Genomic DNA, 57671 nt, shown 5'->3' with positions numbered 1-57671 from the left:
CGACATCCAAAAGCAGACACTTTATCATTCATATTACAATAACCTGCTAAACTCTAATGCTAAGATACAGACCATGTTCCGTCAGCATCTATCGCATATTTCAAGCCAGTCTGGGCAACGGAAGGTATTGGTGATACCTTACCAGTATTGTCGTATACCCAACCACCGGGTTGAAGCAATGCTTTCATTACAACTCTACGTTCAGTGTCTTTTTGATACCATCCGGCAAAAAGCTCGGTTTTACCCATTACACTATGACAATCAGAATAATAGAAATGTGCGGGAATATTGCTATGCCAGTCAAAACTTGTTGGATCAGCGATCGCATCTTGTTGATTATGTTGTTCAAAATCAACAAGTGATACTCGACCCCAGCCATAGGATCGTTCACCACCGAAGACAACACCAGCTAAAGTTGAATGAATCTCTTTCACACTCACCTTGTCAGAATCACAAAATATCGTTCCAACCAGATAGACGGGTTTGCCCTCCCGAGTCCAAGGCATGATATGCTCTATCTGATGTAGAGATCCCACCTCAGCGGTTCGTCCAGACAGTGCAGTACCAGCTCTTGCGTCAAGAAGCAAATACTCGATGGAACTCTTAGGCGAGTCGGGTTTCCGTGACTTGACGGATTTAATTGACAAGTGATGTGGAGTTGGATATAGCTTAGAATAGTCAATATTATGCGTCGGATATATTTCAAATGGGAACAAGGTTTCAAGCGAGTCCCACACCGATGATGGATTGGTAACATTACACTGAGGAATGGCTGGCCAAAAATAGGTTGTACGTAGGCCTTCAGAAACAATGTTAATAACTTCAGTATAGCTGGTTTTTACTCCCTCGGCTATACGGTCTCGTGTAAGCCTAGCTACAATGGCCCCCATTACCACACGTCCATGAACATACAAACGTGTTTCCATTAGATTACCAGTTCGCCGTTTACCAATATGCAATGGAGAATTCAACCTAAAAACTACTTTATACGGTGCCCACTTTGTCATTGCAATACCTCACGAAATACTCTTTGCACCATATCGCGTATAAATCAGGGTTAGCTCAAGAAAATCACGAACAAGAAACATAGTAGAAATATTGGTCAGAAGGTTTCGATAGAATGTCAAGCAATTCTCAGGATTTTCGCGGGTTATGTTTTTTATAGACAAAACTCTTGAAACGGACTCCCGTAGATGTTTTTCAATAATCATTGCTACATCTTTTTCTTTATCACCCCTAGAAAGAAGAAACAATTCCATCGCATAGATTCCCTGAGACTGTAGAACACCTAAAGTCTTGGTCACTACACGCCCAAGTAAGTCAACCAAACTTTTCTTTGATGATTGATCTTCGGATCGGACTTCAGCAATAATCTTCTGTGCAACACCTGCAGCCTCGTAATCAAGATTCAATACAGTCGATTTGTTCATACAGTTCCACCTCCAGTCCCAGATCCGGCTGTTTCTAGCATCCGAAGTCGTCCAAATCCTCGTCCACTCATTCCTCCAACACCCATAAATTCGGCTAGTCTAAGTCCACTTTTTACGATGTCTACTGGATTATCAGATGGTTTATTTTTTGATGCAGAATGGCGAAAGTTGTCTAAAACCAACTCAAAAGTCAATATGCAGGCACGAGGAATTGCCTCAACAGTAAAAAGTGCTCCACTCTCTGCAGCTCCTGTTTTAGGATCTATTGAAACAGAAGTACGGACATCTAGCCCACTGTTAACAACTTTTGAAAAGATTCCTTCATCAACAATGACAACCCGTTCGCGAATTATTTCAGGAATCAGATCATCAAAACTACCATTCCATGTATCGTCGCTTTTTGATACCATCAACCAGTTTAGATTTATCCGATCGTACGTTTTTAATTTGCCCAAAAAAATACCTTTGACAATTGATGAATTGTCCGCGATCAAATTGCTGGCTAAGCCACCCTCTCCGATAGTTTCTGGACTTGTCACCCATACTGGGCCCACCATACTATGCACCGGGAAAAGAAAGATGCGTGCATCTCCAATACTGATGACACCAGCTCGCGCATTACTACCATTAAGACTGCCAAAAGTATAACAAACGGGACAATCCGATTTGCCACATTGATAACGGCCTGCACACCTCGGCTTGCCATCTTTTGAATGTTTAATTGCAGCATAAGCACGTGCCACTCCGTTAAGTGTACTCCCAGGGATTTTTGGAAGCATAGTTCCCGGTTCGCGCACTATTGGATTGTCAACTCGTCCCAGACGCATCCCCCCAGTACCTATATGTACTGGATCAAGTGTTTCTAAATAGATTTTTTCTACTCTATAATGTTCAGAACTCATCCCTTCACCGCCGATTTTTTCTTCAGAATTTGCATGAATAGATGAACGGAATCTGTCACCAAGCCATCAACTAAATACTCGGCCCATCGATCAACCCAGACCGCTTTTAGCATATTTTCTAGTTCCCAAGGATATTTCCCACTTTTCTTACGCCATTCAGCATTTGAAAAAACATGCGTACTAAACTCTTTGAACGTGTCAATCTTTTCTGTGGATACATCATCATCATTAAGCCATCGCTCTCTTCGTTCTTCTACAAGATCCACAATCTGATATATCTGTGAATTAGATAGATGATTTCTCAGAACTTCCCAAATGTGGAAAAGTTGATCCCATCTTGAAAATACATAGGGATGACTCGTTGAATCCTTGCGTCGTCCATCCGAACCATAAGCAATAGAAAATCTTGACCCCGCAGTATCTAACCAAATAAAATCGATAGTTGATGGAGTAAAATAAACCGTCATACCTTGCTTCAAATGCTTGATGTGTATGAGCCAATCCATATGACCGTTGTTCCATGGATTCTCTGCCTTAAATAATAACTCTAACTTATCCTTATGCTTCTCAAAAACCGCATCGTTTTTGACAAATACAAAAGGATACCAAACGTCTTCAATGGTTTCTTTGATATAGCAAGGTACACACCATTCAATAACTTCCTTGTGATCCGTTGATTTTAAGACACACTGCCAATATACATCATCACACACGGAATTTGTCATGACATCATCAACCACAACCCAACTACTTGTAGGATATTGAATATCTGACATCCGCCTGCCAGCATCCAATATTGAACGCAATGGGGTATGCGAATCTGCAAAAACAATACCAAGTCGAAGCGGAAAACGATTTAACACACGATTCATTTCAGTATTATATTTTTTACGAATTGTTTCAACAATAGTAATTGCCTTATCGGCAGGAGCCAACATCATAAAAAGTGAAGGTGATGTAAAAATGTGAGACAATGGATAGTATGGGGAATATTTAATCAAAACCTCAAAATCCGACTTTTCTATTCTTACAAGTTCTTTACCCGGTTTACCATATTCCGTTGGTTCTTCAATACTTATCTCATCAACGCTTCGTAGGTATTCATCCAATGAACGCTTAATACCAAGCCTGTTTTTTAATGATTCGAGATTTTCAATTATTATAAGCTCACCTTTATTATTTTTCTCATCAATTGTATAAACTACAGGTATCTTTATTGTGTCAATTCGCAACACGTATGTATGTGAGTTCCCAAGGCCACAATTACATACAATATGAATTCTTCTACTTCGTTGAAGTATGACATTAGTTATTTCTGAATTTTCTGGAATAATACTACTAGAAGGAAAAATTTCTTGCCAAAACTGTAATGATGTTTCAAATACTCGCATTACGCGACTTGGAGAACTGGGACGGCAATCAAAATATGTGCTAATTGCTCTGCATCATCAACACTCTTTAGATCTCTATCAGTTAATTTTTTCAATAATGAAAAAGGAGTTTCAGTATGAAGGCGTGTGTCAATTAATTCTTTGGGAAACATTGGGATAGAACCCAGGGCTTCATTTTTATATGTCAAGAGCTGTTTAACGAGTTCATCCCAGTTTGTGCCTATTGCTGTAATAGGTGCCACAGATATTGTTTCTAGAACTCCTTGAGATACCCATGGATATATATCAAAGGACCCAACGATTAGCGATACGCGTCCATTTTTATCTGCGATTTCATCCATCCAAATAGTCCGTGATCGATCATTCAGCCAAGCTTGAGATCTACGATCCCGACGTGTTAAACACGAATCACACAAACCACGAGTCATAGGTTTACCTTGTGTCTGCACTCTTACTTGACAAGCAATACAAAGTGGTAAATTAGTAGAACCAGATTGCATTAACACTTGTGACATGATTTGTCTATTAACTTGTACGCTTAGCGATTCTTGATGATCATAAAGAGCACGACTTTTTTCCCCGGTAATATAATGAGGAATCGCTATTTCGTCATATAGAGATGAACTAAGTATTGTTTCAATCTCATCTCCAATAGTACCAGATCCACAAGAAAGGTTCTGAAATTCATCTTCACCAGCAATCACAACGAACATTGGACCATATTCATTCCTTAAAACCTCATATCCAATTGGATATGTCAATTCTAATAGATCCTTAATTTTATCAAGTGCTGTGTCAAGTTCTCTCTGACGTGCTTTAAGATCTGCAAGACTTGCTGCTTGAAATAAATAATCAAGTATATCAATACCCACTCGAAATAATCGCCATGATGTCATTTGATCTGCATATTCATCATCAGAACGATTCTTCAAATATGTATATGCAATTGCAGGTTTAAATAGTGAAACAGCAGAATGTGCCTGTGACCACAAATTTACATCGTTATTTGGAAATCTTGTTTCAGCAAGAACTGAAGTCATATGGGAATGGAAAAGTGAAGAGATTTCATGTTTAATCTCTGAAATTTTTTGAAAATCCCCGAGGTTGTCTTTTAAATCAGAAATTAACTGCTTTAATTGGGATATAAAATCAGGCATTGGATTCAGAATTGATTTCATGGCGGGTTTTGCAAGATGACCAAATACAGTATAAAGATAAATTGAAGTCACAACTCCACGTTTTGTCCCAAATAGTCCCTTTTCAATACCTGAGGATCTCCCATGACAATCGGACACATGAAGTAGAAATTTATATACATTATCGGGTAGATCATTTAGACGCCCCAAATTACGATCATGATAAACCACAAGATGTTTTAGACTAAGATTAGCAGTATCTATTGATAGATGCTTACTTATCGTGTCAGGCCATGAATCGGTAAATAACTCATTTAATTCTTGATCAGACGTGATCCATATAGGTAGGCGTCTTTTCTTTCTGCTAAAATCAACGTGGAATTTGTATATCATATGTAACCAGAAAATTATTTCTGCCGCAATAAAATAATTATTCAGTTTTCTTAAATCCGCTAAAGTTCGTTTAAATGTTCCGCTCATGAAAGACCCTCCCACATTTTATCGAATTTAGAACTATTTGCGAGTTCACTTAAACTACTGAAGGAAATAGGATCTTTCGTCTTGACTTGAACAATACCTTGTTCAATATCTTGAACTAACCCGTAACCACTGGTCACCTTTGCACCAATTCCTTCGGTCGTCAGCAAGTCAGATATTCCCTCAGCAATCGTGTGAAAATCATCGCGGATACAATTTGGACCGCCACCAAGATCTGGCCATGCAGGAATGTACAATAGACAGAAATCACCGCTTGTTCCTCGTGGAACGCACTCAAAATATATCGGTTTAGTACCTGCTGCTGTTAATGGATTGTGAGGATTAATTACTTCCATCCCGATCGTATTAAAAAAAGTCGGATAAAAGTACAATCTCCCTCGATAGTATATCCCTTGGTCTTCATCAAGGGAAAAAAATGATTTTAACCTTGTGAGGTATTCCTCTACTGCCTCAGGCATTTCTGAATACAAATACAGATTTTTGATGTCATCGTTAACGCCCTTTTCAATCCCAAACAGCCTAGACAATTGTATACGGTATGAGATGAACTCCTCTGCGCTCGCACACGATTCAAGCTTGTGAACAAGAACACTGCGCAATGCCCCTTTCCATTGGCTCGGTGCTATGTAAGGTACCTTGAATATCCACTCTTTCCTAACAGGATTATCTATCACATATAGGTCGGTATCATCTTTGCTCAAATACGGGCTGTCCAATTTAAATCTAAATGATATGAAGAAAGAACCTACTGGTAATAGAGTTAGATCTGGCACTTTTGTCAACAGACCCAAGGGTTGAAGGTAGTCTTTGATAGTATTCTTCAAAAATAGATTCATTTTTGTTTTAAGTATCTTGAGAAGTCCGGCCGAATCTCTATTTCCGACACGTGCATGATTTTTTCCGGATGTTAGCAGAAAGTGAGAGAGCAGTTCTACTCGAGTATATAGATTGGATATTTTATCAAGTATTGGAATGTCAGAACTTTTGTTAGCAAAATCTACAACTTGTTCAATGGCATCTTCAAAAATAACTTTCTGTGGTTTGAGCGGTTTGACTCTATCAATAAAGGATGATAACTCGGATGAAAATATCGCAGCTAACTCAATCAAACTATCAGCTCCCATGTAAATGAACAATTGAAAAATGTTCGAGAATCTGGTATATAGTTCCCACAAATTCTAGTATTCATTGGTTATCCCCCATAATTAGTCCCTTCAGCGTGTCAATAATTTTGGCAGAATCATTCATCTCGATGATTTCAAGATTATCATCATTATCGTGAACATTCAATGATTCACGCCAAAACGAATCACTTCTCAGTTTTGTAAGAAGTTCGTCTGATTTTTTGGCAGCCTCATCCTTTCTTAATTTCGGAGGATGCCAGAACCAACCCCGGATACTCCATAGATCAGATCCGTTCTGTCGGACTGCCCATCCGATAGCAATTTTACTGCGTTCTGCGTCATCATTACCAGCAGTCCCAAAAAAATCAGAGTCAGTAGAAGATAAACACTGCCAACTTGTTTTATAGCGAAGTATATCCTTAATTATTGCCGAAACAGGAGCAACACCTTTCTCATCAAATAATTTTTCTAGAAGGCTAAAGGTTGTTCTACAATTTCTATATCTACCTTGTTTCTTGGACGATGAGGTCAAAGAATCAAAGAGGCGCCACCAACTTTTACCTGTAATCTCCGAAGGGATTGTGAATTCATATTTAAAAAACGTCAGATTTTGTATATTCGGCAAATTGTCATAATCTTCGTCGGGCTCGGAAAAAACAGAATTTTGTCGTGAAGTTTCAATCCATTGTAATAGCAATGGCCAAAACAATTCTGGACTAAAATTAGCATGTGAATCGATATCGAATTGACCACAACCAAGTGTAGTCCTTGCACCAAGTGATCCAAATCGCTCTAGGAAATATAATAGTGCTACAACTGGAATAACAGACTGCTGAAACCCAGATATGGCAAGATTAAGTTTCCCAATATATCCTTTAGGAAAATACCAACCGTGACTATGACCATTAGGACATATTTGTAGACTCCTCCAAGGCGGATCATAATCCGTGACATCTAGATGAAGACGAAATTGGCGCTGTAAGCCAGTTGTACCAAATATTGCACATGACTGACAGGTCAATTCCTCAGGGTCTATACCCGCCTTTGAATCTACTATATGCCGTTCGTGATGATGACATGTTTCGATGTCCAAGCCGCGTAGTAATGCCTCAAACCACCAGCGCAAGCTTCCTATCAGTCCAGTCTGTCGAAGGAGATTTTTCCCAGACTTTTGACTTTGTGACTGGATGCCCCCAGTCCAAATTGGTGTTACTGCATGAATACTCAATTCATGTTTCATTAAAGGTACCTCGATAAATTGCGCGGCCCGAAAGTAATAGTATGACACCAGTTAGATATCGATCATCCATGAGAATTGTTTCATGCTAACTTCATCATCATTACCACGCTAGTGAATTTGTATTCGGTAGTAACTAATAAATCATTCGTCGATTATGTTGGTGAAAAGCCATATTGTCTACAAAATAATCGAAATTGAGTTTGAATAAGGAATATTATATTAAACGTATAATAGTGTATTTATCGTACTGTAGTATAAAAGTAATTTTGCTATCTATATCATATCAATGCAATATGTCAACTATATTAACTACTGATTTCATACCAATTTATTACCAATATTTCATATAACAAAGATTTATATCATAAGAATTTGATATATCACCTATTGAAAATAGATAAGTGATTAATTATGAGTACTAGCAGCACTAAAACTAATCCAAAACGAGAACGATTCATCCGTCTTGCAGAACAAAGAACTAACAAGGTACTTGCGGCACTTAGAATTCTTGGTAATTGCGCTAATAGATCACAGTACGAATATACAGAAAAAGATGTTTCGGAGATTTTCAAAGCAATTCGAAAAATGGTTTCGGAAACCGAGGCGTTGTTCAAACAAACAACTGCACGACGATTTAAATTACCTGGAAGTTGAAGGGGCCATGATCACAATAAATCCGAAAGACCTTTGCTTACGACTCGTTCAGGCAAAAAATGAACACGAAGTAATCACGATTCTTAAACAAGAGAATCTGTGGGATAATCCGGATGTGTGGAAACCATATGGTGATAATGAAAACAATTGGAGTACGATAAATAACCAACAAACACATGCAGAAGGAGCACTTGTTGAAAAAATTGTGAATGCTATTGATGCATTATTAATGCGTGACTGCCTTTTACGTGGAATTGATCCGTCAGATCCATTGCAAGCCCCTCAAAGTATTTCGGAAGCTGTTGAATCTTTTTTTGGAGTCCGTAGTGGCGCTATTGAATCACTTAATCGATCTAAACGGGCCGAGCTTGCTAGAGAGATTTATATTGTTGCTACTGGCAAGGCAAGTACCCAGGTACTTCCCTGTATTTCAATTATTGACAAAGGAGAGGGCCAATCACCTAACAAGTTTCAAGATACATTCATGTCTCTTCATAGAGGAAATAAAGCCCGCATACCATTTGTACAAGGTCGATACAATATGGGAGGTTCAGGAGTATTTACATTCTGTGGAGATCACTACATTCAACTCGTTGTGAGCCGTCGTCACCCAACAATTGCTGCATCTGAAGAGGAAACTGATCCATCAGTTCATCAGTGGGGTTTCACGATTACACGAGTATTTCTTCCTGAAGGGACAATGAAAAACCCTGTGATAAAATATCTTGCACCTGAAGGTAAGATTCTCCGATTCGATGCCGAAAGTCTCCCACTCTTACCTGGAAAATCTACTGGGAAAAAACCGCCTGAAGCGTATAAACAGCCGATTGAGTGGGGTACTTATATTAAATTATTTGATTATAAACTTTCCAGAGGATACAAAAGTATTATCAGAATAAACCTGTTTTACAGACTTTCACTTTTACTCCCTCGGTTAGCACTTCCAGTACGTCTTGTGGAAACTCGACCATATAAAACTGACAAGTTCGAAACGACACTTGCAGGACTGGAAATTCGTCTCAAGGATAATGCAGGTGAAGTAATAGAACAAGGCTTTCCAATTTCAGAATCATTTACCGTAGATGGAGAACCACTGACAGCATCAATCTATGTTTTCCAGAAAAGTGATACTGCAAAATCATATCGGTACAATGATGGCGTAGTGTTTGTTTTAGATGGACAAACGCAGGGGGTATTAAGCAAAACCCTTTTCAAAAGTGAAAAAGTCAATCTTGCATATATTGCCGATAGCCTGCTTGTTCTTGTAGACTGTTCGCGTATGAATAGATCAATCAGTAGCCTTCTATTTATGGCCTCACGTGATCGTCTGAAAGATATTGAGTTCAAGGACCATCTTCGTGAACGAATTATCGAAATACTTCGTGATAATCGTAGACTTCGTGAACTGAATCACGAACGGCGTAAACAACAAGTACAGAAACGAATCAAAGAAGCAAAACCACTTGAACTTGTCCTTAAGCGTATTACTAAACATTCACCGGGAGTCCTTCATCTTCTCAACCCAGGTCAGCGCATCAAGAATCCATTTGATCTTCGCTCCACAACAAGTGATCACCGAGAAGTATACCGGGGAAAACAGTGGCCGTCATTTTTCCGATTGGTAAGCGCATCAAAGAAACATGTACCACAAGGAAACAAGTTCCGTATGGAGTACGAAACTGACGCAGCTAACGACTATTTTGACAGAGCAGACTCTCCAGGGCAGTTCCACTTATCTGTAGACAATCCGGATATTGAAATCGACTATCACATCGGCCTATTAAATGGAACCGCAACACTCACAGTTCAGCTTCCGTCGGATATTCCCGAAGGCACAATTCTGTCGTTCACGTCGTTTGTTACTGATATCTTCCATTCGTTTCCTGAATCCGATGAGATCACTGCGACATCGCCGCCATTTACGGATACATTTACGATTATAGTAGATCCACCTCAACCGTCTGCCAGTGGGGGCCCTTCATCAAGGAGACAACCACGTAGTACCAAAATAGGGGACGGACGCCAAACACCAAAGGGTCTAGATATTCCACAAATCTTCTTTGTAACCCGAGAAGAATGGGATCAATATGGATGGGATAAATTTGATGCGTTAGAAGTACGACCCAACGGAGAACAAGGTATTGATTTTTTTGTCAACGCGGACAATGTATTTCTTCTACAGGAGATCAAACAGCGTTCAGATAAAGATCCCGAAGAGATCAGACAACAATTTGCATGGGGTCTAGTACTGTTAGGGCTATCGATTATTCAAGAGAAGGAAGCAATCCCCCAGCGTACACAAAACAAACAGAACCCATCATATAATGAAGAGGATCATTATGAACTCGCGGGACGTATAGCACGTACAGCTGCGCTTGTTGTTCTGGCACTGATCAACGACCTCTGATAAGTACAAGAAACAATAAAAATCATATTATATGGTGGCAGTCTGACATTATGCAATTATCCGTTGCACTGTGACACACAATAGCCTGTAATAGCAGGCTAAACCGAAAGCAGGGGGAGGTCAGTTTGAAACATGGAAACCATTGTGTTCCATCCACCTCTCAATATATCTCATAGCAGAAGTGGTGGTTTCAATTTCACTTGCATTTATTTTTCTTGAATACATGAGCGGATTCCGTCCATGTTTATTCCATATTCTTAATTGAGATTGGTCGCCGTGTCACTCGTTAGAACCAGGAGCTGTGTGAAAAGTCCATCTGGATGAAGCAAACAGGTCAGTTTAGATCCCGAAGATTATTGGATCCGTACATAAAATGGTAATCATACTTTTCATAATCACGGTTTTCCTGACTTTTCACACAGAGCCTTAGAACCAGAACCAGTTAAAGCATGAATTATATGGTCATAAGTTGTTTGAGATTCAATAGATGTATGAAAAGTTCACAACAATGGATCGATTTAGGTGAAATAGATCCTACGTAGTTACGAAACCGATAAGATCATAGTTCGAATCTTCCTAATACATTCGTGCTCTTCGACTTTTCACACAGAACCGGAGTAAAAGAACCTCATGGAGTTCATAATGACAGTTGAAAGAGACGGTCGTTTCCCAATAATGCGGAAATGAATGAGAGTATGGAACGGATCTTTAGTCACTTGAGTACTTGTTGTTAAATGAAGTAGAACGGTGGGTTGAACAAAACCGGGGCTGCCAAGAGTTCGACGAACACATGAAGACCGAGATAATCCATTGAGGAAATATAGTACAACATGAATCCTACTAATACCTTACAAAGGCATTCAGTAAATACTATGTAATTATGGGGGATAATTTTCTCTATTGCATTGCTTCAATTGAGTAGCCATTATTTTTTTAGCTGATGATACCAACTCGCCTGTATTTGTTTCTTTATTTTTGTTGATAAATTGTTTAATCTCAGTAAATTCACTACTTCGAGAATCCGTGATTATTTTTTTGAATATTTCTTCCCCTTTTTTGGTGAGTTGATAATCGTAGCGATCAATCCCGTCTGCTAGATGGAACTTGGTTTCTTTTAGAATCCCATACGATACAAGCAGTTCGATGTATTCAGCAAGCTCGTATGAATAAGGCCCATAGTAATATGGAATATATTCAAAAGAAAATGGAATATCTTGATTTTTCAATAAATAAACAATTTTCTGAAACCTAGTTCTACCTTCGATTACACCGTGCGTTCCAACTAGACAGATTAATCGTTCCATATCTGATGAATCACGCATTATTCCCACCCCTCAATAACTTCATGAGTTTCATTACGTATAGTTCTAATAATTTTTTCTTTTTCTGGAACATCGGGTTTCACATAAACGAATAACTCGTACTTTTGTTTGGACATTGCTTCTATAATTGGTGACATTTGCTCTAACTCTATTGGTTCACCATCGTCACTAATCTTATCGACTCTAATATTTTTGGGCGTTCTGCTTTTAATTATGTCATAGATCACATCATATTCCTCATTGTTACTTAATTTAATACTTAATTCTTCCGAAATTTCATCTGGTCCCGATTTGAGAACTGCTTTCATAAATTTAGAATCCGGTGAGATATCTTTTGTTAAATCGATTTTATGCACAACTTCAAAATATTTACGTGATTGAATCAATTCTGTTATTTTTTTGGTCGTGTCCTTTGATTCTAAAAGCATTTTCATTAGAATGGATTCATCTATATTCAGAAAGTTAATTGGATTTGCGAACATTGTCACTATTTTATCATCATTTTTGATTGCATAAAGCACTGCTTTTTCCAGCATCTTTTCTGCAATTCTTGTTTTTTGATCATAGTAAACCAAAATATACATACTCCGCCAAATTAAAATAAAATGCTCAGCTACTGTAATTGCTTTGGGTGAACTATCTAAACCAATTTGATATGCGGCTAAATTATCGTCAGTTCCTAGTATCCGAATATAGTCCATTAGGTAGTCTAAATCAAAACCATATTTAAGTCCAACATGATAACTGTCACGAAGAAGATAATCCATTTTATCTACATCTAATGGCCCATCAATTATCTCTCTAATATACTGGCAAGGGTTTCCTTTATCGAAACTCTTGGATATTATTTTACATACGCTTTCCCATGATATTGACTCATTTTCTAAAACGTCTTTGTACTTTTTTACAACTTCAACACTCAACTCGGTGTGATCCAGATGCAGTTCTTTTTTTGTAACATAATCCAATACATGTGAAAAAGGGCCATGTCCAACATCATGAAAAAATGCTGCTGCTTGTAATGCAGCTTTATTATTCTCTAAATTCTGCATTAATCGTTCTTGTTGTATTACAGATTTGCTTTTGACTAGTTTTGAACGTAATTTTTCAGCTAAATGCATTGTTCCAAGACAATGGGTGTAACGTGTATGCATTGCCCCTGGAAATCCGGTGAATGCCTTTAGTCCTAATTGTCGGATATTCATCATACGCCGTATTTCGGGCATACTTGTAATTGATGCAATCCATTCAGGTAAATATATTCTCCCGTGAACTGGATCTACCACAAAACCCATGTTTTCAGCAATTATATGTTCCTATAAAAAGTTACTTGAAACGTATTCTGCCCATTTATTTACTGGGTTATTGGTAAGAAATAGATGGTATTGAGCATCAACAAAAAATAACAGTTTAATCGTTCTCATCGCCATTGGTGAATTCCGAATGGGTGCACTTGTTTATGTTCATACATTTTACAATTTATGATAATCGAGGTTTTGTGTAAAAAGCCGTTGCTCTGAATGAATTCTACCAACTTGCATCACATGGTATATATTGGTCCTACACTCAGCGCACCAAATTTATCCAAGATTCGTTTATGGTTACGGACTTTTCACATAACTCATGAATAGGTTCATTCCTAAATAATTCGTTATAATTATTCTGCATCACACCATAACATTTTACGAAATTGAGTCAGAACACAATATAACATATCGCAAATTCATCCGCACGTTTTATGGAATTTTTACATACTAAAATCACAACTTTGTCGCAGTATTATTTGAACTCCTGTAGTTGTTCAGCACATTAGCATATTATTCATCAAGATCACAACTCGATTCTTGCGGTGATTTCATCGCCCATTTGGAAAGTGCCAACTAATTTTTCGATCTTGGCTCCTGTGAAGATATCCTTGGTTCTAAACCCATCATCAAGAACTCTGACAACTGCGTTTTCTACAGCCGAAGCTTCTCGACCCATATCGAAGCTGTATCTTAACATCAATGCGAGAGAGAGGATCTGTGCAATGGGATTTGCGATCCCTTTTCCTGCAATATCAGGAGCACTCCCCCCAGCAGGCTCGTAAAGACCAAACGTTCCGTTGCCCAAAGAAGCTGAAGGCAACATTCCCAGAGATCCACATAGTGCAGCAGACTCATCAGAGAGAATATCCCCAAACATATTGGAACACAATATTACATCAAAATGTGAGGGATTTCGGATTAATTGCATTGCTGCATTATCGACATACATATGTTCGAGTGTCACTTCCGGATAGTCACGGGCTACTTCTTCAACAACCTCACGCCACAACATTGAGGAAGCAAGTACATTTGCCTTATCTACAGAAGTCACGTATTTTCTTCTCTTTCTCGCAATTTGAAATGCCCTGTGAGCTATCCTCGTGATCTCTTTCCTTGCATAGATCATAGTGTCAAAAGCCAATTTATTATCATCTATCTCACGTACTCCTCGTGGACGACCAAAATAAATTCCACTTGTGAGTTCACGGACAATCATTATATCGAATCCAGTAGAGCACAACTGCGTGTTCAGCGGAGATCCTTTTCCAAGAGCCGAACTCATTACAGCAGGCCGAAGGTTACAAAACAGTTCGAACATTTTCCTCAAGGGCAATAATGATCCTCTCTCAGGCTGTTTTTCCGGAGGGAGCGTTGCCCATTTCGGACCACCAACGCTGCCAAAGAGAATTGCGTCCGCAGCCTTCGCGGTCTCAATGGTCTCTGGAGGTAGCGGTTCCCCAAAAGCATCTATTGCACAGCCACCCACAGGACATATCTTGTATGCAAATTCCACACCACTCAGGTCCTGCACTCTTTTCAACACCTTGAGGGCTTCATCCATGATCTCAGGACCAATACCATCCCCTGGCATCACTGCAATGAAATGTTTTGCATTCATAATACTCTCTCCCATGCAACAATATTCTTAGTAGCGCTTGTCTGCATAATTAACCCATCCCCCTTCCGCGACCAGGTCTTTCTCAAAGGGACTCAGCCTAAAAGGAAATGTTTCGCTGATAGAAGAAGTCTTGACTTGTACTTGCTCGCTCTGGAGATTAACATTAACAAACAATTCGTCATGTTCAGCTAATGAAAAAGATAGTTTCGATATCTTCATGACTCAACTCTATAGCTAACAATCCGCAATTGAACATATTTTGCCTAAAGATCCTAGAGAAGCTTTCTGCGATAACGGTATAGATCTCATTTACTTCAAGTGCCCAGACAGCATGTTCACGAGAAGAACCACATCCGAAATTCGCTTTAGATATAATCACACTGTACTGACTAAAATCAATGGGTTTAACGAGACCCTCCAAATCGAGATCTTCAAACAGGTATGGCCGTAAGGCGGATCTTGTGATCTCAGTGAGATACCTGGCAGGAATGATCTCGTCAGTGTTTATATCAGACCTATCAACGAGAAGGGTTTTTCCTGAGAATTTATTGTTCATTTCACATCGCCTTTACAGATATTTTCTTGGATCTGCAATCACGCCCTCTATTGCAGATGCGGCTGCTGTTGCAGGACTTGCAAGATGAACCATACCTCCCCGCCCCATTCGTCCGTTGAAATTGCGATTGGTTGTTGAAACACATACTTCGCCTTCGGCAAGCACGCCATTACTCATTCCAAGACAAGCCCCACACGTAGGATTCGTTACGCTGAATCCGGCGTCCATGAAGATTTTCAGTAAACCCTCCTCCATAGCCCGCGAGAAAATATCAACCGTTGCAGGAGACACGATTCCTCGAACAGAATCGGCAATTTGATGACCTCTTAGGATACTGGCTGCTACACGCAAATCTTCAATTCGGGCATTAGTGCAGCTTCCGATATACACCTGATCAATTGGAGTGCCTTTCAAATCCGTAACGGGTCTTACATGATCGGGGCTATATCCATACGTTACAAGGGGCTCTATCGATGGTGATTCAATGGTTATCTCCTTTTCATATTGACAATTCTCATCCGAGTACCATTTCTTGAAGTTATCAAGGGCGTCCGCCTTGTCACGGTACTCGTTGGATATGAATGGCCACAGATAGTCAACCGTTGTTTCATCGGGCAAACAGATGCCAGTTGTTGCACCTGCTTCTATGGCCATATTGCAAAGGGTCATTCGTGCCTCCATGCTCATATTTGTGACAGTGTCACCTGTATATTCGATGACACAATTTGTTGCCCCACCAGCTCCCAGAGTACTGACAACCTTCAAAGCAATATCTTTTGCATAGACCCCATTTGGAAGAGTACCAGTAATAATTACTTTTATTGATCGGGAGCTGTGTGAAAAGTCCACGGATATAGAGCGTTCAAGGCAGAATGAATCCTGAAGAGTTTCGGATCCGGAAGCAAAATGATGTTCACTCTTTTCATAATCCTCTATCACACAGACTTTTCACACAGAGCCTATTGATCGTGGCGGTTTAAGTGTACAGATTCCTTTAAGAATCCCAACCTCAAGATCAGTAGTGCCAACACCTACAGCAAAAGCCCCAAAGGCCCCATAAGTGCAGGTATGGGAGTCACCCATGATGATTGTCTGCCCAGGTCGTACAAATCCTTTTTCGGGAAACAGTGCGTGACAGATACCATTTCTGCCAACGTCGAAAAAGTCTGTGATCCCATGTCTACGAGCCCAGTCCCTGAGAATTTTATGTTGCAAAGCAGTCTTGCTATCTTTCGCCGGAGTGACATGATCAATAACTGCCTTTATTCGGGAGGGATCAAAGACTCTATCCTTCCCACGTTCCACCAAGTCTTCAATAGCAGGAGGGGTTGTGATCTCATGACAAAAGACCATGTCAGTCCGTAATACATATTCCCCTTCGACAGGTTCATCGACGACATGAGCAAGAAATATCTTCTCTGCGATTGTTTGCCCCATTTCATCTCCTCTAATCTAATATTCAATCCTCGACCTGTCTTTGAGAAAGGTATACCGATTTAGTGCGTTAATAAACGCCTTGGTGCTTGCTACAATTATGTCAGGGTGTAGTCCATGGCCCATAACTTCACGACCCTCGATCTCCAGCAATACTGTACAATCACCCTGCGCATCGGTCCCTCCAGTGAGAGCCCCTATTGTGAATCGTTTGAGTAGCGGTTCAATTCCCGTGAGTTCTTTTACAGCTTTAAAAGCAGCATCAACAGGTCCAACGCCCATAACCGCTGTTTTTCGCACAGTACCATTTATTCTCATTTCAAGGGTTGCTGTAGGAGCGGCAAAAGAACCAGAACCCACATTCATTTGGATATGTTCGAATCTTTTTGTCGGGCGATACACTTCATCGATGACAAGTGTCTCAATATCTTCATCAAAGACGGTTTTCTTCTTATCCGCAAGCGCTTTAAAGCGTTCAAACGCCTTTTCGAGTTCCTCCTCTGAGAGATTGAAGCCCAGAATCTTCAGGCGTTCTTTAAACGCGTGACGCCCTGAGTGTTTCCCCAGCACCAACTTGTTTCGAGAGAGACCTATGGATTCAGGCGTCGTAATTTCGTAGGTTGTTTTTTCCATTAATACACCGTGCTGGTGAATCCCGGCTTCATGGGCAAAGGCATTTTCTGACAATTGCTTTATTCGGCTGGACAGGAATACCAGTCAGATTTGAAAGAAGTTTTGAACTATTCATGATCTGTTCCGTAACTATCCCCGTTGTATACGGCAAAAGATCATTCCGTGTTCTGAGAGCCATTACAATCTCTTCGAGCGCACAATTTCCTGCTCTCTCACCTATACCATTTATTGTGCACTCCACCTGACGTGCACCTGCGGCAATTGCTGCCAAGGAGTTTGCAACAGCCATTCCTAAATCGTTATGACAATGAACAGAGATTACCGCTTCATCTATATTTGAAACATGCTCACGAAGATAAGTGACCAACCGCGAATATTCATCGGGCATGGTGTAACCAACAGTATCAGGAATATTTACAACACTTGCACCAGCATCTATTGCTGCTTCAACTACTTGAGCCAAAAAGGAAAGTTCCGTCCTTGTCGCATCTTCTGCTGAAAATTCAACATTAGAAGTATGCGATGCCGCATGTCGTACAGCTTCTCTTGTAGCAGCCAATACTTCCTCTTTACTCATCCTAAGCTTGTACTTCATATGAATATCACTTGTTGCAATAAAGGTATGAATCCGGCCACGATCACCAGCATGTCTAAGGGCATCCCATACTGTATCGATGTCCTTCTTGCTTGCCCTTGCAAGACCAGCAATTTCGCAATCTTTAATCTGTTTGGAGATTTCACTGACGGCTTCAAAATCACCTTTGGATGCAACTGGAAAACCCGCCTCTATAACATCTACACCAAGCCTTTCAAGTTGTTGTGCCATCCGAAGTTTTTCATCCTTTGTCATACTGGCCCCAGGCGACTGTTCTCCATCTCTTAAAGTCGTGTCAAAAATTGCAATTTGTTTTTTCTTTTTCACTCAAATGTCCCTCGTAGTTATGCACATTTTTGCTAACGCCGTGCTGCTTGAAAAAAATGTGACCATGACAACATTGCAACTATTAAAACGTAAATTCACAGGGCTGCTGATTGTAAATAGGATTGTTAAATATGTTAGAAGCGCTAAACGAACAGAACGAGATAACTCGTGTCAGAAATCAATTCTTGCTGGAACTAAAAGTTGCAGCCAGTCGTTCAGGAACAATAACCGTTGGATACCGAGGAGGAAGCGAACGTGTAGATGTATCCTACTCAAGAGATCTCGGCATATGGTGGTTATTTAACAAATATGACAATCGATACTGGACGGGTTTCGGACTCGAAGAGCCCGAGTGGGAATCCAAAATCTCCCACAATACTGTGTGTGAGATCAATATTCCGTACAAGCACACTAACCGGAGATCTCAAGGTATTATTGCAAAAGACGAAAAGGGAAGGTACTATGTGCTGCACCGAGGAGGAATCAGAGGTCGAGAACAGGGGATTTCTAAACAGAAATTCTTCAGCGAATATCGCGGAAAATTGGTAGACGTTCGAGATGAGGCGGGAATAGCAAACGCAGCTCTTGTCGGCGCAATCGGTGAACCGTCATTCCCCGCTCAAGTAGCAAATTTCGTTCAGGAGGTTTATCGTATCAAGCATACTAAAACAGGTACGAAACAACATGATCCAAGAAGGCACTCGTTCAGTCCGGAGTTCTCAGGCCAAAAGGAATATCCATTGTACTCAGACCAAGTGAGAGCTGACTGCAGTCATGGGTTCATTGTCAACACGTTGGCACAGGAATTGCTGAAGAGAGGGATAGAAACAGCCAACACCCAGCAAGTCGATCTATATATTCCATCTCCTGACAACGAACAGAATTTTGCAATAGTATTCGAAATCAAAACGACAACATCACCCTATAGCGTCTACGTTGCAATTGGCCAGCTACTATTTCATACAGCAAACGAAAAGAAAAGGCCTACACTTGTTGCGGTGTTTCCCAAAAATATTAGAAAATTCGATTTAGGAAAATTCTCTGAACTTGGAATTGAGTGTCTAACATACATTATGGATGGGAACTCGGTAGCGTTTGACGGGCAAACTCTCGGCAAGATTTGCGCGCTCATCCAATCGGCGGGGCAAACCGATGATTGAAGCAGATCCACCTTGTATGAATGTAAAACTATCCGTAATATGAAAATCATCACGAGATGGTTGAGTTTATGTTGGGTCACAAACGGTACTAAGATGCCACAGATAGAGGGGGCCTAAGGCGATCTATATCGTTAAAATACAAATCAGATATTTGAGCTAGAACACTTCGTAACGATAGACCGCCGTATCCACCTGCCAATTACTAAGACAACTAGACCATTCTGTACGGGTCAACAAAAGGTTTAATTTGGTCCTTAATAGGACAACAAATAGATGGGACGATTGGGATAAAACATGGGAAAGTTTTGTATTTTGTACAATTACTATTAGCATGATTAGCTAAAATAATTTATATGCTTTTGGATATTGTCTGACAAGACAATCCGTCCAGATCTGATTTTCAGGAGGACGGATTGTTCAAAGTATCATCTGGTGTACCTTGTAGGTATATTTATGAAAAAATAACAGCGAGGTTAGAAAAAGTTGGCAAACGCAAAAAAAGCAGGACAGATATTAATTATTATTATGCTGGTCTTGCCAATATTCTTTGTCACAGTTCAAGGCGTCAGCATCGCGCCGCGACAGGCAAGTTCAAGAAATATCCAACCGGATCCTGGTGAGGGCGGGGGCGGTGGTAGTAGCGGTGGTGGTGGAAGCACCCCAGACTATTTTGCAGCCCAAAGTAATACTTTGGACGGCCTGTATTTTCCGAAGGCCTCTGTTGCAAAATTAGAATTCGAGGTCAGATTGAGGTGGTTCTCCAAGATTCGGATTGATATCGCCCGTGTGAGGGATACCCATAGTCGATACTTGAAGATCTACATTGATGACAAAAAAATCAAGTCATACACAATTGACAGTAGCGGATTCCACAAGAGTGTTGGGATGGGCCTTAGAAGTGGCATTCACAGGCTAACACTGGCCATTAATTATGGTGGCTATTCACAATATGGCTGGAAGGTCACGCACATCTATGGTGAATCAGGAGCAAAAGTCTATTCTGTATACTTCCCAAAGGCATACCGATCCAAGCTGGTGTTTGACTTTCGTGCTGGCAAGAATACCCTACTGGATCTAATGATTGCCAGGGGAAGTGACAGCAGTCGTCGATTCTTTAGTGCCATGGTTGATGGCTCGACGGTCGTACCTGAATCAAACCGATATATTGTACCGTGGAGTAATACCAAGACGTTCGACCTTGGCGACTATTCACTTCACTCACATCACAAACTGACTCTTCAGATCAGAAGCGGGTCTGCATCTAAGACCGGATGGAAACTCAAATTGGCTCCCAATTCTGGTGATGGCATGCGACTCACTTATGGAGATGGTGTTGTAAGGAAGTGGGCAGTCATAGTCGGCATCAGCGATTACAGATACATAAGCGATCTCTCATATTGTGACGAGGATGCGACAGACTGGTACAACTACCTCCATAATGTGATGCATTACAACTACATCAGGGTCTACGGTGATGGCCACAGATCACACTATCCGATTTACAGCGGGCTTGCCACCGAGAGCAATGTCAAGGCGGGTCTCAATTGGCTCGCACATGCCGATGGTGACGATCAAGTTGCATTTATCACATCAGGACATGGCTCCGGCAACGGCAAGGGTAGCTCATATCTGTGTATGTGGGACTGTAAGAACTCGAATGGTAAGTTGTATGACACCGAGTTGGCCAGTATAGTCAAGACATGGGTCGCTGCAAAGACATTCATCTTTGTAGACCACTGTTACAGTGGTGGCCTGATCCCTGAGATTCGTGCTCTTGCCGGTAGCGCTCGTGTCTTTATGACAACGACCTGCACGGATCACGGCTATGGCTGGGACGATGGTACGCACCATAATGGCGCATGGACATATTACTTCTTAGAATATGGTCTCGTCAATCATTATGGTAGCAATCCTAACACTCTGATGGAGTCTTGCTTTAGCTACGCCAAATCACATTATCCACATACTGGTGCTGACACTCCACAGAAATTCGACGGCGACATATATCATGGATTTAGACTCTAAGTGAAACCAGCGGGCCATACGGCTCGCTCCTCTTTTTTCTCTCTCAGTTTCAACTTGGCAGTCATAGATTTTAAAATTATTCCCCCGCGAGAGTGAATACAAGATCATTCAACGCTATTTCTGCAAAAAATCATGTCCAGCACCTACTCGATATCTGCTCTAAAGCGAAGAAACAGCCAATTTACAGGAATCGGCGTGAAACCATCCACATCACAAAATATAATTGAAAATTAACAGCCGCATAGTAAAAAGTATGGGAAAATATGGGGCCGTCAGCAATTTTCAGATGATATTCAATAGGAGAGAGCAGCAAACGTAAATTCTCTAAAAGTCAACGTTAAAATATCAACCACAATAACAAATCATGTATGAAGAGTACGGTCAACAGTGCCTTATTAGAGCAAATCGAGGTAGTTGCAGAAGTCATTTTTGCACCTCGTGCTGAGGTCGATACAGTATATCTGTACGGTTCTGTTCTTAGCTCGACTCATTTCAATGATGTGGACATAGGAATATTACTTGATGAGGAATTCACACCCAATGCCCTATACGAAGTCGAGATCATAAGGGATTTTGAGAAGCAAATCAACCAAGACTTTGATGTGCGAATTCTCAATGGCCGACCAGTCAGATTCCTGTTTCAGGTAATTAGTAAATCACATGTGATCTTCTGTAGGAATGAACGCCACAGGATTATGTTTGAAAAACGGGTGATGATAGATTATTTTGACATTAAGTACTATTTTGATCGTTACGACATGATGAGGCGAGAGCGTTATGCAAGACGAGATTATCCAATCAAAAATTGACATTATTGAAAGGGACCTTAAGTTTCTTAGCGAATACAAACACATCAATCCCGAAGACTTTGTCAGTAAGTTTAAGGACACGCAGGCCGTAAAATACACACTGCTTGAAATTATGGAAGCCTGTATTGATATTGCGTCACATATCATCTCAAGCCAAGGCTTGGAACGTGGTGACTCATATGCAGACATGTTCCAAATAATAGCCAGAGCAAATATAATAGATGGCGGTCTCGCTGATCGACTCTCTGCAATGGCAAGATTTCGAAATCTGATCGTTCACGGCTATTCAAAAATTGACAATGTGCGTTTACTAAAACTGGTTCAAGAACGGCTCGGAGATATCTTAGAATTCGTGGAACAGATACTCTCGTTCTAGCACAGTGGAACAAATTATAAATTGTCTGAACAATTATCCGATTTTAGTAAAATTGCTATGCGTGGCCAAATCTATCCCTTCTCCGAGCTGAAGATATTTAATGTGTCACCTATTTTTAGAAATTGGCGGGAATAGAAATGCCATATACGCCATATCATTTTGGTCCCAGCCTCTTGCTCGGAATGCTTCTCTTCCCAGTCACAAATCTCACAATCATGCTAGTCGCCAGTGTAGTGATCGATATAGAGCTCTTACAAGAGTAAGCTATGTAAGGTATTGGGTTACAAACAGTTTGATAGAACCAGTTTTTTCCAATTCCACGAAAGCCGAAATCATTTAATAGATAGGAATCTATTGTATGAATATTCGCGTTGGTTATCGTTGTAGATTACCAGCTCTGTAAAAAGGATGTTTTGGTCTCGTTTTTTTTATCGAAGTAGGTCATTACGTCCAAAAATAGGACGGTGAAAGATTGCACGCCAGTAAGTCAACCAAAAATAAAATCTTAGTCACGTTGTCCATTTCGATATTATTCATCAGCTATGGAATGATGGCTCCATTTCAGGGAGTTGAGAGTTCTTCAAAGATCGAGGATACCTTGGGAGATACACAAAAAGTACTCTCAGCGGCAACTGATCTGTACATTAACGAAAAGAAGACCGGCTATATAGAGGCATGGTCAGATAATGTGACCAGTGCAGGTGTTGGAAATACTACACCAATCATTGGAGCTCCAGATGGGGCCTTGATGTATATGGAGTTCGCTTCGGAATTCGAGTATGCTCTATTCAAGATCAATGGTTCGATAATGAGCGATTCACTAGTGCTGAAGGGCTTTGAAGACGTGGGATTAGCAGACACTACCTTTGAGGTCTACAGCTGGAATGATCCCTACACTGCACCAAATATGGATGGGGCCAACAGCTCTATGATCATCGCAGAAGATTGGTACCTGCTAGGGATAAATGACGCATTAACTGGTGATGTCGTGTTTGAATACGCCAATACTTCAATCGAGTATCTACTGCTTATTGCCCGCACGGCTGTACTTGATCCTACTTATTATCAAGCACTTGACGCAATTGAAGTCCAAGGCTATACAAATGTCATGGCAGATGAAGAGAACGATGGCGTCCCCGACATCTGGCAAGACTCAAACATTCAACGGTACAATATGTCACTCGACATTGATATGCATGGGTATGTTTTTGGGATTATGGGACTAGTTGGAGTTGCACCTGAGAATGTCACCAATCATGACTTCTTGCTGCCATTCATCAAGTTAGGGATCATTGACCCTGCCAACATTGATGAGTCCCACTACTACATCATATGTCAAACTGAACTGACCCTACCATTCTTTGGGGCCTATGGATACATGTCCTTCTTAGGATCACATGACTTGTTGAACATGACCTATATTGGGGCGAATGCGACCTTACAGACCGAGTTCGTTACCGCATTTGCACGATACATAGGACATGACAATAGGATCCGCAACTATCACATTATCGACTACGCAGTCACTGGCACGTATGATCCACACAACTATTTTGGTACACAAAATCAAATCGTTGCAGAGTATAATACTCTGGACACTTATTCATGCACGACCGAGACTGCACAGGAAAAATTCGATCTTGATGCAAGTATCGTGCTAGACATTGTTGAGAATGTGCTAGATGCCGTCAAAGGCGGCAAGGACATGGTCAAACAGTTCATGGAGAAGCTTGTGGGATTCATCCAGGGCAAGATCATCGATGGTGCCACAAAGGCATTACTCGAAAAAATCACCAAGAAGGCACTCAAGAGCGCCCTGAAGGCGATCCTATCAATTACAACAATCAAAGACATGGTCGTTAAGGGTTCAAAGATCCTCGAAAAACTGGGAGTCACCCTTCCATCGTGGCTCAAGAAGGCACGAGACCTTGTGGAGAGCATTCCGTTCATTGATCCGCCAGTGGAGATATGGAAAGTTCGTATGACGTTCATCAATGAAACTACAGGGCAACCAGTGTTGGGGTATGACTACATCAATAACAAGACGATTGAGACCCATCCCAAGGGACTCTATTTTGGCGACACGTATAGTGCGCAGGTCATACTCTCATCACGGGACATCTTCCCAGTGGTCGGGAGAATTCAGTCGGTGAATGGATCGAAGACACTTACCGGTAACCTGTACGTCGAGGACTTTGGACTCATAGAGGCTACTCACGCCCGATCGTCCCTCGAACCCGGCGAGTTTGCCAAGGGCCGGATCTATCCAACTCAACCCGATGGTTCGATCGTCATCAGTCAATGCCACATATCACTCCAGTCCACGACCGGCCACACTGTTGAGCTCGGCACTGACTTCAATATCTCCCTTGCTGTGAGAGATGAGAACGGAACAATGCTCACGAATCTGAGCAACGCTCGTGCAGCGATCAACAATATGCCTTCGACCATGATCGAACTGCCTATTATTGCTGAAGCAAATGGGACATTCACACTTCGAGTCAACACTGGTACCCTCGATGTGAGACCTGATGACCACATGATCGCAGCCATCTACAAACCTGCGACGATGTTCCACGACTACTGGAACTACACCTTTGTCCTACAGGATACTGTACCACCATCCATTCAGAATGTCACCACTACGTTTAGCTTCGTCTACAGAACAATAACCTTCAGTACAAAGGTCTCGGATTACGATCTAAACGAGACCTCAGTGACCATGAAAATCATGGATGGCACAACAGATCCGTCTCTCGCCACAGAACACAAGATGAGCTTTAATGGCAGTCACTTTGCTGTCAGTGTTAGCGTCTCCACATTCAGCTCGAACAAGATATATTTCTTTGCGACTGCTGAGGACAACTCCGGTAATGCGGCCCAATCAGCCACAACCTCCTTTGATATTCCCACACCAGAGGTGGTTGAGCCCCCGGTGCCATTGATATATTACATTGCAATCATTGGAGGAATCGCCGTGATTGCTATCGTGGTAGTAGTGATTCGTAGATCGCATTAACAGTGAGAGAACAGATAGATAGAACAAGAGTGGCCACTACTATAGTCGAAGTACGTAGATCAAATAGTGGCCACTGGCACTCAGTCGACCTCAAGATGGAAATAGAAAAAAGCGTGAATGAATTAGTTCATATAAGAATTACAAGTACATAGATACACAATCACGTACTGGTAATGGTAATAGGGAGGAACGGAGATCTATGTATCGCTATCGCGCACCTACGCTTTCTATTCTTATGCTCACACTAATTATGTCGGGGATCTTGTTGGGGTCATTCTCCAGCACCACTTCATCAGCAGCCACGATACCACCGGTTCATGGGACAACTCCAGCAGACTTCCAAGTGTATAGTTCATGGACTGAGTGTGATGCGTATGTGCGATCGGACAAGCCAACTTCCAATTTTGGAACAGAGAGCATACTCAACATTTCCAAATCCGCGACGGGTTCAGAGTCTGTCGTTTTTGTGAAGTTCAATATATCTGGTCTTCACAAGGGGGACATCATTTCATCAGCAAGTGTATACCTATCGATCAAGGATGGTTTCGGCGAGGGCCTCAAGATCGGAGCTTTCTACTGCACATACAATAATTGGAGCGAAGACACCATAACATGGGCGAATGCTCCGTGGACTGCGATCAAAAACCGTACCGTCAGCACCTCAAGCTGCGGAAGTGACAGTAGAAGTTACCAGTTAGATTTTGCCTCCGCCCTCCAAGACGCTATTGGCTCGGACTATCTCACAGCAGTATTCAGAGCACAGGAGAACGGTCAACGGCTCTTTTGGGCCCATGATGAACTCCCCGCATCAGGAATGAATGCACATCTCTACGTACTCTACACTTCCGGAGCGGTGCTTGACACAATTAAGGTGACCGAAGAGATCAGCTCGGGGTACCTATCAGATATTTCACTCTGGTACACGTGGATTAACACAGGATGGTCTCAATTGATCTATATCACTGCTGCTGACACAAAATATAACAATTATTTCCCGGGGATCAGCTTTGTTGGACAGCACTACTTCACGAAGGATAATGAAGAAATAGTGGTCGGTCACTCCCTGCTACTATTCGAACTCTATAATGATACCAACCACAACGGAATCCTTGATGCCAATTTTGAGAATGATACATTTGAGACTGCGTATTATCTTGCGTTGAATTACTCAACAGGGTTCGAACCTCAAGACGTGAGAAAGGTCGATGTAAACGGTACGATCCACTACAAATGGGGCGTTCGTTACAAGGATGTTCTTGGGTACCTCACATTTGTCAATGGCACTACTTCCAAGTATGGGGATACTGCTGCGTTCTTGAAACTCACCTATTTGGAGACCTCGTATGACTATTCTCTTCAAGGAAATACAACATCCCTAAAGACAAATCTGTCATTAGGTACTGCTGAAGAGTTTCAAGCAATTGTGCCAGGAGCCCATATTGAAGGTCTCAGCCTCTCGGCCCTACACAGTACAATGGTGTTATCCAACGCTTCACAACCAGTGATAACGGTCAACTCAACGGAATACAATTCCACACAAGCAGACGAACCGACAATTCCAATCGCTGTCGCTAATATCACGAGCGCGGATAATGGACTGTATGGGATCTCCTTTGACGAATACTATAGACTCTATACAGATCCAGAATCACAATATCAGGTTCGTGCCTCGGCTTGCCCCTCCAGCAGCTTACACGAGTCCGTTGCAGAGAACCAATTCTGGACACCTGTCACTGTATTCCGTGGCTTTCTCTCAGCATTTCTCCCACGGATCCTTGAACACCCGTTTCCTGTCGATATTGATTACCGCGACAGCTGGCTACTCTATCGCATCGGATATCCTCATTGGGATGGGTATGCACTGGCCCATGATCCAACATATACTGCATATGTGGGGCGTCCAATTCCAACGGCAAGTAATGATACCTCATCTGAGACCCCGAACACCGAAACAACGACCATTCTTCAGCCACCTCTCGATCCGCGAATAATTGTCTTGGCATCATCGGCACTTGCGATCGGAGTGGTCGTACTTTTGTGGATACGAAAGAAATACCGTTGAGTGTATCTGGGACATGAGACCCTATGTCGACCAAGAACACAGTGGAATTTAGGGAGAAACCTAACAGCTTGTATTCAAGACTTGGCGATATATGAGAGGCCAGACTAAAGTCCTACAGATATTCCAATTAAGACTGCCCAAGTCCCTAGCTGTTGATCGCAACTCTCACTGGTGTGTCCTTGAACATCTATAGAATATGTAAATAAAAATAGAGAGAGGGGCGAATGTACGCCCCTGTGATCTCAAACTAACTGGATTGACGCTTCTTCATCATTACCACGATGATTACAACAACAATACCGCCCACACCACCAAGTATTGCTATGATGACCAATGGATCAATCCCCAGTGGGGGCGAGCCGGATGTGGGAGCTGTTGTCGTCGTCGATGTGGGAGTTGTCGTCGTAGATGTTGTCGATTCAGTCACAACGATCTCAATGGAAAGGTACGAGGATTGGTCACCACGATCGTATACAACTACGTACAGAGTGTGGGTTCCTACTGACAGGCCATCAATATTGATGACGATATCGCCACCGCTCCAAGCATAGTGCGTACTCGCCTGCGAATCGAAAGTCACATTGTACCCGTTCGGAGTCAAATCTGTGGCGTGAATGGTCACAGTGTTTCCTGTCGTACCTTCTTCGTAGGTGACAGATCCTGAAGGGCCAACCAATTCTGGCGCTGTGTGGTCATAATACACAGTCTTGAGGACAGTGGCAATATTCCCAACAGAGTCAGAAGAGGTTATGTTAATGATGTACAACCCCTCATTCGAAAAGGTCAACGAATACGTAAAGCTAGTTCCGGTCCGATTAGTCTGCAGTGTACCATTCATAAAAATGGCTGTCCATGCAACTGTTGAAGACTCATCGGAACTCGATACATAAATGCTCAGCGAGTCAGTGATAGAAACGTGACCATCTACTAGATTATCGGTGATAACTGGAGCAGTATTATCAATCCAAATATCGATCGATGTGACAAACTCATCAGCCCCATCAACGAGAACTCTCATCCTGAGAACGTAATACCCGTCCGTGAAGGAAGTGGAGTCAAAAGTGAACTCGGCATAACCAAGCCCTCCGGAGTAGATGTTCGTTCCGTTCAGGTCCAACGTCACGGCAGTAGTAGGAGTCCCTTCGTAGAGAACGCCAACGGTAATTGAGGAATTTATGGTTGTAAAGACATTACTGCATACATGGTCATTATTTGATGGCGTCTGGATTACCGGATATGCTTTGTACTTTTTCGGTGGTACGACAAGCGGCAAATAGTCAATCGGCGAATTTGTATGATATGGCACATCACCAATACCATCATGATTGGCATCCGTGGTGTCGGGATTATCAGTCCAATAATTACCGTAGTCTGATGCATTCAAATTAAACTCATAATTACCAGAGAATAAAACCTCTGACAAGAACGAGTTCAATGTAAATGTGACATTCGTCGGATAATTATTCCAATTCTTGATTCGGATGACCTGAGAGGCATCAAAGATGTTGGCCTTGATGAGCGTATTATCAACCTCTCTGGAATTGATGGATGTTGCAATTGTCGAATTCGCAAACACACAGTTCTGAAGACCAACAAGATCGATCGTATCACCTGCAAAGCTAGAGTCCGTGATCGTAACGTAATTACAATACACCAAGCTCAGATGATTTGTGTCAATCCCGGTATAGACCGTGTGGTTTTGATTGAAGATATAGTAGATGGGTTTCCCTTCGTACGTATTCGAGGTGTCAATGTCATGATCTCCAGCCTCCTTATCAGGGATGTAGGTGACTATGCCCTGAGAAGTGTTCTCAATAGAGGTGGTTCTAATTCTACTACCTGTCGAATCCCAGATGTAGATACCTACATCTGAATCAGATATTTGTACATTAGAAATGTTTACTGCTCCTGACGTGGACAAAAAGACTCCGCGTTCTGCATTACGGACTACAACATGATCGATTGTCACATTTGCAGTGTCTAGGATTAACCCGAATCTACAACCATTGATGGTCTCATTGTACACCGAACTCCCTGCATTCCCCATCTGCAAGTAGATTGCATCAGAAGTGAGATCTGTGTAGACATTCCCTGACAATGATACACGGGCTGTATATGATCCACCATAGAAGGCGTTGTTTATGTGCGAAATGGTATTGTTTGCAAATACGATGAACGTTGCCTTTCCAACATAGACTGCATCAACACCATATTCGAAGACATTGTGTATGATCCTCACAATATCGCCACTCGCATCAATGCCTTGATGACAACCATAGAAATGGCTGTCCGAGATAGTGACGTTGATCATACCCGTAGCCCAGTCAGGTAGGAAGATTGCAGCGTCAGTAAAGTTACGAAATTCCGAGTCGGTGATGATTCCAGCAGGGGGAATTGAAAAGTACACACCATACGTTCCATTGAATCCTGTAAGATGTTGTAGCTTGAACCAATCAACAGAGGCACCAAGATTTATCATCCTCCCACCATGTGGGTTGATTGTACAGTCAATGACAGTAAAGTTTGCCACTCCAAATACGTCCAGACCATAGGCTGTGACAGAACTCATAGAGGTGTCGCTGACAAAGAGCTCGGTCAAAGGAGTATTTGCATGACAACTAACACCATATTGAAGATGATCAAAAGTCGAACTCAAAACGTGAACGTATCCAGACACATGCGTGTCAATGTAGACCCCGTATTGAGCGGTGCTCACCTGAACGTCTTGAATGGTCACATTAGAGGTATATTCTAGGTGCAAAGCCATATTCTGTATTGTAGAAAGGGTCATGTGGTCAATGACTATGTCACTTGTACCGCTCAGGATGCTAATACCATATGGTGCATCTGTCACTGTTCCGTCATGGATCGTGATACGTGAGGCCTGAGTAATAACATATCCCGTATTCTCCGCACCAGTGATATCAACAGATCCAATATCAATACCGTAGAGATTAGTACCATCTAGAAAGATACCAATGTACGTGTTAGTGATTGTCAGACCATCAAGATGAGTAGAGTTCGTAACGATACGAATAGAGTAGCAACCATCGAGCAATGTGCCATGCATGGTGATCGAACTTGACTCGTGAGTGACCACCTCAAACCTGTGAGTGACATTATAGGCCCGCAGAGCGCCATCAGTGTACGTCAAAGAACTTCCACTGTTGAAATACAGACCATACTCTTTGTCGGCTGTGCAATTGAACCAGATCACAGCATTGTAGAGATAGAATGAAACCGAGTCGTGGATCGTAATATCTCCGTTCAGTGTATAGTTGATGGCCAGAGCATAAGTATCTACACGCACGTCCCACGCATTGCTTGGCCACGATCCCCACACCATTAACGGGTAGTTATCAGTCACGCCTCTATCGGAATATGGCGTATCTCCAATCAAGTCATTATCGTAGTCGTGACCTGTATAGTCCAGATAGAGGTTGCCATGCGTCCCGTTGTTCATTGCATTACCTGTGCCCTGATCTGTGAGATAGGTGGTAATTCCACGGAATAGGTTGAAGTAGACCGTACTATCATCAGACGTGGAATCAAAGTAGATCGTGCTATCTTGGAAGTAATTGTTGGTGATCGTCGCATTGTCCGAGTTGTCCTTGAAAACGAGTGCATTGGGCAGGGATTTGAATGTGTTACAATAGACGATAGCATCATCGGCTCCTTCGAAGAGAGCACCATAGACAGTGCAACCTGTGAAGTCGCTTCCTGTGATATTCACCTGTGCAGAAGAGTCAACGTACACGCCAGTTTGAACGCTATCAAATGTTGCCGAGACTATCTGGGAACCAGACGAGAGATAGACATGTACACCATATTGACAGTTCTCTACATGAAGCCCCTCAATCGAGGTCCAGAAGGCCATCTGTAGATATACTCCTGCATCATCTGTGTCGATACAGACAATATCACTCAAGACCAGATTGTTCACATTGAATACATAGATTCCTTGTGAAGGACTGTGTGATACTGTAATGTTGCTGATCGAGACCGTGGTGACATTCAAGAGAAAGCCGCTGTTTCCAGAACCCCACCCACATCTGTCAATTGTAGCGTCATGCATGGTCAGATATGAGCCTGTATGAAGCACAAAACCGTATGTTGCAGAAGTCTGATCGGCAGTCAGCCTTGCACCACCGAGAAGTGTCAGAGCACCACCGGGTTGGATGTCTATGGGAACGATATGCGTTCCTCCAGTCTCGAAAGTCACTTGCGTACCTACAAGTGTTAGATTTCCAGAAGACTCCAGAGTGAAGTGATCTTGGACAGTGAGATGTTCACCGAGAATAATCACACATTCATTGACCGACAGATCGGTATACGTTGTAGGCATATCTAGGTGGTCAATCGCGCTCAACAATATCGGATGATGATCTACAAATCCACCAACCGTATAGTCCGCACCACCGATCCAATCAGTTGAAGAATCAGGTCCGGCGTAGTAGTCCTGCCCGTCTGGGCCTGAAGGCCCCCAGAAATTACCATAGGTGCCATTATCTAGACTGACCGATGAGGCGCCATCGAAATGGATATTTCCAGCGTGGTTATGATACAGTACATTCATGTATATCGAGCCACCGGTCATCCTATCAGTAATACCGTAACCAGTATTGTCTATGATGAAATTATGATAGATCGTAGATGAGGAACTTGTAGCATCAATATACAGTCCATCGCTGGTACTGTTGGTGAGTGTATTATTGTAGACATCTCCATTGTCAAAGTTTCTAAGATCCAATCCATAACTCGCGGAGCCGTTTATCAGATTGTGAGAAACGAAACAATTGACCAAATTATACAAGCGTATTCCACTACTGGATGCCTGTTCAACAGTGTTATGAGAAATGGTGACTCCGCTTCCACCTTCCACATAGATCCCATAACCCGATGCTGATCGAATCGTGTTTCCAGTGAGGTTCAAGTTATTGGAATATGGAAGATGACTACCACCAATACCGCCACCAGTGATCACAGAATTAGTGACCGTCAGATAATGATTCGCGCTGCTCTGCCAACTAAAATCGATACCCCATCCAGAGGTCACTGAAATGTTACAGGAATCCACGGTTATGTTCAAGCTATCCGATAGAGAGATACCCCAACTTGCAGTCGAAAGCACCGAGACATCCCGAAGGGTGTTATATGGACTATTGTAAAATTCAACAGTTCCTGCAACTTGTCCTCCAGTGATAGAATTATGATCGCTATCCCACAGTTGGATAGAAGTAACAAACGAATTATTAGCGAGGAGCGAGTTAGTGCTTGAACTCACATCAATCTGAGAATTGAACGAGTTCCCTGTGATGGTACCATCATTCACCGAAGTTATAGTCGTATCACCAGTGATCGAACTGTCTTGCAGCAGGGCATTGCCACCATTAGCAGTGATTTCAAGGTCTTGCGTAAAGTTTGATTCAATTAGATAAATCATCTCATGACTGTTGATATCTACATCTTCACTTACAGTACAATGTTGGAACAGTGTCAGAGTGTTTTCAATTCCTGTGACCCGCAACCTAGAAGAAGATGAGAGAGTCAAGTCGATCACAGAGAATGAGGCTGCTGACTGACTTAATGAGATGGTCGTTGGAACAGTCATGCTATGGTTCCAATAGACCATCGGTCGATCAATGGTCCAAGGTGTACTGGTACTTGGCAAAGGTGCAGTTCTGTAGACCGGATGAGAATCAGTTATGTTTCCTCCGGTACCATCTACATTGAAGGCAGTATCACCAATCCAATTATTGTCAATGTCAGTGCCGTCGTAGCTTGACCAGAGATTACCGTGAGTGGAATTGGACCAGACGTTATTTGTATGGTTGAAGTCAATTGCCTGATAGGTGTTCCACAAGAAGGCGTTGTTTATGATCGTCTGGTTCATCGCATCGCTGGTGATATTCAAGCCGACCCAGTTACCAGCAAGAAGATTTCCTGTGAGCGTGATGTTATGAGCGCCATTCGATAGAATAATGGCAGATTCGGTGACGGACTCGGAATTTCCAATAATATTATTTTCGATCGTAACGTTATAGGTATTTGGCCCTTTACACCATATTGAGGGACCATTATTATACGTAAAGACATTCGATGCTATTGTCAAGTTCGTAGTATACCCAACTAAGATGGCGGGGACGGATTGATCACCTAATAGATCGGGGCATTTGCCTGATAGATTCTCAAACCTGTTCCCAGATATGAATGCATCGTCCTCAAGCAGATAGATACCCAAAGCCCATGAATCTCTAAACGAATTACCTGTAATTACTGAGTTCCCAACCATAGTCATAACAATGGGACTTGCCCTCGATGAAGGATTCCCCAAGTTATAGAACATGTTATCAATTATCATTGGCTGTGCTAATGAAGCTCTAGTAGCTATGTAACTAGACCATTCATCGTTTTGCCCCACTGACACATCATGTATTGTGTTATTATAGATCACAGTCTTAGCACTGGAGACAGACCCTACGCGGATCACATTCATAGGACCAGTCGTATCTGTTGCATCCCAACCATAAAACTCATTGCTGCTGATATTGATATCACCCGAAATACCGTAACTAATACCTATTGCAGTATCATCACCCGTACAATTGCGAAAAACGTTTCCGTAGATGAGGGTTTCGAAGTCGCCTCCAGAAACTGTTCCATCAATACTCACAGTCTCAAAGTTCTCTATGTATGAGTAGCTGATATTTCCGTCAGCCTTACCATCGAATATAATTCTAAAAGTCTTTGAACTCGAAGATATATGACTTCGCACAATATAGAGCGATGCGTTTGTCTTTACTTCAAAGATCGAAACATCATTCGGTGGTTCAAAATTGATAGTAGTATTAACAAGGGTCAATGAACCAGGGTATTGGATTGAGATATTACCATACACCGTGAGAACCTCATCAGTGTATGTAGTACTCTGACTTATGACCCAATTACCTGAGCCGCTGTATACATCACCGCTAGTTGATGCAGAAATTGCACCGTTAACCGGTGACGCAGGCCCACGTGATTCCGTGGTCACTTGATGAGAAACATTAGAACCTGACAACAAGGCAATGCCCAAAAAAATCATCAGAAATAACGGAAGTTCCCATGATATGCTATTTTTACGCATAGCGAGTCCAAACCTCACAAGCCTTTAACCAAGCAAAGATCAGGAGGTATATAGATTAGAGAAACTCCACTTGGTTCTCAAAACTATTTTACGGTAGATATTTGCAAGGTAATTATCCATTCTTTTTCAGAGCATATAAATCTGTAGAAAGCTCTCAGCGAGTGATCATGCTTTAAGCCAATGAGTGACAGCAAAAATATTTACAAAATGGGGAGCGCCAATAAATAGATATATTGTCTAGAGAGAAGGATTAATCAAGTTCAAGTGCTTCAGAGTTAGACACGAATTGATTTATATCATGTGGCGACTAAGATAGTTTGCGCCACACAGGTGCAATCAGAAAGGGTTCGCTAACGAGAGAAGGGAAGTACAAGAACCCAAAATGTAATAGGAAACTCGGGTTGAACAAGACAATGGCAACAATATTCATCGTTGATGACGAGGTCATCCTGCACAAGCTCTACAAAGATGTCTTTGCGATAAAAGGCCATCAAGTAGTCGCAGATGCGTATGACGGGAACGAGGCCATCAGGATCTATTCCGAGTTGAATCCCAAACCCGATGTTATAATTCTTGACCATAGAATGCCAAATAAAGATGGACTGGAAGTCATGAAGGAGATCCTTGGAGTCAATCCACATGCCAAGATCGTGTTCATCAGTGCAGATGTGAATGTAAAGGATGATGCTCTTCAAAATGGGGCGGCAAGCTTTGGACTAAAGCCTGTCACGATCAGACATATGCTTGAATTAATTGATGTCGCAATGAACAAGTAACCTCCACGGGTAGGGGGGACCTGTAGTCATGACAAGACCCATGCCAACGGTCATATTAGCAGGTGAAGTCCCCTTTCTACGTTCGCTCATTCGTCTTGCCTTGGAGGATGAGGGGTTTTCTGTTGTTGATGAATGTACAACAATAGAAGAGGTCTTGGTCAGTGCTCATAGGCACCACCCGGACGTTGTCCTGTTGGACCTTGGAGAAGACGAGGTGTCAACGGTTCGCCTGATCGAGGACCTGCTAGACGTTGACATCCACATGGCGATCATTGCGGTTTCCGATGTCGATGCAACACATGGAGAAAAACTGTTTGCGGCGGGGGCGACAGCATATCTTCAGAAACCCTTCAGTATGTATGATCTTGTTGACACTATCCGTAAGGTCGCACCAGTCTTCAAATGAATAGACGGCCTAATTTGGATAGCGGATGGTGAGTTCGATCAGGCACTCAATTAATCGGGAAGACGTGTGTCCGGAAAGGCCAGTATTCCCTTGTTAGTGATCTTGAACATGATAGGTCTCATGATATGGTCGGTCCCTCTCATCTTTACGATCCGCATTGTCCGAATAAAATCACCCTGAGCATAGACCATCTCAAGCCGGATCACACCGTCACTGATAAAAAAGGGCATCTCATCATTGACCGCACCGGGAATCGTCCGGAGCTCGTGAGTGAGAAAGATCGTGACATCATCGGCCGTCAAATCACGAATGAATGAGTAGATAAGCTGACGGATTTCAAAGCTGTTCCCTGCAAGTTCCAAAAGGGGGCCAAGACCATCAATAACGATCCGTTTTGCCTTCGCCTCAGAAGTCTTACGCAAGACGAGATTCGCAAGCCGCGGAATAGTAAGCGGTTGCTCTTGCATGAAAGATTGGTGAAACGCCACAAGATACTCGTAACCGGGTTCTTGGGGGACAACACGTATCGAGCCTGAGAGGATGGTCAATGCATGAGAACTAATGGCACTATCAACATCCCACCCGAAACGGGACATATCGGAGCGGATCATCTCCTCGGATTGGTCGAGCGAGAGCAGAACACCTGGTTCGCCATTCTTGATTCCTTCGTAGAGAAAATGCCAAGACAAGATGCTCTTCCCAGTACCGGGACCGCCAGCAGCAAGTACAGAACGCCCTCTCACATAGCCACCATGCAGGGCTTGATCCAGTCCTTCGACGCCACTGCTCACCCTTGGTAATTCCAATCCAAAGCACCCACATTCAACCAGATGTCTGCTGATATAACTGTTAGCCCTTATACAAATTCATCAATCTTTATTGGCGAGATAATAATAAATAAAATTCTGTGAGGATTCCTAATTATATCAACGGCCAGCCTCACGGTAAGAAGAGGGGACAGAAATAATACCTATTAATGGGTTTGCGCATATAAGCGGTACACACAAACAGAATATAATTACGTAATGCGGATATATACACTAGAATGCCTTTAATATGGTTCACTAGCCAAGTAATACGAGAGGAACTAACCGCTGACAACGTGAGTGGATGTTGAAAGACAGTGCAGGATGAACACTTGATCCCCGAATTCAGTGTGTACTCTATAGAAAAAGAGGAGATTGAAGAACTTAGTCGGAGAATTGAGAGCATCCCGCAGGAGTCTGGGAACCGATTCCGAATCTTTACTGATGCATTGATCGATTATGTGCCCAGTGGAGAGTGGAGAAATCACTCAGACAGCTTTATCACAATGATCGCACGGGCCTGCTATCTTCGAGGAATGTACGGGTATATCCAGACCCTTGCAAAGTCCACCAAGAACGTTGCGTGCAAGGGCTATTCCTCAGCCTCATACTGTAGACAGAGCCTCAACCCCAGATGGATCAACAACCTTCGTAATTATGTCAATCAAGCATGGCAAGAGAAGAACTACATCGCCTTCACCGAGCTAAGTACACTCCTTGCCGAGATCCTCGTTGACCTTGGCTACAATGATCATGCAGAGAAGCATGCCCATGATACCATTGAGCGGGTCACAGAGGCTACAAAACATGATGCTGAACTGAAGAAAAAGGTTCAGACGTTACTCTTGGATGCACACATCGTCCTAGCGCGTATTACGGCTACACGCCGGTCTCGTGATGAGACCCTTATGCGTCTCGATTCGGCAGAGGCCACGGCAAAACGCATAGACAATCAATTGGCACTGGCAAAGATCATGTATGTGCGGGGCTATCTCTTCCTAGATAGTCATGAATTCAATCGGGCTATGAAATACATCTCGGATGCCTTAAGGCTCTTCGATACAATGGGATACCTTGAGGGAGTTGCCAACTCGCGGAACATTAGAGGAATTATCTATATTCATTTGGGACAGTTCCAAGATGCCAGAGATCAATTTGAGGAACAGATGATCATCCAGCAACAGCTGAATAATCAGGTGGGTCTCGCCCGAGCACTGATCAACATTGGTGAAGTAGATAGCGAGCTTGACCAACTCGACCAGATGGAATTCTACAACATCCGAGCCTTGGAAATCTCTCAAGAAGCCGAGTACATGAGCGGGATTACAGTAGCAACGATCAATATCGGCAATGTTGCATTCCGACGGGCCGAGTTAGATGCAGCCATTGAGAAATATATGAGGGCATTAGAGATCGCAAAGAATTCTGGGCTGGGCTATCTTGTAATAAGTATACACTTTCTTTTAGGAGATGCCTATTTCCTCAAACAACAGTACAACAAAGCAGGAGACATGTACAAAAAAGCCAAGACCCTCTCGGAGAACGCAGGTTATCAACTATCAATGTTTTTAGCTGACGTTTCAACAATAATGACGCATAGAATAGCAGGGATCACAATACCTAACGAACTCCTGAAATCAGTTAAGGAAGTGATGTCACCTCTCTCGGATTGGCTGACTTCACCAACACCAGCACTCATGTCACAGCTGACTCGACGGATCTTTGAAGACTCGTCCATCTCCAGTCAGACATGCATCTTTTATGACCGCGACCTAGGTTTCACTTGCAGAGTAGATCGAACTGGCCTCAAAAAAGAGTGCTTTGGGAGCCTCATGTGGATGGGTAGTTTTTGTCCATACTTTATCAAATTCGTCGAGTTCCTTCGTGATTCACAGAATGGACACTAGATTTATCAAACTACATCACGTCCAGCATCTAGGTCACTAGCATGTTTCGTGGAAAAAAAGTTGAACTCAAAGTCTTAGATATGAAACATCTTGATAGAATCATGGAAGCATGGAACAATCCCGAATTAAAACAATATTTAATGGGTGCGATCCCGCACTCCCGATTTCAAGAAGAGGAATGGATCAAACGCACTCAACGATTAATGAGTTCAGGCCAAGAATATGTATTTGCAATTGAACGTTTAGACACACAGAAATTCATCGGTACTGTTGGAATACATGACATCTCGTGGGTTGCAAAGACAGCGACGATAGGAATTGCGATCTACCACCAAAAAGACAGAGAACAAGGCTTTGGCACTGAGGCACTCCAACTTGCCATCGAATTCGCGTGGAAAGACCTAAATCTTCGCAGACTAGAACTGAGCGTGCATTCATTCAACGAACGTGCCAGAAAGACCTATGAAAAGCTTGGATTCAAACAATGGGGAATAGCTCACCAAAAAATGTTCATTAGAGGCAAATACGTAGACACCCACTATATGGAGCTGTTCCGTCATCAATCTCAAGATACAACGGAGCAATAATACTAAGGTCAAGATGGAACAACGGAGAGAGACCAAGTGAACGAATATGGGGCAATCCCCGTCAAGATCATTGATGCTCTAAATAAAAGATCGGGATATGTCCTCGTCGTGACTGGAGGACCAGGTGTCGGAAAGACACTCTTTTCACAAGAGATTCTGAGAAGTGTGCCCCAATCATTTCTGATCCTGACTAGCTCTGAGAACATGCCCATCTATATCGATGCGCTAAAAGCGGATATGCCCGATTGGGACCAACGCCATATCGATGTCAGATTTACGAGACCCATGATAGACAAAGACCTCGACGGATCATCGTTTCAAGAACATCTGAGCTCGTTAATCGGAAGACCCATCGACCTCAAGAACGCAACCACAATCATCATTGACTCGTGGACCGACTTCTTGGATCCGTTTTCCTCTGACCAACGAGATATATTTGAACACACACTAGCTGAGACCGCACGTGATGAGGGAATAAAACTAATCCTTGTCACGGATTACAAGGACGAGGATCTCGCAGAGAGTAGCCTATTTCATACCGCAGATTCTATTGTGCGACTGGAAAAGGTCCGTGATGAACATAGAACATATAGACGCCTGATCGTCGGAAAGATGAGAGGACTGCCTATCGAACAGGATGAATTTGTCTTCACGCTCTACGGTGGAAGATTCACCTACATACCATGGTACAAACACAGATACCCTGCAATTACGATCGAACGCCAGCCGCTACCAGACCCGTCACATGATCGAATCTCAACGGGAAGCAAGTCGTTGGATAACATCATTGGAGGTGGATTCTATAAAGGAGCCCTCAATCTTGTTGAGGTAGACTCACTGGCTGCGCCTTATCTTGAGACCATCTATATTCCGTTTCTCTCCAATCAATTACAACTTGGCCGCCCAGCCATCATTGTACTTCCGGAGGGGTGGTCTCCAGAAAGGTTTACACATGGTCTCACGCATTTTGTAGACCGAGCAGTTGTTGAAGAACAGGTAGTCTTCTTTGGGCGGCAGGCACTTAATAGGACTGGCAATGTCCGACACATTGACGAAGATCCATGGAAAACTCTACAAGAGATGCGGTATGAGGCCAATCAACTAGTACGACGCTTCAAAAACAACGCCATCGAGTTTTTTGCACTTGATACATTAGAGAATAAATTCGGAGCCGACATTGCCAAGGGGATGATCGCAGAGATCACTGCTGCATTACCCGGGACTCAGACGGCAACAATCCTGATTTTGAGTAGACATCAGAAGATTAAGAATAACGCACTCCCTCACAGCGTACATGTGGCAATTCAAGAGATCTGTGGCATAATCGGGATCTTTGGGGTCAATCCTCGTACGGGTATTCTCGCACTCATGCCGAAGCTATCAGGAGGATTCCTTGACTACGATTTAATACCTGTAATCTGACCTCGGGGAGAGAATGTGTACCTTATTCACGACCACCAAAAGGCTAAATATGGTATCGCCAATACAAAATATCGGATTAGTGGGCTCGAGAAAGGTTCCTTGACACGACAGAGGATGGCACGTGCGCCAAAAGAAAAGAGGAATCCTATATGACACCGGAAATTGCAAAAAAAATCCTCGTTGTTGACGACGAAGAGGTCACTGTTGACTTGGCTAAAAAATTTCTTGAGAAACACGGCTTCGTTGTGGTCTGTGCTCATTCTGGCAACGAGGCAATTACAATGGCGCACGACGAACGGCCTGATCTGATACTCTTGGATGTGGTCCTTCCAGGAATGGATGGGTTTGCTGTATGCAGCCGACTCAAGGCCGAAGACGACTTTAAGGACGTGCCGATCCTCATGTTTACTGCCAGGGGCTTTGAAGTAGATATGCAAAAGGGGAAGCAATCCGGTGCTGATGAGTACATAGTCAAACCGTTCTCAGGCAAGGCACTGGTTGCGACCATACGCCGGCATCTCGGGCTCGCCTAAATGAACCGAGAGTGATTAGAAACATGGTGGAATTTTCCACAAGACATGGCGAACGCAAGAGTGACATCATTCAGAGGTTACTCATGACACCCCCTAGAGGTTATGTCTTTCTAGTCACTGCAAGTCAGGATAGTCACTATGATCTCTTTATGATGACGCTACTAAAACAGGCTGTCAAAGAAAACCTCACAACCCTTGAAGTCGTCACCGAGGCCCGTAACCGTGATGTCATGAAGGATCTGGCAACACATCAAAATGACCGCTTCAGGATTCTTGAGGTCAGCTATGGGCAGGAGACCTTTGGCCAGCATACCTGCTCGCCCCATCTTCATGAGATCAATATCATGATGCGAGAGTTAAGAAACGTATACACTCCACAGATTGTTGTCTTTGAAGGCCTGACCCCATTACTCATCGATTTCTCTTCACGTGATGTGGTCCTATTCTTCAAGGAGTCTGTCGAAGAGAGTGTCAAGACTGGCTCGATCGAGTTCTATCTCATCCACGAGGACACAGCCGACGATATCACTATGAATCAACTCTATTCGTTGGCCCACGGAATCATCAGTCTCAATACCTCACGCGGCAAACACTACCTGACCATCAAGAAATCATTGGGCATAGAGCTTCCCTACAATCCGATCGAGTATGTACCGATGATGCCCTCCAGTGATAGAACAACTTGGCAAATAGTTCTCAACTGGTGAGTGCAATCTCATCATTCAGGTCCAAAGAACTCTTCAAATAATCTCAAGACCTCGCGCATGATCTTGTTCCACGAGTCCACTGAAGAAAAGGCCGCCTGCTCCATCTCAACTCGTGACGGGTCGATTAATGAACGCACTCGTGCACAACTCTCCTCGTCCCAATCACACCTCTGCATGATCTCCTCGATCTGGTGGATGATCTGACCTCGTAGTTGAGCAAGCCGAACCCGTTCTCGATCGATCTCCTCAAGTCGCTGGTTGACCTTGTTCAACTCTCCAAGTAGCTTCCGTACTGCCTGAACGTCAGCACGTGTCTGCGGAGGAGATTCCTTCAGACTGCTCAGACTTGGACGGGTCACTCGAATAAGAAAAGAATTTGGAAGGATCGTCGTTGAGAGCCCAAAGCTCACACTGAGCCGATAGTAGGTACGATCAGGACCAAGCTCTGAACTTCCCGACTCGTGCTCTACGAGCCCGGCGTCCTCAAGCGCTTCGAGATGTTTGAGAATCACTCGCCGATTGACATTGAGGATCTTTGACAACTCGTAGGGATACCGAGGACTCTGCGACAATAATTGCAAAATTCTGCGGCGGGTCACATGTCCGAGGGCCTTGAACACCCGGTCAAGATCAGTTGCCGATAATCGTTCCATTCTCATTCACCTCTGGGTATTTCTGACCGTAGGACAAGAAGAGGCCTTGGGGGTCGATGCCCCCTCGGCCATAGTCTCCGAAGCGCTTCGGGATAGATGGGCCCACGGTTGAAAGGCGAGCACCAAAATATACCGGTTGTAACAGCGCGCCTGTCGCAACTCCCTGACCGTGCTCGCAGCTCTTCCGCGTCACCTCATCTTGGCCGTCCATCTAGGGATAATTATGGTCCCTAGTGTTAAAAAACCTATCGTTGTGTGCGATTTTGGATCGAGTCACTAAACGGATCGGAATGAGACAGATCCTTTGCTGACATGTGTGGCGATGTGTCACGAGCGTCTACGACGAAGTATGATCACAATGACCAAGAGGACAACACCGCCGATTGCGCCAGCGATGATCAGGGTCTCAAAGTCATCAAGCAGGCTCGTCGGAATGTTGGTCGTAGGAGTCGTTGTACCTGTCGAAGTATTGTAGTGAATCGTGATCGTGTGTGAGACCACGTTTCCCGCACTGTCAGACGCTCTAATGACAACTTCGAGATCGGAAACGCTGGCATTGTTTGTGATATTCACTCCAAAGGTGTTGTCGCTGAACCGTTCCATGTCGGAGGTGATATTCGAGGCACCATCCAGATACGTCACCCACACTCTGTCTATGTTGCTATGTTCATCGGTTGCCTTGCAGGTCAACAAGACATCGGAACCAAAGACCGGATCACGTGGCGAATAATACACGTCAGTAATGAGGGGCATGACAGTATCGAACCAAGAGATCGTATAGTCATCTGTTCCATTACGGAGGATGATCTCTTGTCCGAAAACATCGCGCACTACAAAGTAGTATTCAGTAGTAGTACCATACTCACCGCCCGGAAGCTGACCGCAAAATCTGCCGTAGCCCTCATATGATAGAGTGACGGACCGATAGCTACTGTTGTCCACTGACCACCAGACTGCCACGGTTTCAATATCTGGTCCTGTAAGGTTCACGGACACACTGACTGGTTGATCCTCACGAGCAAGAGCTAATGCAGGAGCAGGCTCTACTGACATCACTTGTGGGGGAGAGGGGTCTACGTAGATGTCAAGAGCGACCACATTGGGCGAATAGGAAGAGTCAGTCGCCAAGTAGAGCGAGTCGGCTGTCTTGTTAAACTCGTACTCTGCCTCACCATAGATCCCACGGAGGATAATAGAGGCATTGATCTCACGACCAAAGTATGCACGCACAAAGATGTTCTCATAGATGACTGGTGCCTGACCCACAGAGTCCCATCCCTGCATAGAGTAATATGCAGTCTTGGCACCGTAATTGTAATTCAGAGAAAGCTGTTGATCAGTGTTCCATGCGTCACCCACAGCCGTCAGCACCATATGAGTGGAGGTCGTGAGTGGTCGCCCGTCTAGAGTGATCAAAGAAGCTGCAAAATGATGGGAGGTGCTTAGAAAGGCGACATCACCTACAGTCGTATTTCCTTGTGCAAACCCCACGACTGCAGCAACTTGATCAGTATCAAGGGTGAAGATCCCAGCGGTCTCGTCTCTCGCCCAGACTCCTGAGCCGTCATGCCAAGTACGTTGATTCCAGAATGAATGAGTCAGATCGGTCATGTTCCAGTAGTGGATACCGTCAAGGAGAATGCGTGCAGCAAGGCTATCATGCCGACTGACCTCGAACACATTATGAGTGCCCCCTGTTTGCGGTTTGTAGTCCCAGTCTTCAAACAGAGTGGTTGAGGTCGTCTGATGATCCCACATCACCATAATGATTGATGAGGCATCTACAAGACCTGCGCACCAGAGTTCGTCAGAGGAGTTACCAAAAGGCTTAGCACCCGATGGAACACTGGAGATTGATATCCCATAGTAGTGCGACCAAGTGATGTTCTTGTTGTCATACGCAAATCCTACAAATTGTCCAAGCCCACTCGTGGAACCATCCTGAAAACTCAACTCGGGATGAAGCAGCTTTGCGGTCTTCGTCTGATTGAGCTCTTTATTATAGAGATCACAGTACCAGTAATAGGGTGCCACAATAACAGTCTTCACACCTCCACTACTGGGATAGATCGCACCATTTGTTCTCATCGAGCCAATGACAATATCGGCGGTCCCGTTGTATGTATCATCAAAGTACTTGTTCTGGACTCTGCCGAGATACGGTGCCACCCTGTAGAACCACGGGTCGTCAAAGTGAGCCGCGTAGAACGTGTCAGTGTAGGAGTAGCCGATATCAATCACAGTATTGATGGGAGTGACAAGCTGGCCAAGAAAGATTCTCGCCGCAACACTGAACTGAGGCCATCGCGCGGGGTCGTGAAGGGTTGACCACCAGAGCGTCTTTTGCGCGCCCTCGGTTAAGGAATTGAAGTCGTCCGCAAAGTGATGAATCAACACCCCGTCCCAGTCTTGCTGAGCTGCAAATGTGGCCATCTGGATCATTGATTCGCACCGGTAATCATTTGGAAAGACATCGTTCCATTCACGAACGATCATGGGGACCCCGGCAATCTTTTGGGCACTGAGAATTGGCAGGATCGATTCGGTGTCCTCAAACAATTCTGGTGTGTTTTTAATCGTCATTAATGGGGTCTCGTGGAATGATGGGTGATCATGATAGTACCCTGCTGCACTGAAGTCAAGGCATTCTTTGATGGCCCGTTGAGTCGGAGGATGCACCTGCCATTGATCATCGGAGGCTCCGATTGGCACACGCACACCAAGTGCACGAAGATGCTGCTTCATTGTCGTGTAATAGTTTTTGAGAAGATAGTACGCAAATCGTGATCCATCATTTGCTCTAGCATGACCGACCGTCACGTTATCATAATCCCTTGAGCCAGCAGTCAGTTTCCAAGCCTCTACTACATCAGGCAGTCGCACAGTACCAGTAGTCGGATCTTCGTCTGGCTGGAGACCGTGTGTACCACCACTGTCCGTCCATGTCTTGTCCAGATTTGATCGGTTCACGTATTCTTGTAGCAGCCAATTATTCCATTTACTCTTCAGTTCATTGTAATAGGGTTCGGGAATACCAGCCCACCCCTTCACATCACCGAGCAAGTCCCAGAACATACCATTCTCATTCGTCAGCTCAACAACTGCGATCGTAGGATCATCTGCAAGTGTCAGATTGGTGTATTGATTGACATGGGTGAGCAGGTTGGTAGCATACTGCTTTTGGAGCTCGATGAGATGATCATCAAAGATAGACACTACTTTGGCCTCTGGCCCCAACAGACTTGCATTTACAACGCCATCGGAATCCAAGAACTCACGTCCATCCAAAAGATCAAGATAGACATAGATTCCGTTCTGGCCGGATCTGTAAATGAGATAGTCGAGGCGGCTTAGCATCTCAGAGTTCAGTTGTGAAGTGTTGCCGGCGGTATAATTAATTAATGATATCGCGTGGTGCTCATCCATTAGATGAAGCCGGATCATGTTCGCACCAGCCGCACGAAGCACCTCAACTAGACTGTCAACCTGATCTCCGGTAAGAAAACACATATCACTAACGAGATTCACACCCCAGAATCGAGCTCTCACACCGTCCTCAAAATATAGATGACCATCGTGCGCGGTGACAAACTTGTGTGCGCTGGTGTTGTTGAACAGCAGATCATTATTGTGAGGATACTGAATGGGCATAGGTCCATCAGCGAGCCGTGCTTCGAGGGGATAAGACGGAATCACAAATAACATACCAAGAAGAAAAAGGGATAGCACAAGTTTCTGATAAAATGTAGACAACACTTTCACCAATGTAAGCTTGCTGTACATGAAGGGTAATGTATTTTTCGTCTACGAATCTTAGACGTGCTCGTTATTGATTCGGTAGTTGCAGAATTCATGATGCAAGAATCTACTGCTTCAGAGGTCAGTTCGCTTCATAGTTGAAATGGATCATATCGTGATGAGCCGCCTAGTTCACACTGCCCATAGCGATACCTGCAAATACGTGCAAACTATGAACGTACTAAATTCAGGGCGCAAAGAACTTGTGAACAATAGCCTCAAAGAAGCTCTTTTGCTCTTCAGGGATCTGACCACTATTTGTTGTGTCGATTAGATCAGATGCGGTACTGGAGGTCAGACGCAGCACGGCGATCTTTTCACCAGACTCGTTCACAACAGATTCGAATTTAGCACCGCTCGTCGCCTCTGGAACCGCAACGATCGCCAACTGGACCAGACCCTCGCTCAGAGCCTTGCTAAGGCGTCGTGCAGAATAGTAGGCCGCAACGCCGCCACTGCGATCCCAGTTCTTGACGTTTGGAACTTCAATGGAGAAGAAATACTCAGTAGTACCATTATTGATTGACATGATGGCTGCGGACTCTTTCTTGGTACTTCCCTTTGCGGCTTGCAACTCCACCTTGAGACCCTGCGCCTCAGCAAGAATCTGAAGAGCCTTCACGATAGCACCGATCACGACACTTGGCGTGAGCTTGATGACATAGTCGGCACCCTCCGCCTCGGTGACGGTCTTGCCAAAGAGAACCTCATCCACACGGGCTATGACCTGCCGAATCGCTTCACGGGGAATACCATTTGATCGCTCGTATACCAGCGTGATATCGTCCTCGGTCAATGGAAAATACGGATTTGGTGGCGGGTCAATATTGTACTCGTCCCAGTAGAGTTCCATGGTCTCCTCGACAAATGTGGCCACATGGTCGCGAGAGAACTTTTCCAGTCGAACAGGGGTCTCCATTCGGGAACGTGTCGGGGCATCTGCAAGGCTATAGATACGATCCCAGATCTCTGTGAGGCATGAGGCAATGATAAGGATATTACTGCACTCGTTGTACAGACGCTTCAATACCTCAAGGAAACGTCGCTCACCCTCTTCACCATAGGTGTTGAAGGGCCCTTCCATCTCATCGATGAATAACAAGATCGGACGATCCGTGCCTTCTGTGAGGATCTTAAACGTTGCAATGGTCACATCATCGTCTTCAAGATAGGTCCGAACATCAAGTGCCTCAAGCTCTTCGGGACTGAGTGCCTCACCTAACAACCAACGTCGGGCCAAATCGCGTTTGTCGTCAACTATACGATATTGAAAGAGGACCTTCACGGGATCAGCAGCAACCCCAGGGTAGTCTTGAAGGGCACGTTGCATAAGGTCAGAAAAGTCATAGTGCTTCTTTATTCTGCCCTGTAGCTCACCATATCTCATCAATAACGTGTCGGCCATATCATCAAACATTGTGGTACCGATCTCATCAACCAAGCACGCATAGAAATGCAGCGGGACACGGACTGGCGATGGAGGAGATGGAACGTATACTGCACGGTACGGCCCAGGATTAGAATTGGACTCGCGGTCCTTCAAGACCCAGAACAGATGGGTCTTCCCCATACCAGCACTGCCAAGGACCGGTTGTATCCGGGGGGTCTTGTCCGATTTTGTCATCCGCACTGCTCTTGCAACGGCACGATCAGCCTCAAGATGAGGGTCGGGTATATCGATGAGATCAGGCGTGTCTCCCCGGGAAACATATCTCTTGAAAGGCGGGTCCTCTTTCAAGACCTCAAGGTACAGCTCTGCCTCGAATTCATCTTCAGCCTCGATAGTTGGTATATCAGGGTCCATTGTAGTTCTGACCTCGCTCTACTTAGCAACTCTTTTGAAAAGCATTAGCAATTGCCTTTCTTAGCCAAGTCTAGAATCAGCTCACTTGTTTTTAACAATTGACATTTCTCGGAATCACCGTAATCTGACGGCGCGAATCACTATTGATGTCCGTGTCGAAGATAATTGTGTCGCGGAATCATTGACGATCCTATGGCTGAGAGTGGTCAGACTTTTTCTGAACACGAGTAGCACGATACTTGTCAAGTAGTGTGTCAACCTTCTCGTATATGGGGGCAGTCCCGGCCATCAGTCCTGAGACAACTCCGTCTTTTGAGGTGATCACGGGACGAGAAGAAGACATCAATAGATATCGGAGAAATTCTACGTCCGTGACCTTTCGGCCCATACGCCGTTGGTGTCGCATCTTTTCTTCTTCCCAGACAAGAATATCGTGTTCTGTGAGACCCTTGAAGAGCTTGTTCTTAGTTCCTTTCACACCAGACATAACGAGTCCCTTCAGCGTTTAGGTTAGTTAGAATGTTAACCACCTGTTTTCCGGTCATGGCAGTATATGGAAGTAAGTACTACGCCACTTCAAGAGAGACATGTAGACCCTACTATGTTGGCGGGTATTTTCCGATCGAGATTGAATAATGGCCGGATCAGTATATGGTCGTTCTGAGTGAAGGCCTGTCAGTTGTATTGTTAGATTCTGTGAGGGTAAAGAACAGCTGCGCAAAACTTGGACATTGTTGGACATCCACCTGATTTATCCCGTATTATGCCACAGCCCTCCATCGGTTGATTATCATGTTCTCGGTCTCTGAGGCTGCCAGTCGTCTGGGGGTCTGTCCTAAGACCATCCGCCGCTGGCACAACTCCGGTCGGCTCCACTGTCACAGGACACTGGGCGGGCATAGGCGCATCACTGCTGCCGAACTCCAGCGCCTCCTCGCTCTTCGTGCTCCTTCTGCCTCATCCCGCTCTCATCGCTCTGCACCGCAGCAGCACGATGCGACAGGTACCACCATGACCATTACCACTACTGTGGCGATCTATGCCCGGGTCTCCAGCCATCGTCAGGCACGAGATGGTGACCTGCTGCGTCAACAGGAACTGCTGGTCAAGGCCGTACGCGCACGCAACGGGGTCGATCCCATGGTCTTCACCGACATCGGGTCTGGTCTCAACATGCGACGAAGAGGGCTTCTCCGCCTCCTTAGAACCGCTCGCAGGGGCCTTCTTCATACTGTAGTCGTGACACACCGCGATCGGCTCGCCCGCTTTGCAGTGTCACTCATCGAACGCCTTCTTGCCGATCATGGAGTCCATCTCCTTGTCCTCTGTGAAGAGGCACCGGAACACAGGACTCCTCAGGAGGAACTGGTGGCAGACCTGCTCGCTCTCATCGCCTCCTTCTCCGGGAGAGTCTATGGGCTCAGAGCCGCAGCTCTCAGGTCTAGACGCGGCGCGTCTGGGACTGCCTCCGCCTAGCCTTTGTGCACAGAGACTGGCGACCACATAGCCGTCGGTCACAGATCATAGACGATATGCACACCCTGCCGCTTCAGGAAGTCCTCAAGGCCATCCCGCACAGTGGCGAACAGGTCACCATCCAACTCAACACCACCACCGTGTCGCAACCACTGCTCCAGCACTTCATCCAGCACCTCTCTGTGGATGCCTCGCCCACGAAGGTCGCTGAGCAGGGCGCCCGTCCGGATCACACGCGAGGTTTCCTCTTCTCGGCCTAGCAGATGCAGCTCTATGCCGTCCCGCCCCGCCACCCAGCAGTCAAAGACGAATCCGTTCTCGTTCAGTGTACGAATACGTACATCATCCGCCTCGTCAAGAAGGACACCATCAAAGTCTGGATCTCCCGGCTGCGCGCCCTCTCTGGCCTCCGCCTCAAGCCGCTGCTGCTCCTCCGCCTCTGCCCACTCAACCTCGAGCCGGGCCTCCTCCTCTGCGGTCAGGACCGGCTCCTCAGAGGCACCTGGGTCGTAGCTCAGAGCACGAACCGGATAGCCCGCCGCTTCCAGTGCCTCCAGCAACTGGGGGTGCTGTCGCACCCAGTCCGGAATGACCACGCCCTCGCTGTACTCCACAACGATATCGGTCAGATACCCACTGCCATCATGTGGGTCAAAGACCATGCCTGCGTCTGTCAGCAGGGCCAGTTTGGTCCATGAGAGAGGGAGTTCTCTGAGTCCCGCAAGGAGCTGCTCCCGCTCTGGCAGGTTCATGGTCGCCACCCCGTCCTCGTCGGGGACTACCACATCGGTACATTGCCACAGACAGGACCACCGTCCGTCGTGCATGGTAGGCCCACTGTTTCTTGGCACAGGAGCAAATTGGAGTTGCACGGTGAGGCCCGTCACGCCACCGAGCAGGGACATCACATCTTCCGGCAAGATGGTGATTCCGTCGAGGGGCTCTCTGCGTTCCACCCAGGGCCTCAGCAGGGACAGCGGTACCAGACCACGAGGCAGGACGAGTTCTCTGTAGTGGATGTCTTCTATGGGGTTCCAGCTGACCTGACCACCAGCAAGGTCCACGGGTAGACCGGAGTCCATGGGCCACCGCAGAAAGGACAGGAGCTCACGCGTCTGGGAAAAGTGGTAGACACCATACATATCGGGGTTCGCCCTGCTCTCGCCAAGGGCGACCTCGTAGACGCCCTGAACCGTATCGAGAGACACTCTGACATGCACATGGTCCACGTCCCGGGTCTGTTCCATGACACGCTCCAGCAGCTCTGTGACATGCGCATCAATGGCCTCATGGTCCACGGCCGAGTCGTCCGGCTGGTACGCGGCCACATCTATGTCTGTGGGTCGGGAGAGGCTCAGCCATCTGAGGAGGCGAAGGTGGAGGGGAAGGGGGTGCAGCGTTCCAATACTCTTCTGTGCCACCTGCCGTTGTCGCGGGTACTCCAGCAGTCCGGAGCAGTGCCACTCCAGCGAGTCGTCCTCCATGACCAGACTCTTGAGCCATAGCAATAGCCTGCCATTGGATGTATGGACCACTGCTGCTGGAAAGACCTTCACGCTGGTGGAGACTCCACGGGCGCGTTCTGCGGCGGTCCACAGATGCGAGTAGTCGGTGATGCCACGGGCCCAGCCACCGCGCATCAGAAAGCGTGACCCCAATCGGAACAGGCCCATGAACCAGGGCTCTGAGGGACTGGGGGGCGCGGAGGAGGGAGTCTGCGGAAATAGTAGCCAGGCCAGTGGTTCGATAGTAGGATCCGTTTCGTCCTCGAGGATGAGCAGGCGACCATGACGCACCTCCAGAATTCTACGTGAGATCATCATGGGGCTATCCATTGTGGGCTCGGTCACATCATCGGCGGGGTGGTGGCGGGTCTCAGGTACAGGCCGTCGGAGGCGTTGCAGGTTCGAGAGCCGGGACCGCAGATTCGAGTAGAGGGCATGCGTGCTGTACCGCGACACCGTATCGCCCAGTGCCTCACGATCGATTTCCAGACCGATGTGGATGAGGACCCACTGCCCCACGGCTCTCCAGAGTGTCTGTATCGCCTCCGGACGGGGTGAATCAACAAGCCGTCTCACGATGGCGGTGATGAGCAGGAATAGTGCATTTCCGTAGAGGAGGAACAGGTTGGGGACGGTACGGAGTCGCTGTTCCACGAGTTGGCGATTGTTCCGACTCAGGATCTCTCGTGACTGGAGGCGCTCCTCTCGCAGCAGCAGCCAGACCTCACGGGTCTCCTTTCGGGAGAGCAGCACATGCGCCACCTGCTGCAATGCATCTAGTGACGCTCCGGTCCTCAGTCCCTCTGCACATATAGTCCTGACTCGTTCGAGGAGGTTTACAAGGTCTTCATCGAAGAGTATCTCAGTTCGCCTCGTCAGGAAACGTGCTGTATTGCTCAGTCTGTGCAACTCGCGTCTGCGGTGTTCCTCGGTGTCCAGTGTCGTATTCCACAAGGCAATGGGTGGAGGTCGATGGGTCACCCGTTTGTGCCTCGACTCCGCTGCCACGTCATCATTGGCGTCATGAGCACGCTCATGTTTCCAGCGCCACGAACGAGTGATTCCTCCCGGTGGGGAGTAGTTCCTACGCTCCACAAGGAGCGACGCGGCAATCTGCGGCCGCAGGGTGAGGCGCGCCTCCAGTCTGTCGTACCTGTCGGTCGTGGCAGCCTTCTCTGATGGAGGTCTAATTGAGCGAGAAGGTGGTGGTAGTGGTCGCTGGTCTAACTCCACACGCTCGCCATGTGCCTCAAGGACTGCTGGGAGGCCCGGCCCATGGGAACGGGAACGGCTCAGACTTGGGAGCAGGGTCATGGCTGCTTCTACGAGTTCTTCGGTGTTGATGAACGGGGACTGGATGCTTGAGAGGGTGACTCCTCTGCCGTACATGGGTCGTTCGCGCTGGCCAGTCTGATCTTCGGCCTTGGTCATATCGAGGACCGGGCGTCTGTCCACGGTGGCGGCTCTGAACCGTGCGCTCCACCCCGTCAGCTGCGGCACATGGATAACAGTGCTCCACGGTCTACTCGCAGAGGGCAGGTCCTGGACTATGACCCGGGCGTCCTCGGCCACGGGAGCACGCCAGCCAAAGACACGTGGCGGCAGGGGGAGGTTCCAGATGATCTCATCCAGTACTCTTGCCCGGGGGGAGTCATGTGGAAGGGGGCGAACCCTGTGTTTCTGAAAAACGGGGTCCATACGCGAGTCCGGCACGCCTGTGTCAAGCCAGAGGACCTCTCTGTTCTCTCCGTCGAGCCACCGGACCAGTCGTTCCTCAAGGACACGTAGCGTACCGTTCGAGAGGGGGCGGAGGCGTGAGAGTTCACTCCAGCCGTCAAGGATGATGACCGTGCTCCCGTTCCCATATGATTGTAGTATGTCGGCCATGTGGCCCTTCAGAACTGTAAGGTTGTTCCCCGTGGGTTCGCGCAGGAAGACATTCATTGCCTCATGGATATCAACGAAGTGGATGTGATCCACCAGTCCTCGTAGTCGCCTCAGACGGTCTCGTGGGATGCCGCCCCTAACGTTCACAGAATGAAGACCGAGACGACGATAGAGGAGTGTTCTGTGGCCCTCTGTGGGATAGACACCTCGAAAGTCGAGCCACACGATCGTGGGGGGTGGCCTATGACCAGAACACAATTCGTCAAGATGATTGATCAGGTGCCATCGCGTGGCTACAGTGGTCGCAGCCGGGCCATAGGAGGTGGGCGACGCCACGGACACGTACAGGGTGAAGAACGCCTTGTGGTCCCTTCGTTGAGCAAAGGGATCCTGTTCCGGTAGGGTTGGTGGCGGTCCCGTTCTGTTCTCTCTCACGGGTGGTGGCGCGTTCCCCTGTCGTGTAGAGGGGAGCACCACTACTGCGATCCGAGAGTCTGAACCCGATACTGCAAACAGTGTCCTCTGTGAGGGGTCGGGACCGCCAGCGATGAGTTCCTCCCCCAGCCCTCTGAGGAGTTCCATGAACTGACTGTACGCCTCATCCCGCTGTCGTTGAGTCGTATCAATCAGAATGACACCCTGCCAGAGTGTTCCGGGTGGTCGAGGGTCGTTTGTGATTAGGTCGCTGTATTCCTGTATGATGGCTCGTGAGTACAGGTCAAGTTGGTGTTCTGCGCTCAACGTGGGTGTCGAATGAAGGACCCGTTCCCACTCCGAGTCGGTGAGTGGCCGCCTCTCGATGATGGGATGAGGAACACGGGTATCATACTTCTTTGTGCGCGGCCTGATGCCAATAATAGTGAAGTCAAAGGCCGACTTGGTCTTGATCTCCAGCACTGCGATGGGCGTCCACACCACCCTCTCATCAATAATTCTTCTCAGAAAGAGGACGATGTCGGCAGCGCCCGCGCCTTCGCCGAGGACGGACAGCTCTGCCACGAAGAGCGTGTCTGAAGGCCTATCAAGGAGTCCATCGCCATGAAGGACCACGGACTTCAGTGAGGCGGGATGTGGCAGGCCGCTGAGGAGCATCCGATGCCAGTCGGTGCCCTGATGTTGGGCAAGCGTCGTGACCCGTTCCATAAGGCGGTCCACATCCGCCTCTCCGATGTTGGCCCGGTCGATCTGGTCGAGGATCTCCTGTGCCTGTGCGATAGCCTCCGTGTCCTCCAATTCCTTCAGGGCGTGGAGGGCGTTCTGTCGCAGGGTCTCGATATTGGCGGAGGCAGTCTGAAACTCCCGTACCAATCTACTCATGCGTTGTCTTCTCCCCGCTCTGACGCCGTACTCTGCTCTTATCTCAAGGACGATGTTCCGCAGTTCCCGGTCTGCCTCGGGAAAGAAGTCCTTGCGTCCCCTCTCTCCACCAGTATAGACATATTCCAGAAAGGGAGCGAGTTCGTGGATGAGCCTGTCGATGTATGCCTGTGCAATGGTCCGTGGGACATTGTGAATGAAGCACTGGCGCACCAGTTCCACGACGTGAGCCCGGATCATGTCCACAAAGTCCAGGGAGGGAAGGGTGGGATGCGCGAGGAAGACACGGGGATAGGTCCGGGAGGTCGGATAGCCCGCCCGCCAATAGGTCTTGACCGCACCATCGTCTTCTCCTCTCAACCCTGCCATATGCTCGTTGAGGACCACTTGCCGCCCGTCACGATATTCCCTGATCTGATACTTCTTCGGTTCGGGAAAGGGATACTGTGTCACTGCCAGCTCTCGCAGTCGTGCGCCTGCATAGTTCAATAGTGCGTTGAGGGGGCCAACTGTCCCCTCTCTCCATGAGTAGACTCTCTTACGTTCTACGTTTCCGTATCTGCGAGTACTATTCCAGACCATCTTGAGAAAGAGGCGTCGCAGGTTCGGTTCTGCATTTCTGATCGGCGAGAAGTCGCGTGTCCGCCCCGTGCCCGACCTGCGATAGCGTGTTCGTGCCCGTCGCCAGAGGGACTCCATGGCCTCTGCGAGGCAGGGGTTTCCATATCTTGCGCGTGTCGAGCCCATCCGTGCCACGGCCGAGAGTCCCGTATAGATGGACTGGATGAGGACCTCGTTCGGTCGCGGGTTGGCACTTCGTCGTGGCAAGTTGTTCACCATGGCTATGCTTGTAGTCATATATAAGTAATTCCACATTGTTTGGAATACTGAATATCGGTCTATCATGGCATTATAAGCCAAATATTGGCATAATAGCCCTTTTTGCTTGATAGATTAATAAGGGAAAGTGGAGTATAAGTAGAATGAGTAAGAATGAAAGAGCGAAGAGAAATGACGACCACAGGTACAGTCCGGTGTCATTCGCGGACGCAAGCAATGCAAAAGACAATGAATGACAGATTAATAAGGTGGTCGTCTATCCATACTGGTCTAACCTATCTGATTGAAGAGTTCACATTGAACTCTTCTGAGAGAGTAGTCTTGCGAAAAGGAAAGGGGCGACAGCCGGACCCCCGATTTAGAAGAGGAAGGTGGAACGAGGAAATCCAAGAGATGCTCTCACGAGAGCACGGACGAAAAGTAGAGAGAATAGATCTGAATGTGCTATCAGGACACTTTGAGAAGTATGTAGAGATAGTAAATGACGTGCTCTCCAGAGTCTATAGTGACAAGGAACTACTGGAGCGACTGGGAGAAGAGTTGGTTGAGAAAGCAGGCCATGGCTACGTAGTTCTGAAGCGCAATAGCGCTCTGGCTTACAAGGACAATGAGGCAATCCGCGAGAAGACGTATGAACGGCTCTATCGGAACGCACTAGAACAAGCAGCAAGAATTGTCCAGAGTGACTGGATGAGGCGACAGTTATTAATAGCGGGGCTGGAAGTCCTGAACAATGATCAAGACCTGCTCAGACGCCTCTTAGGCAACAAGTACATCCCCCGTCAACTCATCCAACTGATGAAGGACACCCTCAAGAAAAAGAATGGGAATTCGTACTACTATGCCCTCTCCGCAGCACAACAGCTGAGAAAGCGGCTCGACCATGAACTTCTCGGGTCGAGAGGCGAACCACTTGGCTGGCGGACAAGCCAACGTCGTCGTGTCTCCAAGTACGTACGAGAGGACCCTTCTAGTTTCTCACTCGCAAGAGATACGATTCGCGGTTGGCTAAAAAACGGCTACCCGTTCGAGACCCCGCTCATGCTCTCGGCAGTCTGTGATTTTTCAGCCTCGACGGAAAACATGCCCGGACAGGGCTACTGGTTCAGCCTCGACAGGGACCGCGAGAACGAGGTCCTCTTCCACCTGAAGCTTCCTCGCCCCATTCGTGGACGCGAACACAAGTCCTCCCCCTATCGCGTGCAGACCCTGACCCTCCGGTTTCTCGACTGGCTGGTCCGTGCCGCACAGAGAGATGAGCGAAAGGCACGGGATGCAGCCATGCACGGAAAGAAGGGGCGCGCACGTCAGTTACGGTTCCGAGCTGCAAAGATGAGAGACCAGCACATGCAGCTCGTGAACACCATAGAACTCCAGCACGCAGTGTATCGCCTCACGCGCCTCAAGAGTCGAAAGGGCGACCCTGAAGAGATCGAGCGACTGAAGACACGGGTCGCACGACTGAGGCTCGCACGACGCAGTGCTCCTCCACGTATAATCATGAGGGGGGAGCGGGTCGTCCTGCAGATACCCTTCCTGCCACCGCATCGCGAACTCATTGCGAAGACCATCGGCGAGAGAGAGTATCACAGACGTGCCGGAGCCGACCGCGGGGTTCGTGTGCCACTGGTGGTCTCGGTGAGTACGGGAAAAGACAGGTATGTCGATGAGATCATCGAGATGACAGGCCTGCTGGAAAGACGAGAGGCGCTCCGGCAGGAGACCCGATGGCTGAGCGGAGAGGTGGCACGAAAAAAGAGGAACTGGGAGTCAAAGACAGAGACAAAAAAGATGGGGACAAGCGAATATAGACAGCAGTATCCCGGGCCTCTCCTGAAGAAGATGAGGCATCTGGCGGCGGTCTGGAGAAAGATACGAAGACTGGACAGAGAGATCGCACGACAGGTGGCCTCACGAGCGGTGTGGTGGTGTGAGGAACACGAGGTGCGGACGCTGGTCTTCGAGAGCCTGAAGAACTACACGCCGCCCGCTGGAAAGAGAGGCCTGTCCTGGGCGCTGAGTACGAACCTGTGGGCCAGAATATGGGAGACCATAGTGTACATGAGGCAGCAGCTGGGCCACAAGTATGGAGGGGT

Annotated in this window: 34 protein-coding genes and 4 pseudogenes (1 of these 38 only partly in view); 17 read left to right on the top strand and 21 right to left on the bottom strand. The window is 45.6% G+C overall.

Annotation, left to right across the window (positions count from 1 at the left end; all coding sequences use genetic code 11):
* Window positions 1–59 precede the first annotated feature (59 nt).
* The 7 genes from K9W43_12695 to cmr1 all read right to left on the bottom strand — a co-directional run bounded on the left by K9W43_12695 (window position 60) and on the right by cmr1 (window position 7721).
* Complete coding sequence (locus tag K9W43_12695; protein ID MCF2138081.1) at window positions 60–1007, bottom strand: hypothetical protein; 948 nt, start codon at window positions 1005–1007, stop codon at window positions 60–62.
* Window positions 1008–1016: 9 nt separating this feature from the next.
* The gene (locus tag K9W43_12690; GenBank protein MCF2138080.1) at window positions 1017–1430 is read right to left on the bottom strand and encodes a hypothetical protein; all 414 of its coding nucleotides are present in this window, start codon (window positions 1428–1430) and stop codon (window positions 1017–1019) included.
* Complete coding sequence (gene cmr4 / locus K9W43_12685; GenBank protein MCF2138079.1) at window positions 1427–2332, bottom strand: type III-B CRISPR module RAMP protein Cmr4; 906 nt, start codon at window positions 2330–2332, stop codon at window positions 1427–1429. The genes K9W43_12690 and cmr4 overlap by 4 nt, the downstream gene beginning before the upstream one ends.
* A complete protein-coding gene (locus K9W43_12680) occupies window positions 2329–3723 on the bottom strand; it encodes a hypothetical protein (protein MCF2138078.1) in 1395 nt (464 codons plus the stop codon). Before K9W43_12680 ends, cmr4 begins: the two co-directional genes overlap by 4 nt.
* Window positions 3723–5339, bottom strand: coding sequence for a hypothetical protein (locus K9W43_12675; protein ID MCF2138077.1), 1617 nt, complete (start codon window positions 5337–5339; stop codon window positions 3723–3725). Before K9W43_12675 ends, K9W43_12680 begins: the two co-directional genes overlap by 1 nt.
* Complete coding sequence (locus K9W43_12670) at window positions 5336–6481, bottom strand: hypothetical protein (GenBank protein ID MCF2138076.1); 1146 nt, start codon at window positions 6479–6481, stop codon at window positions 5336–5338. Before K9W43_12670 ends, K9W43_12675 begins: the two co-directional genes overlap by 4 nt.
* A 61-nt stretch (window positions 6482–6542) precedes the next feature.
* Window positions 6543–7721 carry a type III-B CRISPR module RAMP protein Cmr1 gene (gene cmr1, locus K9W43_12665; protein ID MCF2138075.1) on the bottom strand — a complete coding sequence of 393 codons (1179 nt, stop codon included), beginning with the start codon at window positions 7719–7721 and terminating at the stop codon, window positions 6543–6545.
* 411 nt (window positions 7722–8132) lie between these two features.
* On the opposite strand from cmr1, the gene K9W43_12660 reads away from it, so the two are divergent.
* Both K9W43_12660 and K9W43_12655 read left to right on the top strand, forming a co-directional pair.
* Window positions 8133–8375 (top strand): hypothetical protein, encoded by a 243-nt coding sequence (locus tag K9W43_12660; protein ID MCF2138074.1) that lies wholly within the window; start codon window positions 8133–8135, stop codon window positions 8373–8375.
* Window positions 8376–8382: 7 nt separating this feature from the next.
* Window positions 8383–10782 carry a hypothetical protein gene (locus K9W43_12655; protein ID MCF2138073.1) on the top strand — a complete coding sequence of 800 codons (2400 nt, stop codon included), beginning with the start codon at window positions 8383–8385 and terminating at the stop codon, window positions 10780–10782.
* 878 nt (window positions 10783–11660) lie between these two features.
* On the opposite strand, the gene K9W43_12650 is transcribed toward K9W43_12655, so the two are convergent.
* The 7 genes and pseudogenes from K9W43_12650 to K9W43_12620 form a co-directional block, all read right to left on the bottom strand.
* Window positions 11661–12104, bottom strand: a complete 444-nt coding sequence (locus K9W43_12650) for a hypothetical protein (GenBank protein ID MCF2138072.1) — start codon at window positions 12102–12104, stop codon at window positions 11661–11663.
* Window positions 12104–13399 (bottom strand): HD domain-containing protein, encoded by a 1296-nt coding sequence (locus K9W43_12645; GenBank protein ID MCF2138071.1) that lies wholly within the window; start codon window positions 13397–13399, stop codon window positions 12104–12106. Before K9W43_12645 ends, K9W43_12650 begins: the two co-directional genes overlap by 1 nt.
* Window positions 13400–13934: 535 nt before the next feature.
* Entirely contained in the window at window positions 13935–15029 is a 1095-nt protein-coding gene (gene leuB, locus K9W43_12640) for a 3-isopropylmalate dehydrogenase (protein ID MCF2138070.1), read from the bottom strand.
* A gap of 27 nt (window positions 15030–15056) precedes the next feature.
* Window positions 15057–15585: pseudogene (locus K9W43_12635) on the bottom strand (3-isopropylmalate dehydratase small subunit).
* Window positions 15586–15597: 12 nt separating this feature from the next.
* Window positions 15598–16413: pseudogene (locus K9W43_12630) on the bottom strand (3-isopropylmalate dehydratase).
* Window positions 16414–16545: 132 nt separating this feature from the next.
* Window positions 16546–17022, bottom strand: a pseudogene (locus K9W43_12625) (3-isopropylmalate dehydratase).
* Window positions 17023–17037: 15 nt separating this feature from the next.
* Window positions 17038–18574, bottom strand: a pseudogene (locus tag K9W43_12620) (2-isopropylmalate synthase).
* Between the two features lie 185 nt (window positions 18575–18759).
* Here K9W43_12620 and K9W43_12615 point away from each other — a divergent pair.
* The 6 genes from K9W43_12615 to K9W43_12590 all read left to right on the top strand — a co-directional run bounded on the left by K9W43_12615 (window position 18760) and on the right by K9W43_12590 (window position 28025).
* A complete protein-coding gene (locus tag K9W43_12615) occupies window positions 18760–19734 on the top strand; it encodes a hypothetical protein (GenBank protein ID MCF2138069.1) in 975 nt (324 codons plus the stop codon).
* A 483-nt stretch (window positions 19735–20217) separates the two neighbouring features.
* Window positions 20218–21759, top strand: coding sequence for a caspase family protein (locus tag K9W43_12610; protein MCF2138068.1), 1542 nt, complete (start codon window positions 20218–20220; stop codon window positions 21757–21759).
* A 368-nt stretch (window positions 21760–22127) separates the two neighbouring features.
* Window positions 22128–22568: a nucleotidyltransferase domain-containing protein gene (locus tag K9W43_12605; GenBank protein ID MCF2138067.1), complete on the top strand. Its 441-nt coding sequence runs from the start codon at window positions 22128–22130 to the stop codon at window positions 22566–22568.
* Window positions 22537–22944, top strand: a complete 408-nt coding sequence (locus K9W43_12600) for a DUF86 domain-containing protein (GenBank protein MCF2138066.1) — start codon at window positions 22537–22539, stop codon at window positions 22942–22944. The genes K9W43_12605 and K9W43_12600 overlap by 32 nt, the downstream gene beginning before the upstream one ends.
* 547 nt (window positions 22945–23491) lie before the next feature.
* Complete coding sequence (locus K9W43_12595; GenBank protein MCF2138065.1) at window positions 23492–25963, top strand: hypothetical protein; 2472 nt, start codon at window positions 23492–23494, stop codon at window positions 25961–25963.
* A gap of 199 nt (window positions 25964–26162) precedes the next feature.
* Window positions 26163–28025, top strand: a complete 1863-nt coding sequence (locus K9W43_12590; GenBank protein ID MCF2138064.1) for a DNRLRE domain-containing protein — start codon at window positions 26163–26165, stop codon at window positions 28023–28025.
* 247 nt (window positions 28026–28272) lie between these two features.
* On the opposite strand, the gene K9W43_12585 is transcribed toward K9W43_12590, so the two are convergent.
* Window positions 28273–35085: a right-handed parallel beta-helix repeat-containing protein gene (locus tag K9W43_12585; protein MCF2138063.1), complete on the bottom strand. Its 6813-nt coding sequence runs from the start codon at window positions 35083–35085 to the stop codon at window positions 28273–28275.
* Window positions 35086–35564: 479 nt separating this feature from the next.
* On the opposite strand from K9W43_12585, the gene K9W43_12580 reads away from it, so the two are divergent.
* Both K9W43_12580 and K9W43_12575 read left to right on the top strand, forming a co-directional pair.
* Window positions 35565–35927 carry a response regulator gene (locus K9W43_12580; protein ID MCF2138062.1) on the top strand — a complete coding sequence of 121 codons (363 nt, stop codon included), beginning with the start codon at window positions 35565–35567 and terminating at the stop codon, window positions 35925–35927.
* 28 nt (window positions 35928–35955) lie between these two features.
* On the top strand, window positions 35956–36333 hold the full coding sequence (locus K9W43_12575) for a response regulator (GenBank protein MCF2138061.1): 378 nt from the start codon (window positions 35956–35958) through the stop codon (window positions 36331–36333).
* A 50-nt stretch (window positions 36334–36383) separates the two neighbouring features.
* On the opposite strand, the gene K9W43_12570 is transcribed toward K9W43_12575, so the two are convergent.
* Window positions 36384–37139: a hypothetical protein gene (locus K9W43_12570; protein MCF2138060.1), complete on the bottom strand. Its 756-nt coding sequence runs from the start codon at window positions 37137–37139 to the stop codon at window positions 36384–36386.
* A 317-nt stretch (window positions 37140–37456) separates the two neighbouring features.
* Between K9W43_12570 and K9W43_12565 the strand changes: the two genes are divergently transcribed.
* The 5 genes from K9W43_12565 (at window position 37457) to K9W43_12545 (ending at window position 42295) form a co-directional block, all read left to right on the top strand.
* Entirely contained in the window at window positions 37457–39046 is a 1590-nt protein-coding gene (locus K9W43_12565) for a tetratricopeptide repeat protein (GenBank protein MCF2138059.1), read from the top strand.
* Between the two features lie 41 nt (window positions 39047–39087).
* On the top strand, window positions 39088–39633 hold the full coding sequence (locus tag K9W43_12560; protein MCF2138058.1) for a GNAT family N-acetyltransferase: 546 nt from the start codon (window positions 39088–39090) through the stop codon (window positions 39631–39633).
* Window positions 39634–39669: 36 nt separating this feature from the next.
* Entirely contained in the window at window positions 39670–41055 is a 1386-nt protein-coding gene (locus K9W43_12555) for a hypothetical protein (protein MCF2138057.1), read from the top strand.
* Window positions 41056–41204: 149 nt separating this feature from the next.
* A complete protein-coding gene (locus K9W43_12550) occupies window positions 41205–41588 on the top strand; it encodes a response regulator (GenBank protein ID MCF2138056.1) in 384 nt (127 codons plus the stop codon).
* Between the two features lie 83 nt (window positions 41589–41671).
* A complete protein-coding gene (locus K9W43_12545) occupies window positions 41672–42295 on the top strand; it encodes a hypothetical protein (protein ID MCF2138055.1) in 624 nt (207 codons plus the stop codon).
* An 11-nt stretch (window positions 42296–42306) separates the two neighbouring features.
* On the opposite strand, the gene K9W43_12540 is transcribed toward K9W43_12545, so the two are convergent.
* From K9W43_12540 to K9W43_12525, 4 genes are all read right to left on the bottom strand, one after another.
* Window positions 42307–42948 carry a helix-turn-helix domain-containing protein gene (locus K9W43_12540; protein MCF2138054.1) on the bottom strand — a complete coding sequence of 214 codons (642 nt, stop codon included), beginning with the start codon at window positions 42946–42948 and terminating at the stop codon, window positions 42307–42309.
* A gap of 327 nt (window positions 42949–43275) precedes the next feature.
* On the bottom strand, window positions 43276–46653 hold the full coding sequence (locus K9W43_12535) for a hypothetical protein (GenBank protein MCF2138053.1): 3378 nt from the start codon (window positions 46651–46653) through the stop codon (window positions 43276–43278).
* A 280-nt stretch (window positions 46654–46933) separates the two neighbouring features.
* Window positions 46934–48550 (bottom strand): hypothetical protein, encoded by a 1617-nt coding sequence (locus tag K9W43_12530; GenBank protein ID MCF2138052.1) that lies wholly within the window; start codon window positions 48548–48550, stop codon window positions 46934–46936.
* A 190-nt stretch (window positions 48551–48740) separates the two neighbouring features.
* Entirely contained in the window at window positions 48741–49037 is a 297-nt protein-coding gene (locus K9W43_12525) for a hypothetical protein (protein ID MCF2138051.1), read from the bottom strand.
* Window positions 49038–49342: 305 nt separating this feature from the next.
* Between K9W43_12525 and K9W43_12520 the strand changes: the two genes are divergently transcribed.
* The gene (locus tag K9W43_12520; GenBank protein MCF2138050.1) at window positions 49343–50026 is read left to right on the top strand and encodes an IS607 family transposase; all 684 of its coding nucleotides are present in this window, start codon (window positions 49343–49345) and stop codon (window positions 50024–50026) included.
* Between the two features lie 38 nt (window positions 50027–50064).
* Here K9W43_12520 and K9W43_12515 read toward each other — a convergent pair whose 3' ends face one another.
* A complete protein-coding gene (locus tag K9W43_12515) occupies window positions 50065–55563 on the bottom strand; it encodes a hypothetical protein (GenBank protein MCF2138049.1) in 5499 nt (1832 codons plus the stop codon).
* A gap of 165 nt (window positions 55564–55728) precedes the next feature.
* Here K9W43_12515 and K9W43_12510 point away from each other — a divergent pair, with 165 nt between their 5' ends.
* Window positions 55729–57671, top strand: partial view of a transposase gene (locus K9W43_12510; GenBank protein ID MCF2138048.1) — the 5' portion only. It continues 235 nt past the right edge of the window; 1943 of the gene's 2178 nt are visible here — the first part of the coding sequence; the start codon lies at window positions 55729–55731; its stop codon lies beyond the right edge, outside the window.

The sequence above is a fragment of the Candidatus Thorarchaeota archaeon genome (assembly GCA_021498125.1).
Lineage (GTDB): Archaea > Asgardarchaeota > Thorarchaeia > Thorarchaeales > Thorarchaeaceae > B65-G9.
Note: the sequence above shows the minus strand (reverse complement) of the source record. Positions and strands in the feature narration are given on the sequence as shown.

Bases quoted from the DNA above. Each gene is read 5' to 3' on its own strand.
- K9W43_12675 (MCF2138077.1), bottom strand. From the start codon at position 5,339: ATGAGCGGAACATTTAAACGAACTTTAGCGGATTTAAGAAAACTGAAT.
- K9W43_12520 (MCF2138050.1), top strand. From the start codon at position 49,343: ATGTTCTCGGTCTCTGAGGCTGCCAGTCGTCTGGGGGTCTGTCCTAAG.
- K9W43_12525 (MCF2138051.1), bottom strand. From the start codon at position 49,037: ATGTCTGGTGTGAAAGGAACTAAGAACAAGCTCTTCAAGGGTCTCACA.
- K9W43_12540 (MCF2138054.1), bottom strand. From the start codon at position 42,948: ATGGAACGATTATCGGCAACTGATCTTGACCGGGTGTTCAAGGCCCTC.
- K9W43_12595 (MCF2138065.1), top strand. From the start codon at position 23,492: ATGATGGCTCCATTTCAGGGAGTTGAGAGTTCTTCAAAGATCGAGGAT.
- K9W43_12680 (MCF2138078.1), bottom strand. From the start codon at position 3,723: ATGCGAGTATTTGAAACATCATTACAGTTTTGGCAAGAAATTTTTCCT.
- K9W43_12655 (MCF2138073.1), top strand. From the start codon at position 8,383: ATGATCACAATAAATCCGAAAGACCTTTGCTTACGACTCGTTCAGGCA.
- K9W43_12690 (MCF2138080.1), bottom strand. From the start codon at position 1,430: ATGAACAAATCGACTGTATTGAATCTTGATTACGAGGCTGCAGGTGTT.
- leuB (MCF2138070.1), bottom strand. From the start codon at position 15,029: ATGAATGCAAAACATTTCATTGCAGTGATGCCAGGGGATGGTATTGGT.
- K9W43_12670 (MCF2138076.1), bottom strand. From the start codon at position 6,481: ATGGGAGCTGATAGTTTGATTGAGTTAGCTGCGATATTTTCATCCGAG.
- K9W43_12575 (MCF2138061.1), top strand. From the start codon at position 35,956: ATGACAAGACCCATGCCAACGGTCATATTAGCAGGTGAAGTCCCCTTT.
- K9W43_12550 (MCF2138056.1), top strand. From the start codon at position 41,205: ATGACACCGGAAATTGCAAAAAAAATCCTCGTTGTTGACGACGAAGAG.
- K9W43_12530 (MCF2138052.1), bottom strand. From the start codon at position 48,550: ATGGACCCTGATATACCAACTATCGAGGCTGAAGATGAATTCGAGGCA.
- K9W43_12600 (MCF2138066.1), top strand. From the start codon at position 22,537: ATGCAAGACGAGATTATCCAATCAAAAATTGACATTATTGAAAGGGAC.
- K9W43_12645 (MCF2138071.1), bottom strand. From the start codon at position 13,399: ATGGGTTTTGTGGTAGATCCAGTTCACGGGAGAATATATTTACCTGAA.
- cmr1 (MCF2138075.1), bottom strand. From the start codon at position 7,721: ATGAAACATGAATTGAGTATTCATGCAGTAACACCAATTTGGACTGGG.
- K9W43_12650 (MCF2138072.1), bottom strand. From the start codon at position 12,104: ATGCGTGATTCATCAGATATGGAACGATTAATCTGTCTAGTTGGAACG.
- K9W43_12560 (MCF2138058.1), top strand. From the start codon at position 39,088: ATGTTTCGTGGAAAAAAAGTTGAACTCAAAGTCTTAGATATGAAACAT.
- K9W43_12695 (MCF2138081.1), bottom strand. From the start codon at position 1,007: ATGACAAAGTGGGCACCGTATAAAGTAGTTTTTAGGTTGAATTCTCCA.
- K9W43_12545 (MCF2138055.1), top strand. From the start codon at position 41,672: ATGACACCCCCTAGAGGTTATGTCTTTCTAGTCACTGCAAGTCAGGAT.
- K9W43_12580 (MCF2138062.1), top strand. From the start codon at position 35,565: ATGGCAACAATATTCATCGTTGATGACGAGGTCATCCTGCACAAGCTC.
- K9W43_12605 (MCF2138067.1), top strand. From the start codon at position 22,128: ATGAAGAGTACGGTCAACAGTGCCTTATTAGAGCAAATCGAGGTAGTT.
- K9W43_12660 (MCF2138074.1), top strand. From the start codon at position 8,133: ATGAGTACTAGCAGCACTAAAACTAATCCAAAACGAGAACGATTCATC.
- K9W43_12535 (MCF2138053.1), bottom strand. From the start codon at position 46,653: ATGTTATTTGTGATTCCGTCTTATCCCCTCGAAGCACGGCTCGCTGAT.
- K9W43_12590 (MCF2138064.1), top strand. From the start codon at position 26,163: ATGTATCGCTATCGCGCACCTACGCTTTCTATTCTTATGCTCACACTA.
- cmr4 (MCF2138079.1), bottom strand. From the start codon at position 2,332: ATGAGTTCTGAACATTATAGAGTAGAAAAAATCTATTTAGAAACACTT.